Here is a 56,460-nt window from a genome sequence, read left to right as displayed (position 1 = left end):
GCCGCCGTGCCCGGGTCAGGCCGCCGCCCGTTCGTGCGCAGACGCTCGCCACCGCCCGCTCCGTGTCCACCGCGTACCGCCGGAGCGGAGCATGCGCGCGCTCCCGGCGTACAAGGTGTTGCTGTCGGCGCTGAGGGCGAGGGTCTTGTGCGAGTGGCGACCTGCGGAAACCTGATCACCCCGGGACTCTCTCGGAACTCTCACAGATCGTCGTCTATCAGAGGGCACACGCGGGCCTAGGCTGGCGCTCCTGCCCGTGGGCTCAAAGGATGCTTGTATGAAGAAACTGCCGATCGGTCGCCCGAGTCTGCGGCCCTATCTGCCTCACAAGGAACGCCCTGCAGCGCACCGTGAGGGGCTGATCGCTCACTTTCTGGGCACCAGTTCAGTACTGCTGTCGGATGGGCAGACCTCGGTGCTCAGCGACGGGTTCGTCACCCGCCCGGGGATGCTGCGTGTGAGTATGGGCAAGATCGCTCCGAACCGCGCGTTGGTACGAGCCGCCATCGAGCGGCTGCGGGTGGACAATCTCGCCGCTGTAGTGTGCGCGCATTCCCACTACGATCACGCCCTCGACGCACCGGTGTGGTCGCTGGAGACCGGCGCCGAATTGGTCGGATCGGAGTCCACCGCCAACATCGGGCGCGGTCTGGGGGTCCCCGAGTCGTCCTTGCGGGTGGTCGGCGACGGCGACACCGCGACCTACGGCAACTTCACGCTGACCTTCCTGGACTCCGTGCACAGCCCGGACGACCACTACCCCGGTACCGTCGACCATCCCCTGGTCCCGCCGGCCCGCACCGGCGCCTGGAAGACCGGGACCTCCTACTCCCTGCTCGTCACCCACCCCAACGGCCGCATTCTCCTGCAAGCCAGCGCCAACTACCGGCCCGGCGCGCTGCGCGGTCTCCACGCCGACGTCGTCTATCTCGGCATCGGCACGCTGGGCAAACAGCCCGCCGAGTTCCTTCACGCCTACTGGGACGAGGTCGTGGTCACGACCGGGGCCAAGCGGGTCATCCTGGTGCACTGGGACGACTTCTTCCTCGGCCTGGACCGGCCACTGCGCGCCATGCCCTACCTGCTCGACGACCTGGACACCACCATGAGCCGACTGCTGCCCCTGGCTCGCCGTGACGGCGTCGACGTCGCCCTGCCCGTCTCCTGGCAACCCAGCGCCCCCCTCGCCGGTCTCACGTGAACGCGACCATGCGACTGTGAATCGGCGTGGCACGTCGATTACCGGCCGATGCGAGACGAGCCACTGACGTCGAGGAGGAGGCCAGTATCGGCCCGGAGCTGCACACCCGGCGATGACTGTTCCGACATCCCGGAGTTAATTGATCGCCAACCGCCTCCGAAGGCTGTTGTCCTGCCCGAAGTCCTGCGGGCGGAGGCCGCCTCCAGCCGGCAAAGTGCCACGGCCTGCTGATGATCGCGCTCGGTTCAGGGTGGCGCTCGACAGAGGCAGACGGGCGGTGTAGACAAGGCCGTCAGGCCCTCGACCGCGTGGTTGGTTTTCTTCACACCAAACTCAACTGCCATCGGGGGACCGCCGGTTACGCACCGACGAGTGCGGTCATGGGTGCGGGGGGTGAACCGTCCGTCGCCCCGTTTGCGCAGCCGGCTGCGGTCGGCGAGTCTGTTCAGCTTCACTCGCAGTGGCTCCAGTTTGCCTGCAGGATGGTGCGACAGTCCCTGGGCAGGGCGCTCTCGTCCGGATTCTCATTGCGGTGCCCGATCAGCAGCACCGTCCGGCCCGCCACCCGGGCGGGAGTCGGCGTCACGGGGGCGGCTTCCGTCTTGGTCCGGTCCTGCTCGGCCAGCCGGTTCAACACCCGCTCGGCGACGGCCAGTTCCTCCCGCTCGGTCTGGACCTCCTACAGCTGCTGGGCCAACTCGTCGGCGTGTACGTCAGTTCACTGCTGCGAGCCGTGATCCGCTCCAGCTCCCGCATCCCCACGCCCTCTCACGGTCTCCCGCCGTACCGACCCGGTGACGGATCGTAGAAGCGGCAGAGCACTCGGCGCAGCCGAACCCGGCCACGACTCCGGCCGACACGTCAGACGATCTTCGCCATGGACACCGGCCGAGGATCAGCGTGCGTATTCCGATCACCCCGCACACCAGACCTGTGACCTGCGAACCTCCCGATGCACGGGTCTCAGTGCGGAAGCGCACTTCCAGCTGGCGGGACACTCGGCGATGCGGCCCCGTCCGCACGGACGGCCTGCCTCATATAACTTACCCTCGCAACTGTTTCCCTCGCAAGTTTTTGCAGTTAAGGTCTTTCTCGGAAGCGGCGTCCCCGGGGCTCGACCTGCAGCCTCGCCCTGCGTGAGACGCCTGGGTCAATGCGGTCTGCGGGGGTCGGCATGCCCAGCGTGCCGTGTCGCACGCGAGCCTGCCGCGATGAACGTTGAGGAGTGACGATGGGATCGAAGCCGCGAAAGCTCGGGGCCAGGGCGACGGCGGGAGGACTGCTGGCCTGCCTGGTGCTGTCGGCTTGCGGATCCGGTGACCAGGATGCGCAGGCCGACAAGACCGATGAGGCCCGCACACCATCCGCTACCGCATCCGCGTCCGCTGATACGAACTGCAAGCCCTCGCGGGACGGTCGGATCACGCCGGTCTGCAACCTGCAGTCTCCCGAGGATTTCCAGCTGCTGCCCGGCAGCGAGAACCAGATGGTGGTGTCCCTGGGTAACGGGCCCGTCTACAAGGGCCCCAGCTCCCTCGCCCTGCTGGACACGGACACCAAGGCGGTCACCAAGCTTGCCGTGCAGGAGAAGCCCCTGAAGGGCTGGGGGGACGCCGGATGTACGCCTCCCGAAGGCGAGTTCAGTTTCCACGGCCTGAACGTGCAGAAGTTGAAGGACGGCACCGTTCGCGTCCTGGTGGTCAATCACTCCAAGCGTGAGTCGGTCGAGCTTTTCCAGCTTGACCGGTCCACTTCGCGTCCCAAACTCATGTGGCGCGGCTGCGTGAAGACACCCCCCGAGTCCTACATCAACGACGTGGCGGGCCTGCCGGACGGCGGTTTCGTGGTGACGGTCATGGCGTCGGCGAAGGACATGCAGCCAGAGGGCTTCGACTCCATCTTCAGTGGAAAGAACACGGGGCCCGTCTACCGCTGGTCACCCACGGGCGGCGTCCGCACCCTTCCCGGCACGATGAAGCCTGGCCCTAACGGCGTCCAGGTCTCCGCCGATGGCCGCACCATGCACTTCGCGGAGTACACCGGTTTCAAGATGGCCCGCTACGACCTCGAGGCCGAGAAAATGACCGGCGAGGCCAATCTGGACATCGTTCCCGACAATGTGAGCATGGGCCCTGACGGCGAACTGGTCATGGTAGGCGTCGCGACTCTGGCCGAGACCCGCGAATGCCCCGAGTCCGGCCTGACCAAGTGCGACCACCCGGTACGCGTCCAGGCAGTCGACCCTGACAGCCTGAAGGTCACAGATATCCCCGTGGACGGCCTGAACGTCCTGCGTGGCGCCACCGTGGCAGTTCCCGCCGGCGACGCCCTCTATGTGAGCTCCGTCGCCAACGACAGGATCGTCCGCTTCACCTACGACGGCCTGAAGGGCAAGTGACCGACTGACGGGCGGGTGGGCGGCCAGGAAACCGGCTGCCCGCTTCGCGCTGTCGAGCGCATCAGGAGGACGGAGCCCCCCGGCCGGACTCGTCGAAGGCGTCCGTGATTCCCGAAACGGTCTTCACCAGCTTCTCCAACTCGCTGCTGCTGAGACGGTCGAACAATGCCGCCTTCATCAGCCGTGCATGGCCGGGCGAAGCCGCTCGGAACCTGGCGCTGCCCTCTGGAGTGAGGGCCGCATACACCACCCGCCGGTCCGCCGGATCGGCTGAGCGGATGACGAGACCGTCCGATACCAGTCCTGTCACCACACGTGAGATGCGTGACGGCGACGAACTGGCCGCCGCCGCCAGATCACTCATCCGCACCCGATGACCTGCGGTGTTCGCGAGCATGGACAGCGTCTGGAACTCCACCAGACTCAGTCCGGCGTCACGTTGCAGGTGACGCTCCAGCGCAGCGGGAACCGCTGACAGCATCCCCGAGAGGGCGAGCCACGCCTCTCGCTCCCGCGGAGCCAATTCATCCTGGTCAGACATGCCCCCAGTATGAACCAGCCTCTTGCACGCGAAATACTTCCACTCGCAACAATCGCGTCGGGCATGGGAACTGCGCCGCTTCGCAGCACGTGAGGTCCGCCTCGACAAGCCCGTCGATGGTCGCACACGCGTGCCGCCGTCAGATCGTGCGTCGCGCCGGGCAGCGCGGGTGAGGCGCACAGCAGCTGCCCGAACGGGTCGGTCAACACCTGAACGCTGATGCCGTGGCGCCGCTTCTCAGTCCGTGCGGGCCGGGATCCGCATCCGTACCCGGTAGCCGCCGTCGCCGGTCGGCCCGGCTTCGAAGGTGCCGCCCAGCAGGTCGGCGCGTTCCTTCAGGCCCACCAGGCCCTGGCGCCCGCCCGGGAGAGGCAGCGAGGGCTGGGTCGGCGGGCCGTTGGTGACCGTCACGCCGACCTGGTCGCCGTCATGCCACAGCGCGACTTCGGCTTTCGCTCCGGGCGCGTGTTTGCGGACGTTCGTCAGGGACTCCTGCACCGTGCGGTAGAGCGTCCGCTGCGCCGGTGTGCCCGCAGCGTCGGGCAGTTGACCTGTCAGCTGCACCTCGATACCGCTGCTCTCGACGAGCCTTCGTAGATCGGCCAGTGTGGGTTGTGGGGTCAGCTCGGTGGCGGCACCGCCGGAGGCACGCAGCAGCATGACCATGGTGCGCAGTTCGTCGAGGGTGTCGGCGCTGAGGGAGCGAATGGTGCGCGCGGCCTCCCGGCTGTCCGTGTCCTTGGCGGCGACCTGCAGGGCACCGGCCTGCACGGCGATCAGGCTGACCTGGTGGGAGACGACATCGTGCATCTCGCGGGCCAGTTGGGCGCGTTCGCGCGCGAGTACGGCCTGCGCGTGCAGTGCCCGCTCGTGCTCCTTCGCCTCCTCGATCTCCACCAGCCGCCGCGACAGGTCCCGCCGCGCCTGCAGGAGTTGCCCGAGCAGGACGGGAGCGGCAGCCGACGCCAGTGCGTACACCAGCTGGACGAGCGTCCAGGTGTGGTCCTGTGCGTCGTACTCGATCGGTGACGGGGCGGCCCTGGCGATCGCGGACAGCGCGACGCACACGGCGAGCAGACGCCGGTCGCGGGAGCGCTCGGCCAGGGTGAACAGCGCCGCGATCGGGGCGACCACGACGTCCTGCAGCAGACTGGCGGGCAGGGTCAGCAGGAAGACGGCCAGTGGAAAGCGCCGCCGCAAGGCGAGGGCGACGCAGGCGACGGCCGCCACGAACAGAGCGAGCGGTTTGTCGTCCCACAGGTTGAGCCACACATCCATCGCGGCGAGCGCGACGAGCCCGGCGTCGATCAAGGGCGTCGGCACGCGTTCCCACCGGCGCTTCCACGCGGTCGTCCCGGTCATCGTGGTCACCGCCCGGCCGCACCGAAGTCGGGGTCGCTGTCCAACAGCCCCGCCCGCTGGGCGAGCAGCGCGGCCTGCACGCGGCCGGCCACGCGCAGCTTGGTGAGAATCGCGCTGACGTGATCCTTGACCGTGCCGGTGCTCAGGTGCAGGCGCACCCCGATGTCGGCGTTCGACAGGCCTTCGGCGAGCAGCACGAGCACGTCCCGCTCCCGGTCGGTCAGCCGCTCGACGCGGGCCACGTCCTCGTCGACGGCAGCGGGCCCCGTACCGGGGTGAGAGCGCAGCAGCCTCCGGGACGCCTTCGGCGACAGCACGACGCCCCCCGCAGCCAACGTGCGTACCGATTGAGCCAGTTGATCGGGCTCGGTGTCCTTCAGCAGGAAGCCGGCCACCCCGGAGTGCAGCGCGGTCAGGACGTATTCGTCCGTGTCGAAGGTCGTCAGCATCGCCACGGTGGGCGGGGACGGCAGCGCGCACAGCTCCCGCAGGACGGTCAGCCCGTCCACGTCCGGCATCCGGATGTCGAGCAGGGCGACGTCCGGCCGGTGCTCACGAACCGCCGCGAGCGCCTGGGCACCAGTGGCGGTCGCGACCACCTCGATGTCGTCGGCCGCGTTGAGGATGAGGCGGAAGCCGGACCGGACCAGCGCCTCGTCGTCCACCACCACTACCCGGATCACCTGTACTCCGCCTTCGCCGCGTCCATCGCTGCCGTACCGACCCTAGAGCCCGCCATGCCCGCACATCCTTTCGCCCGGCTCGGCTCCAGACGGTCGGGGGGTCGGCTCCGGCCAGTCGGCGGGGGCAGGGCGGACGGGTGCCGGATACCCGGCTGACGAGCGCGCTTCCAGCCTGGAGGCATGACATCACACACTGTTATCGAGGCCGCCTCGACCGACCACGTTCGGGCGGCCGGCGCCCCAAAGGGCACGAAGACGCCGGTGGGCCGGCTGGTCGGGGTGGACCTGGCCCGAGGTCTGGCCGTCTTCGGCATGTTCGCGGCCCACGTGGGCCCCGCCCCGGAGCAGGGTGGAGTGACCGGCTTCCTGATGGAGTTGGCGCACGGCAGGTCCTCTGCCCTGTTCGCCCTCCTGGCCGGGTTCGCGGTCGTCCTCATCACCGGGCGCCGCGCGCCGAAGACCGGCCGGTCCGGCCGCCAGGCCGTCGCCAAAGTGATCATCCGGGCCGTGATCCTGCTGGCCCTGGGCACCGCCCTGACCGCGACCGGCACCCCGGTCGAGGTGATCCTGGCCTTCTACGGCCTGTACTTCCTGCTCGTCCTGCCGCTGTACCGGCTCGGTGCGGGGGCCCTCGCGACGATCGCGGCGGGTACGGCCGTGGTGTGCCCGCAGGTGCTGTACGCGCTGCGGCCGCTGCTCGCAGACGCCGAGCCCGCCGCACCGGGCGCCCCCGACGGACTCGTCTCGCTGCTGTTCACCGGCAGTTACCCGGCACTGACGTGGATCCCGTTCGTCCTGGCCGGCATGGCCGTCGCCCGCCTCGACCTGGGAGCTGCGGCCGTCCGCATACGCCTCGCCCTGGCGGGCGTCACCCTCGCCGTCCTCGGCTACGGCGGTTCCTGGCTGGCCCTGCACCTCGTGCCGGGCGCCGTCGACGCCATCGGCAGCTCCGGATGGTCCCCGGGCGCGGCGGCCGGTTCTGCCTGGTGGTCCGACACCGCGGGCTTCCCCTCGGGCGACACGGGCGCCTGGTTGCTGGCCGCTTCCCCGCACAGCGAGACGACGCTGTCGATCGTGGCCAACACGGGTGTCGCGATCGCGGTTCTGGCCGCGTGTCTCGCCGCGATGGACGCCTTCCCCCGCCTGCGCCGCCTGGCCGGGCCCGTCCTCGCGGTCGGCTCGATGTCGCTGACGGCGTACGTCTTCCACATTGTCGGCATCCGGCTTCTGGGTATCGAGGAACTGCCCGGCGCACCCCTGCACGTGCTGCTCGGCTTCATCGTGTCGGTGACCGTCTTCGCCGCCGTCTGGTCCCGTCTCTTCGCGCGTGGTCCGCTGGAATGGCTGATGAGCAAGGCGACATCGCTCGCCCGCCACGTACGGTGACCCCGGCGTCCGAAGGTCGTCGGCGCGGTCTGAGAGCGGCACCGCCTTGACCGAGGACGTCACCAAGGCGCTCATCGACGCCCTCAACGCCTAACCCGCCCCGGCCGCGTTCACCCGACCTCCTGGACCGGTCACTTGTCGCGTCGGCGGCCCGGGAACGGACGATCACAGGAGACCGGCGGCCCTTCCGTGCCGAGCCCGCGCCAGTCGCGCCGGGCTCGGCACGGCACGTTGTACGCCTCGTCGCGGGTCAGGCATCACATCCTCAGGATCGTGCTCCATCGGCTGCGAGCGAGCTCCTCGTCACGCCCCGGAGAAGCGCTGCGGCCGCCGCGAGGTCATGCGGCGCCCAAAGCACGGACGGCGGCTTCGAATGCTTGGGCGGTGACCGCGTCGAGGGCACCCGCGTCCTCGTGTTCCGCCCAGTACTCCACTGCGGTCGTGGAGGCGTTGACGAGCAGGCCGGCCAGGAGCCGGGGCTGCAGGGCGGATTCGTCGGCGGCGACGCGAGAGGCGATGACCGGGACGAGCCGGTCCTGGCCCTGGCGGCCGGCGGCCAGCCAGCGTGCCGTGAGGGCGGGCTCCGCCAGCATGACGCGGATCAGGCGGCGGCGGGAGGTGTCGTCCATGAGCGCGGCGCACTCCAGCAGCGCGGCACGTGCCGCCTCGGGGAAGGTCTCTTCGGGGGGTCGGCCGGTCCGCCGAGCGGCGGGAGCGCGATCTACGGACGGCGCCCTGGTCGCCGCCGTGTGTCCCGGCATGGTGGACACCGGGTGGGTCCACCACTGGTACGACGACCACAGCCAGGCGCAGACACCGGTCGAGGCCGCCGGGCCCATCCTCGACTTGGTCCTCGCCGACACCGTGGACCCCGCCCAGTACGGGGAGTTGATCCAGTTCGGCAAGGTGCTGCCGTGGCACGGCGGAGCGCCGGACGACTGGGAGCAGGAGCAGAAGGTCACGCCGTAGGCGAACCCCGTCGGGCGGTCCCGGCATTCACCGCACGGCCGGGGCCGCCTCGGTAAGCCTCCCGAGGCGGCCCCGTCATGAATGGGCTGCCCGCAGGCCCGCGAGTGGCATGAGATGCCGCTCATCCGGGTTCGTCTCCGTTCCCCCTGCGCAATCACCACCATCGAAGAGGTACGCCATCATGAGCAAAGCCCCTGCCCTGGACGACGGAATCCACGGCGCGGCGTCGGGGTCCGCGCCCGTGCCGCTCTCAGTCCTGGACGCAGTGAATGTGGGAGTCGGCCACCCCTCCGCCGATGCCCTGCGCACCAGCGTCGAGCTGGCCCGCCTGGCGGACACACGCGGTTTCCATCGTTACTGGGTCGCCGAGCACCACTCACTGCCGAGCGTCGCGGCCTCGTCTCCAGCCGTGGTTCTGGCCCACCTGGCCGCCCACACCGACCGTCTCCGCCTCGGCTCCGGAGGCGTGATGCTCCCCAACCACGCTCCTCTCGTCGTCGCGGAACAATTCGGCACCCTGGAAGCTCTCGCCCCGGGCCGCATCGACCTCGGCCTCGGACGCGCCCCGGGCACGGACGGTGCCACCGCCGCCGCGCTGCGCAGCACCGATGGACGCCAGGCGTCCGGCGACGACTTCCCCGAGCAGGTGGTGGAACTCATCCGCTTCCTGGACGACGGCTTTCCCGACGGTCACCCCTACCAGAACATCCACGCCGTCCCCGGGCCCGTCCAGGGCACCGCGCCCGGCGGCGTGCAGTCCCCGCACCGACCGCCCGTCTGGCTGCTGGGCTCGTCCGGCTTCAGCGCCCGGCTGGCCGGGATACTCGGCCTGCCGTTCGCCTTCGCCCACCACTTCGCACCGCAGAGCACCGTCCCCGCCCTGGAGCTGTACCGCGCGTCCTTCGAACCGTCCGCGCACCTCGACCGGCCCTACGCCCTGATCGGCGTCGCGGCGCTGGCCGCCGACACCGAGCAGCAGGCCCGGCGTCAGGCCCGGCCGATTGGGCTGATGATGCTCGGCCTGCGCAGCGGCAGCCCGGGCCTGCTCCCCAGCCCGGAGCAGGCGGAAGCCCACGACTACAGCCCGGCCGAGCGGGAGGTCGTCGACTCCTGGAACGCCAACACCATCACCGGCACCGCCGACGAGGTCGTCGCCGGCCTCGACGACCTCTGCAAGCGCACAGGCGCCGACGAGCTCATGATCACGACCTATGCCCACAGCGGCGAGGTCCGCGTGCGCTCGTACGAACTGATCGCCAACGCCTACGGCTTCCCCGCCTCCTTGGACAAGCAGGACGGCCCCGTCCGCTGACGGGGCCCCTGAAACGATGACCTCGCCCGTGCCAAAGACGACGTATCGGGCAGCGACGATCTCGACCGGGCCGAGGGAGCACAGCGGGTCCAAGTATCCGTCGAAGAAGCGCAGCTTGGCCGTGCCCGGCGTGGAGGAGACCATTGCACGAGAGTCGAAAGCCGCGCGGCCGCCGGGGCGCGGTGCCAGGTCAGGCCGAAAGGCGTTCGAGTACGTCGGCTGCCGCCTGACGGCCGCTGTCCAAGGACAGGTCGATCTGGGGTGTCACGACGCCGGCCCAGAACAGCTTGTCCTTGACAGGGCTGTAGATCTCCTCCTCTTCGGGCACCTCGAGCGGGTAAGCACCCTGGGCGAACGGGTCGTTGACCCAGTCGTGCTCGATGACCTTGCTGTACATCAGATCCGGCCTGTCCGCCGCGATCCGCACCGCCTCCAGCACCCGCTGATGGCGAACCTTCGCGGGTAGGGCCAGCAGTTCACGTGCCGGGTCGCCTTCCGACCACCCGGCGACGACCTGCCCGGCAAACCCGGGAACCGATGCCGAGGCGTTCCAGAGAGTGCTGGGATTGGCCGGAAGCCGTTCGACGTAGTCCGCGTTCATCGGCAGCACCGGGGTCGCGAACTCCATCAGGACCTTGCACGCGGGGTGATACTCCGCAGCGTCCAGTGCCTCGGTCTTCGCCGCGGGCAGCTCGGGCGAGAACTTCACGTTGCCACTGCGGAGCACCCCCAGCGGCAGCGTGATCACCGCTGCCCGTGCCTGGAAGGTCACGGCCGTGCCGGCTCGATCCGCCCGCACCGTCACCCCGTCTCCTCCGTACTCGATCTTTTGGACCACTGTGTTCAGCTTGATGGCCAGGCCCTTGGACAGTGGGCGCAGGATCTGGTGGTAACCGCCGATGACCCGGAAGTCCCCGGCGGGCTCCGGAGGGATCCTCCGCCAGGGGGCACTCGGGCTGCGCCGGGTGACGGCGATCTTCATCTCGTGGGTCGCCACCCCTTCACCACGGATCAGCGGCCACGTACTGGCATCGGGACCATGCACGAGCTCCGCACCGCGCTCCACGGGGATACTCGCCGCACTCCGATCCGTCCACATGCGACCGCCGATACGGTCCCGCGCCTCGACCACGACGACCTTCTTCCCACGGTCGACCAGGTCATGGGCGGCAGCCAGGCCGGACACTCCCGCCCCGATGACGATGACGTCGAGAGAGTCCGCTCCGCCCGGCGCCTGCCCAGAGGCTTTGCCACACGACGTGATCATCACGGGGACAGCGGCCGCTGCAGCACCACCGAGGAGGATCTGTCGCCTCGTCAGCCCGCGTGCGTTCGTTTGCATGACTTCTCCGTGTTTTGTAGTGACCTTGCGATCACCAAACAGACTGGAGCATGACAAGCCCGTTGCACCCCCGCCAAGTAGCTGGACCCACCCCCCCCACTCGGTGGTTTGCGGCATGGCCCTGTCCGCTGCGTCAACGGACCGACCGTGCCTGCTCGTGGGAGAACACGCTGCCGGGATCTGCCACGCATCGCGGCGACGAGGGCCCGCTGACCGCCGCGCTGGGCGACAGGGCGTGGAAGAAGACGCCGACGCAGGAGTGAATCCCGATGCCGACTAACCTGCGCGCGACAGAGCGCGCAGCTTCCCTCCTTCGTCGGTTGTCTCGAATAGAACAAGGGAATACGTGACATCCCCGTCCTGCGGCTGACACGGGCTTGACGCCGACCAGCCGAACGCCCCGTCGAAGCGGGTCGGCCGGGCCGTCCGCGACCCGCGCTCGACGGCCACAGCGGGGGAAGCGCCCCTGCCACAGGCGTCAGGCGTCCGCTGCTCTCTTTCGGCAGCCGCCGCGGAGCCCGACGGCAGATCGGCACCTGGCCGCCGACCCGCACGACAGTCAGACTCTGGTGCGCTGATGCCTGAAGGGGCGTCAGCGCAGAAGAATGCTTGAGCGGTAGTCGCTCGGGGTGCTTCCGTGCAGGCGCTTGAAGGCCGTGGCGAAGGCGTAGGGATCGCTGTATCCGACCTGGCGGGCGATCTCCGTAACGGCGGTACCGGGATCACGCAGCATCGTCGCCGCCAGGGACATACGCCAGTGAGTGAGATAGGTGAGGGGTGGCTGCCCCACCCGCTCCTTGAACCGCCTCGCCAGACCGGCGCGGGAGACACCGAGGGCGGCGGCGAGACCGGCGACCGTCCAGGGATGGTCGGGGCGTTCGTGGAAACGCTTCAGGGCAGCTCCCGCGACCGGATCTTCCAGCGCGCGGAACCAAGAGGGTTCAGCGCCGCCGGACTGCCCGATCCAGGTGCGTAAGGTGCGGATGAGCAGAGCGTCGAGCAACCGGTCGAGGACGATCTCCTGCCCGGGCTCATCCACGGGAATCTCCTGCGCGATCGCGTCCAGCAGCGCGTGCGGGGTCTGGTCGGCGGACAGGTGCAGGACCGGGGGAAGCGCGTCGAGCAGCGGTGATCCCGTGTGGCCGCCCAGAGGGTAGGCGCTGCTCACGACGACGGTGGACGAGCCGTGGGCTCGGCCGTAGGTACGAGGAGCCAGGCGTGCCGGTCCGGAGCCAGGACCGGAGGGTGCGGTGCAGCGCTCGGTGCCCTCCACCACAAGTTGAGCCGGTGTGCCGAGGTCGTCCGCGACCTTGTGAGGAGCCGGTCCGCGCACGGCGACGACCTCGCGTTCCGCCACCCGTACCTGCTCGGCGTTGTCGACTGCGATCCATGCGCTGCCCCGGACGACGGCGTGCAACATCAGCGGGGGTGAAGGCCGGTAGTGGACTGCCCACGGAGGTTCGTGCAGCACTTGAAGCACCAGGGAGCCATGTGCCCGTGCCGTACGCAACACGTCTGCCAGCACGTCCATGCCGTCAGCGTAGACGAACGCAAAGGTGGCTGAGCGCCCGGCCCATGGCCGGGGACGGGGCCCGCTGATTCGATGACAGGGCGTTGACGGAACGATCCGTTCACGCGGTTCCATGGTGCTGTGCAAGAGGAGTGAAGAGTGGAGAACGAAGCTTTTCTCGTGCTGGGCGCAACGGGAAAGACCGGAAGCCGGGTCGCCGCGGGCCTGAGGCAACGGGGCAAGAGGGTTCGGGCGCGCTCGCGTTCCACCTCCCCCCGATTCGACTGGCAGGACGAGGCGACCTGGGCGTCCGCCGTTGATGGAGTGACCGGCGCTTACGTGGTCGTTCCGGCGACTCTCTCCCTTGACGCGAGCGAGAGCGAAAGGGGCAAGCCGGTCGGCGTTGCCCCCGAACCGCTTGCCAGGTTCTCCCAGTTGGCGGTACGAAGGGGCGTCCGGCATCTCGTCCTGTTGTCCGGCCGCACCGCTCTTAGCGGGAGCCGCTACATGATGGACCTGGAGCAGGCGGTACAGGACTCGGGAGCGGACTGGACCATCCTGCGTCCCGGCTCTTTCGCCCAGAACTTCTCCACGGAGCCGTTCCGTCACGCGATCATCGCGGGTGCCCACCAGGAGTTCGACATCGGAGGCCGGGCACAGGACTTCATCGACATCGCCGACATCGCGGACGTGGCCGTCGAGGTCCTGACGGCGCCGGGCCATGAGTGGTCGGTGTACGAACTGTCGGGGCCTCAGGCACTGACGGCGAAGGAGGCCGTCGACATCATCGCCCGTACGCTTGGTCGGACGATCGAGTACTCCGAGTTCTCCCCGGACGACTGGGCTCAGCGGGTCCGCGCCCAGGGCTTGTCGCAGGAGGCGATCGACTTCACCCTCACCGCCGTCAGGAGCATGCGCGACGGTTATTTCGAACCGCACGACGGTGTGCAGCGCGTGCTGGGGAGGAAGGCCAGGCGGTTCGAGGACTTTGTCCTGGAAGCCGCGGTGTCCGGTGCGTGGGGGCCCGTCCAGCCCGACTGAGGTGGGATCAACTCGCGTCGTATCCGAGCCCAGGGAAAGCCAACTGTCCGCAGGGGGATCGAAACCGGCCGCGCCGTTCGTACCGTCGACGGCACCGGCTGAGCAGGGAAGGCCGGAGCGGCCGATCCGATCGCCCGGATGCCAGAGATCGGCCAGTTGATCACCCGGTACGAGGCTGCGGCCTCGGCGCAAGTTCCTATGTCGCAGCTCGTCTGAATCGACAGTCCCAGTGCCTTCGGCCCACTGAGGCCGCTGCTGCCGCTCCGCACTTGTCCACGCAAGCGGTTTGCCGGCTCGCGCATGGTTCGGCAGCCACTCCGGCGCGGGGAATCGCCGAGCTCCCCAGTCATGGACCAGTGCCCGCTGCCGAGATTGTTCAGCGCACCGGAGGGCCTACTGGACAATCCACCGGCCGCCAAAACTCGGTCTCAGCCCGGTGATGCCCCCCCATCACCGGCACCCCCGCCGCGGCCCCAGGCCTCTCCCCCTGGCCTGGGGCCGCCCGGTGCGCAGCCGCGCACGCAGCACCTCAACACCATCGATCGGGGAAGAGACCTCCATTGCGAACCAGGCACAGGAACCAGCACAGACTGAGGAAACGCGGCAAGGCGGCTGCCTACGGCGGCGCGGTCGCACTGACCATGGTCGTCGGGCTGACGGCCGGCTTCCAGGCGACCGGGGCCCCGAGCGCGGCGGCCGAACCCGGCAGCGCCCTGTCGGCCACGGCACGCATCACGCTGGTCACGGGTGACACCGTCGACGTGGATCGCGGCGGCCGCGTGGTCGGTGTGGAGATGGGGAAGGGCCGTTCAGGCATCGGCCATGTGACGCGATACATCGGCGGGCACACCCATGTCGTCCCGGTGGACGCGATCAAACTGTTGAACAGCGGCAGACTGGACCGTCGGCTGTTCGACATCACGCAGCTGGTCAAGGACGGCTACGACGACGAGCACCAGAAGCGTCTCCCGCTGATCGTGTCGTACAAGGACGGCCGGGACCAGCGGGCCGTCGCCGAACAGGCGCTGGCCGCGGCGGACGCCGACGTGGAACGCCAACTGCCCGCCGTGCGCGGCCAGTCACTGGTCACCGACAAGCAGGACGCCCCTCAGGTCTGGAAGGCACTCACGAACGCCGACAGCCGGGCCCGGGGCGCGGTGACCACGGCTCCGGGAGTGGATCGGGTCTGGCTCGACGCCAGGGTCAGGGCCGTCCCGCGGGCCGCCGCGGATGCACCCGCCGACGGTACCGGTACGGCGCAGATCGGCGCCCCGGACGCGTGGAAGGCCGGCTGGACCGGCAAGGGCGTCAAGGTGGCCGTCCTGGACACCGGTATCGACGCCACCCACCCCGACCTGAAGGGCAGGGTCGTCGCTGCCAAGGACTTCAGCGCGTCCGGCAGCACCGACGACAAGGTGGGCCACGGCACCCACGTCGCCTCCACCATCGCCGGCTCCGGCACGGCGTCCGCCGGCAGGTACCGGGGTGTCGCGCCCGACGCGCGGCTGCTGAACGGCAAGGTCCTCGGCGACGACGGTTCGGGGGAGGAATCCGGGATCATCGCCGGAATGCAGTGGGCGGTCCAGCAGGGCGCCAAAGTGATCAACATGAGCCTCGGCGGCACCGACACCCCCGGTGTCGACCCCATGGAGAAGGCCGTCAACACCCTCTCGGCGTCCAAGGGCGTGCTGTTCGCCATCGCCGCGGGCAACGAGGGCCCGGCCGAGGCCACCGTCGGCTCGCCCGGCAGCGCCGCGGCCGCCATCACCGTCGCCGCCGTGGACCACCAGGACTCCCTCGCCGGCTTCTCCAGCCGCGGCCCGACGGCCGACGACGGGCTCAAGCCCGACCTCTCCGCCCCCGGGGTGGACATCGTCGCCGCCAAGGCCAAGCACGGCGCCATCGGCGAGGACGCCGACATCAAGGGCTACACGACCATGTCCGGCACCTCCATGGCCACCCCGCACGTCGCCGGGGCCGCCGCCATCCTCGCCCAGCAGCACCCTGACTGGAACGGTGCGCGGATCAAGGCCGCGCTGATGGGCTCCGCCAAGGCGAACGCCCGGCTTACCGCATACGAACAGGGCTCCGGCCGGGTCGATGCGGCCCGTGCCGTCACCCAGACCGTCGTCGCCGAGCCCGCCTCCCTCGCCTTCGGCACCCAGGCCTGGCCGCACGACGACGACACCCCGGTCACCAGGACCCTCGCCTACCGCAACACGGGCACCGCACCCGTCACCCTCGACCTCGAAGCCGGCGGCGAGGCGGGCGTGTTCACCATCACCCCGGCCCGACTGACCGTCCCGGCGGGCGGCACCGCCACCGCGACCGCCACCGCCGACACCCGGGCCGTCAAGGACGGTGTCCACTCCGGCGCCGTGACCGCCACGACCGGAGACGGCACGACCGTCGTGCGCACCGCCGCACTCGTCAACCGCGAGATCGAGTCCTACAACGTCACGGTCAAGAGCGTCGGCGTGGACGGCAAGGCCCCGGACTGGGCCATGGCCGGCCTCGTCGGCCTGGACAGCCCCAGGGGCTACGACCCGTACCTGCGTGACACCGACGGCGACTACCAAGTAACGCTGCGGGTTCCCAAGGGCCGTTACGCGGCGGACGTCTTCCTGACGGGCGGACCGCGAAACCAGCAGTCGGTGCTGGTCGCGCCCAACCTCCGCATCACCAAGGACACCACGCTGGTCTTCGACCAGCGCAAGGCCAAGAAGGTCAGGATCACAGCCCCGGAGCAGGGAGCCGCCGGGATCGCTCAGGTCGTGCAGTACGCCGTGAACGGCACCAAGAAGGAGTACGCCTACGCGGCCGCCTTCCCCGGCGACGGCACCACCCTCGCCCAGGTCGGCCCCGGCGCGTCGGCGAAGGATTTCATGGCCCAGATCGGCACCGTCCTCGGGGCACGCGCTGCCGGGAAGCCGCAGTACAACATCGTGGTCAGCCGCCAGGGGTCCTTCTTCAACGGACTCACCCATGCCGTCCGCCGGTCCTCGATGGCGAGGGTCGACATGGCGATCGGCGCCACCGTCAAGGACACCCAAGCCATACAGACCGCCCAGTGGGAGGTGCCCGGCTTCCCCCAGTTGACGGGCGGCGGCCCAGGCCTCAAGGGCTTCTCCAGGCCCGCGCCTACCTCTCACCGGGTGATCTACGTGTCGGCCGACCACGGCCTGCGCTGGAATCTCGGCCTGGACCTCCACGTCGGCGGCGATGCCTCCCCCTACTCCTGGATCACGGGCCTGGGTACCAGGCGCTACGAGCCCGGCCGCGCCTACCGTGAGGGATGGAACCAGGGCGTCTTCGGACCTGTCGCGGCGCGCGGCATCGTGCCGATCGGCGGCTACCGCAGTGGCAACGGCTACACCCTGTGCAACCCGCTGTTCTCCGACGGCCGCCTGGTCTTTGACAGGAACGCCAAGCAGAAGACCGTACTCACGGCGGGCGGCCGGACCTACCTGAGCACCACCAAGGACCCCTGCTCCTTCGCCTACCCGCTGGACGGTCTGGCGAAGGAGCGGACGAGGTACACGCTCACCGCCGAAGCGACGCGGAGCCTGAACACGTACAAGGTCAGCGACCGGGTCAGCGCGAAGTGGACCTTCACCTCGCAGTACGTCGACCCGACCCGCGTCGCCGAGCGCCTCCCGCTCTCCGCGGTCCGCTTCCTGCCGAAGCTCAGCCTCACCGCCACCGCCAAGGCCGGCCAGAAGATCACGGTTCCGGTCGTGGTGCAGGGCCCGGCGGCCGTCAAGGGGCACCTCAAGTCCCTCGCCGTGCAGGTGTCGTACGACGGTGGCCGGACCTGGAAGCCGGTGACCGTCCGCACCGACACGGCCGGCAAGCGGTCCGTGACCCTCGTCCATCCGCAGGCGCCCGGCACCGTATCCCTCAAGGCGTCGCTGTCCGACACCGAGGGCAACACCTACACCGGCACGATCAGCAACGCCTACCGCACCGTCCGATAGGCACTGCCCAGGCACGACGCCGGGGACCGGAAGTCTTCTCTTCCGGTCCCCAGTGTGTGCGGCAGCCGCGGATTGCCTGGAAAGGAGGAGAAACCATACGGTGGCTGCCCGCGCTGTGCTTGAAGTCTGGAGGGCTCTGTCCGTGGGGCGACGCGAGAAACCGCTGGACCCCGACGCCGGTCCCATAGAACGGCTCGCGCACGATCTGCGCATCCTGCGGGAGAAGGCCGGGAAGCCCACCTATCGGGAGATGGCCAAGCGGGCGGGATATTCGGCGAGTGCCCTGTCACAGGCGGCGGCCGGGGAGCAGCTGCCCTCGCCCGAGCTCGTCCGCGCGTACGCCCTGGCGTTGGAAGCGGATCCCGAGCAGTGGGAGGAGCGCCGGCGCGAGGCCGACCGGGCGATCAAGGAGGCGGCGGAGCAGGGCGGGGGCACCGCGCCGCCGTACCGGGGACTGGGCCGGTACGAACCGGACGATCGAGAGCGGTTCTTCGGCCGCGACCGGCTCGTCGGCGAACTGCTCGACCTCGTGCGCGAGCACCGGTTCGCAGCGGTGTGCGGGCCGTCGGGGAGCGGCAAGTCGTCGCTGCTGCGGGCCGGCCTGATCCCGGCCCTTCATGACTTCTCGGGCGCGGACCGCCCAGCGGTGATCCGGGTCCTGACTCCGGGTGAGCTGCCTGCGCGCACGCATGCGAAGGCGCTGGTTCCGAAGGACGGTGAGCAGGACACGTGGGTGATCGTCGACCAGTTCGAGGAACTGTTCACGCTCTGCCACGACCGGGAGGAACGCACCCGGTTCCTTCCTCTCCTGCTCGCGGCCCAGGCGCCCGAGAGCCGCCTGCGGGTGGTCGCCGCCGTCCGCGGCGACTTCTACGGCCACTGCTCCCTGGACCGGGAGCTGGCCGAGGCGGTCAGCCGGGCCACCCTGCTGGTGGGCCCCATGAACCGGGACGAACTGCGCGAGGTCGTCACCGGACCGGCGACAGCCACCGGTCTCACCGTGGAACGCACTCTGACCGCCCGCATCGTCGACGAGGTCGTCGACCAACCGGGCGCACTGCCGATGCTCTCCCACGCGCTGCTGGAGACCTGGCGCCGCCGCCGTGGCCGCATGCTGACCATGGCCGCGTACGAGGAGGCCGGTGGTGTGCACGGCGCCATCGCCGCCACCGCGGACGAGATGTACGCGGAGCTTTCTCCGATCCAGGCGCGCGCTGCCCGCCGTGCGCTGCTGCGGCTGATCGCGCCCGGCGACGGAACGGCCGACACCCGGCGCCCGGCCCGGAGGTCCGAGCTGGGGCATGCGGCGCGGGACGTCCTGGAGCGGCTGGCCCGCGCGCGGCTGATCACCCTGGACGGCGACACCGTCGAGCTGGCTCACGAGGCGTTGATCACCGGCTGGCCGAGGTTGTCCGGCTGGATCGAGGAGGACCGTGAACGGCTGCGCGAGGAGCGCCGGCTCGGGGAGGCGGCCCGGTTGTGGGAGGAGCTCGGCCGTGACCCCGGCGCCCTGTACCGGGGTGCACGGCTCATCCGGGCCGAGGAGATGTTGCCCCGGCCCTCCGCCGACGACGGCGATGACGGCGACGGACTGACCTCGTCCGAGCGCGCTTTCCTCACGGCCTCGCTGACCGCCCGCGACGCCGAACGCGCGGCGGAGGCCCGTACCGCCCGGCGGACGCGCAGGCTGACCGTCGCCCTCTCCGTGTTCCTGGTGGTGGCCCTGGCCGCGGGGCTGCTGGCCTGGCAGCGTGACCGGGCGAGTCAGGAGGAGGCCGCCAAGGCCGCCGCCCGCCGCCTCGCGTCGGTGGCCGACAGCCTGCGGCCGACCGATCCGCGCACAGCGGAGCTGCTGAGTGTCGCCGCGTGGCGGCTGTCACCCCTGACCGAATCGCGCGGCGCGCTGCTGCGGGCCCTGGCCCAGCCGGAGCGAGACGCGTTCAACGATCCGCAGACCGGGAGGGACATCCGCCGCTTCCTCATCGATGGTGGCCGGACGCTGGTCAGCGTGGCGGGCAGTCGGGTGACCACCTGGCGGGTGACCGACCACCGCAGGCTCGGCTCCTACCGCCTGCCGGACGGCATGGAGGTGGCCGCTGTGAGCCCGGACGCCCGCACCCTCGACCTTGTCGGGCCGGACGGCAACCAGCTGTGGCAGCCGTCGACCGACCGGACCGTCGCGGACCTGCGGGACTCGCCGGTGATCACATGGTTCGCGGGCGACGGGAAGAGCTATCTCGTCACCCCGCTGGAGGGCCCGGGAACCGCGGCCCTGCACCGGATGGACGACGGCGAGCGGCTGTTCAACGCGACCGTACCCGGCCCGGTATCCGCGGCCGCCGTCGGCACGGACGGCCGGCTGGTCGCCGTATGCCCCGCGAACGGCTCGCCCCAGCTCTGGGACGCATCCCGCAACCAGCGGCTGTCCGGCGCCTGGGACCAGGCCGGGAAGGACACCTGCGGTACGGGGTCGGGCGCCGACTCGGGCGCGGACATGGTCCGGCTCAGCGCGGACGGTACGCGGTTGGCCGTGACCTCCGGAACGGCGTTCCGTGTCTGGGACATCCCCAGCGGGCGCCTGGTCGCTGAAGTGGCGAGCCCGGGCGACTCCGGGTTCACCCTCGCCGACCTGTCCCGCGACGGACGGTTCCTGGCCGCGTCCGACGGCCAGGAACTCGCGGTGTGGCGCCTCGGCGACGACCCCGTCCAGGTCTTCGGGCGGGCCCTGTCCGGCACCGAGCTGCACGGCCTCGCCTGGGATCCCGGACAGGACGGGGTACTCCGCTCCTTCGACGACGCGACCGTCCACACCTACGACCTGACCACCGTCCTCTCGGTCCGCTGGCAGCCCACCCCGTCCGACACCACGGTCCTCAGTCCGGACGGCACCACACTGGCCACCGCGACCCGCTCCGGCGACGGTTACCGCCTTGAGCTGCGCTCCACCCGCACGGGAGCCGCCCTCGCCCGGGCCGCGCTCGGTGCGCCGACCACCGACAGCGCCGCACCGCTGCTCACCTTCAGCCCGGACGGGCGGGCGCTCGCCGCCGCCGACGCCCCGGACTCGTCGCATCTGCGCCTCAGGGTGTGGGATACAGCGTCAGGCAAGGTACGCACATCGCTCACGCTCCCGCGCGGGGTCGGCCGGACGATGTCCGGGATCGCCCTCGGCCCGGGCGGGCGTACCTTGCTCGTCCCGCGTGGCACGGGTGACGCCGATGCCGTGGACGTGTGGGACACCAGCGACAGCCGGGCGCACAGGTCGGGCAGCATCGAGGGGCTCGCCGACGCCGCCATCACGATGCGCGGCGACGGGCGGCTGGCAGCGTCCGCCGCCGACCAGTTCGCCACGGTGCCTGGCCGGGTCACCGGCCGGGCACTCGCCGAGGGGGAGGACGTCACCGCCCTTGCTTTCAGCCCCGACGGCACCCGGCTCGCGGTCGGCGACTCGTCGGGGCGCGTGACCCTGTGGGACGGCGACGTCCGCCGCCGCATGGGCGTCCTGCCCGGAACATCCCGCGAAGGCGCCTCTCAGGAAGGCGTCGCCGCGCTGGCCTTCTCACCCGACGGCCACACCCTCGCCGTGGCCGGCGCGTACGGGACGCTTCAGCTGTGGGACACCGCCTCCCAGCAGTCCCTCGTCGGCGCCCTGCCCACGCCGGGCGACCCGGTCCGCTCCGTCGCCTTCAGCCGAGACGGCCGCACGCTGTTCACCGCCGGTCAGTACGTCCCGCTCCAGAGCTATGCCGTCGACCCGGCCAAGGCCGTAACGGTCATTTGCGACCGCACGGGAAGCGGACTGACGGAAGCCCAGTGGCGCGCGTACGTCCCCGACGCCCCCTACCGCGCGATCTGCGAGCGCTGAACGGCACCCGTCGTACCGGAATTTTGTTCAGGGCATCGGAGCGCCTGGTAATCAACCTCGCCGGACGGTGAGATCGGGCAGTGCCGTGCCGTGAACCGCTCTCTCCCCGCGGTTTTCAGGAAGCCCGCAGCACGGCAGCCCCATCACTCCACTCACCGAGGCTCCGTTCGCATGCGCAAAAACACTCTCCTGTCCTCGCTCATCCTGGTCGGCTCGCTGGCCCTGACGGCGGCCTGTGCCAGTGGCCGGTCCGGGACCGAATCCGGCCAGGGCGGCGCCACCGCCTCGTCAGGGTCGGCGACCGACGACCAGGGCGTCGATCCGGCGAAGATCAAGGGCCTGGACATCGTCACCGACAGCAGCGAGCACGGCTCCTGCCCCTATGCCGCCGGCTATCCGGCGGTCCCCGGCGCGGAAGCGATGACCGCCGCGATGGAGAAGGACGTCCAGCAGCGCCTGGCGGCGTTCCTCGGCACGGACGACGGCGAGCAGGCGACCGACTGCGGGGGTGGGGCGGACTCCGGCAGCGGGCAGGAGCTGAACATCAGCCACCAGTTCCTCATCGCCTCCGGCGATGTGCTCGGCGTGCGTCTGTCCACGCTGGACCGTGGCGCGGCCGGGGACGGCCTGGCCACCAGGACGTACTGGTACGACGGGGCGGCCAAGGCCTACGGGCCGCCGCTCGGACTCGTCGCCGACGGTGCTCGGGAATCCTTCACCACCGCGTTGAAGAAGGAACTCAAGGGCCAGGAGGGCGTCGACGCCGGCCAGCTCGACGAGGTGCTCGACGACTCGGCCGGCCGGTCCGCCGTCCTGGACGACATCGCGTTCGGCACCGACGGCGGCATGCGGGTCAGCTTCGACCGCGGCGAGGTGGGCGTCCCGGCCGGCGGGCGCTATGCCGTCTCCTTCTCGAAGGACACGATCACCCCCTGGCTGTCGCCCTTCGGCAAGCGGGCGCAACAGCAGGCCATGCACCCGAGCGGAACGCTGGAGCTGGGCGCCACCGATGCCCCCGAGGAGCCCGTGCCGACCCATCGGGCCTCGGGGGAGGACACCGCGGACTGCGCGAAGGTGAAGTGCGTCGCGCTGACCTTCGACGACGGGCCGGCCGTCCCGGAGGCGGCAACACTGCTGAACCACCTGGCCCAGTACAAGGCGCGCGTCACCTTCTTCACCGTCGGCCAGAACGTCGCCGCGCACCCCGAACTCGTCCGCGCCGAGGCGAAGGCCGGCCACGAGATCGGCAACCACTCCTGGAACCATCCCGACCTCACCCGGCTCACCCCCGAGCAGATCACCTACCAGCTGAACCGCACCAGCGAGGCGATCAAGAACGCCACCGGCAAGGCGCCGACCGTCTTCCGCCCGCCGTACGGCGCCATCGACGCCAAGGTGAAGGCGGCCACCACGCTGTCGCCGGTGCTGTGGGACGTGGACACCGAGGACTGGAAGTACCGCGACGCCGCCAAGGTCGCCCAGACCGTCATCGCCAAGACCGAGCCCAACGATGTCGTCCTGATGCACGACATCCACCCCACCTCGGTGGCCGCCGTCCCCGAGATCCTGCGGACGCTGACCGCCCGCGGCTACCACTTCGTCACGGTCAGCCACCTGCGAGCCACCCTCGCGGGCCGGTGAACCCGAAGATCGGTCCGGCGCCGTTGCGCGCCCGGCAGGGGAAGCCTTCACTTCAGGGACCTCGGTGGTTCGAGGACCTGTTGGGCGGCGTCAGGGTGGGGGGTGTGTTCCTGGGCCGCTGTCATGACGCGTTGCGCGCGTAGCGGGGCTGGCTTGCCGACCATCTGCCCGTCGACCATGGTGACCGGCTCCCCCGCGTCGAGTACGGTGCGTGCCCACTGCACCTCCTGCCCCGAAGGCGCGAATCCCTCGGTGACGCTGGGGAGTTGAGCCGGGTGGATGCATAGCTTGCCGGTGAAGCCCAGCAGTCGGGCATCGCCCCGGGCGATGACCAGCCAGCTGTTATGCCCGCCCGTGTCGACCATGGGATCTCCCGGGGCGTGCCGTGCTGCCGTCGTGATGGCGCAGCGCCACCGTGCCACGCCAGCTGCCCTGTGCCCGGCACTGCGCGGCCATGTCGACTGCCTGCACTTCGCCTTCCGCCAGCAGTGCGGAGGCGGGCTGATTCAGGATCTCGCGTGCCGAGTAGCCGAGAAGCCGTTCCGCTGCCGGGGACCAGCCGACGACCACGCCTTGCAGATCCAGGCCCGCCACCACGCCCTCCACGCCGAGCGATCGCACCGGTCGCGCGGCATGATCGCATCGAGGCCCGGTGCCTCCGCCTCGTCCGATCCCTGGCCGCCGCCAGTGTGACCATGTGCCTTGTTCACGCGTCGATCCAACCGATGAGTAAGTGAGCTGCTCCGAGGACTGGCAGTGGGCCGGCGAAAGTGAGGGGTCACGGCGTGGACGTCGGCGAGCCGCGCTCGACGTGGGTGCGACCGCCAGAGCAGCAGGGGGAGGTGAAGCCCCGTAGACAGGGCCGCGCGATGCTCGGGCAGCCGCATGCGGGCGGACGAAGGCGCTGACCTCGAAGGGCGTACCGCTCAACCTCCGGGATCGTTCGACCGGTGGGTGCTTCGGAGACGAATGCGCACAAGTTCCGCGGGAGTGGAGCCGTTGTCCGGTTCGGAACGGGTGCCGGCGGAGGCTAGTGTTCCGCAGGCACGACGGTCAGTGTGAGCCGAGCGCCGTCGATGCCGCCCAGGCGGATCCGCTGGGTCGTCCGCTCGCCGCAGGTCGCCAGCCACGGGTTCTCGTCGGTGCCCGGGTGGAGGACGAACTCGGGGAAGTCGCTGCTGTGGAGGTGCAGTCGCAGCCGGTGCCCGGTGCGCAGTCGGTAGCCGGCGTGGCCGAGGCTGAGCGTCAGTGACCTCGCCGAATTGTCGATGTGGGCGCGGCCGTGGGCGACGAGTTCCGCTTCGCCGTCCGAGTGGACTTCGAGAAGCTTCGCGAAGAGGTCGGTGGAGGGTCCGGTGGTGGTGAGGGCGAGTCGGAGGGAAACCGGGCCCGCCAGGTCGAGAGGTGCGGTGGTGGGTTCGGCGTCGAAGACCAGGACGTCACCGCGTTTGGACCAGTCGTGCAGGCGGGGGTTGGTCTGGAGGTAGGCGAAAGCGTTGGGGGCGGCCGAGGGCACGGGGTCGGCCGGATTGTGGGTCCAGCTCGCTGTGCTCTGGCTCGCGGGCGGGGTCACGCTGAGCCGGCCGGGGGTGTCGCCGTCCGCAGTTCCGGTGTCCGGGGCCAGGTGGAGGGTCATGACCTTACTGTCGGCCGGGGGCCACACGGTGTCCGTGCGGAAGCCGCTCTCCTCGCCGTGGACGAGGTGCCAGCGCACACGCGGCAGGTCGGTGGGGCTGCCCTTACGCCTGAGGAAGATGTCGAAGAAGCCGAGGGCCGGGTCGAGGTAGCCGGGCAGGAGGGCGCGGAACGCGTCCTCGCTGAGGGCGTGGTCGCGGGACTCGTCGTCGTAGGGGGCGCCCGCGAAGTGGTAGTTCTCGTGGTCGATGGCGTCGATCAGCAGGTACTGCTGGTTGGCCCAGTCGGGCCGGCGGGCGAGTTCCTCGATGTCACGCCAGTGCCAGGGGGCGCAGTTGTCGTACCAGCCGACGGTGTGCAGGACCGGGATGGCGCGGTGGTCGAAGGGATGTCCCTCGGGCCAGCGGCGGAGCGGTACTTCCTGGGGGAAGACGACGTCGAAGGACGGCGAGCGCCGGCCCAGGGCCTGGAAGAACTCCTCGAAGGGGGCTATCAGGGGGCGGCGGGTGGGGTCCGGCTCCCATTCGTAGGTGTCGGGTCCCACGTAGTGCGTCGCCATGTAGCCGAGGTGGACGCCCATTTCGACGTCGCGAGTGCCGTCAAGGTTGTCGACGACCTGACCGAGTTCGGTGCCGGTGACGCGGGGGGCGATGGCGCGCAGCGCGCGGTGTCCGCTCGCCACGGCGGCCCACTGGGTGTAGCCGTAGTACGAGTCGCCCCACATGCCGACGATGCCGTCGGACCAGGGCTGGTGGGTGATCCATTCGAGGGTGTCGTAGCCGTCGTGGACCTCGTTGACGAACAGCAGAGTCTCGCCCTCGGAGCGGAACTTGCCGCGTACGTCCTGGACGGCGACGCGATAGCCGCGCCGGGTCATGTAGCGGGCGATGAGCGGGAGCGCGGCGTACGTCCCGGACTTGTCGTACGGCAGCCGGACCAGGACGGTCGGGCCGGGTTTGTCGGCCGCCGAACCGTCCGGGAGATAGACGTCGGTGGCCAGTCGGACGCCGTCACGCATCCGGACCCTGAAGGGCAGGGCGGAGGGGTCGGCGGGCGCGGGCGTGACAGTCTCGTAGGGCGCGTTCACGTGGCAGCCTCACATGCGGTCGTGGGTCGAGCGCGGGCCGGGGACCCGACGCCTGGGCACACAGTGACAGTCCAGTTATAAATTTTCAATAGTGACAAACAAAAGCTCGCCCTCGGGGGCGCGGTGAACTCGATATGCGATGCTTCGCTTCGTCTGGTGCTCGGATCACGGGGAGGTACATCAGCCATGGGGCGTCGGAGTCTGGCCGCCGAGCGACGGCAGCAGGTCCTGGAGGCCGCGAGCCGCTGCCTGGCCAGGAACGGGCTGGCCGGCACCACCCTGGAGAAGATCGCTGAGGAGTCCGGGCTGAGTCGCAGTCATGTCCGGCACTACGTCGGCAACCGAGACGACCTGCTGCTCGCGCTCGTGGACTGGGTTCAGGAGCGCGACGACCGGGCCTTCGCCGCCGCCGTCGAAGAGGCACCCCCCGAGCAGCGGCTCGCGGTGGCGATGGACCACCTTTTCGGGGCCTGGTTCCTGGGTGCGGGCGACGAGGGCGCGGTGATCCTGGAGCTCGTCAAGGCCGGCCGGAGCGACGAGACGCTGCGTGAGGCCATCATGTCCGGCTACCGGCTGATGCTCGGTGCGATCGACTCCGGGCTGGCCGCCGAGTTCCCGGACAGTACGCCCGCGGTGCGGCGCGGCACCGCGTACGGACTGCTCTGCCTGGCCCTCGGCAACGCGTTGATCTCGGATCTGGACCGGCCTCTCGGCTCCAACGGACTGATCCGGGTGGCGGGCGAGGCCCTGGTCGCGCAGCTCGGCGCGGTCACCTCGAACGGGGCGACGGCACCTCGGAGCTGACGCCGGCCGCCAGGGGACGGGAAACTTCGTCGTTACTTTGTCTTCATTGACAAGGTATTCGGCTCCTGTCACTGTCGGGGAACCGCGACGAGCGGGGCGGGCCCTTCCGTGGCCACCTCAGCCTCGCGCCGCACCCACCCTTCTCTGGGAGGCTTTCGTGTCCCCGAAGCACCGTGCATCCCGCTGGCCACTTCTGGCCGCCGTCCCTCTGCTGGGGCTCACGGCGTGTACCGGCGGTCAGTCGGCCGCCTCCGACGGGGGCGCCTCTCCCGGAGCGTCACCCACGGTGGAGGTGACGACGCCCGCCGCCAAGGGCGACATCAGCACCCTCCGCTGGAATCTGCCCTCGGGCGAACCCGTCAGCCTGGACTACGCCCACGCCGGCGACTACAGCTCCAACGTGGTGGTCGCCAACCTCTGCGACACCCTCGTCCGGATGAAGGCCGACCTCTTCTACGCCCCCGGCCTCGCCACATCCTGGAGCAACCCGAACCCCACCACCCTGGTCTACAAGATCCGCAAGGGCGTGAAGTTCTGGGACGGCTCGGCCCTCACCGCCGCCGACGTGGCCTACAGCCTGGGCCGCAACCTGGACGAGAAGGTCGCCTCGAACAACTTCCCCAACTTCGTGAACGTCGCCTCGATCAAGGCCACCGGTCCTCTGGAAGTGACGGTGAAGTTCAAACAGCCGGACGAGCTGTTCAACAAGGAGATGGCGGCCACCTCCGGCGTCATCGCCAAGGCCGACTTCATCAAGCGGAAGGGCTCGGCGTACGGCAAGGGCGCGAACGGTGTCATGTGCACCGGGCCGTTCGAGCTCGCCGACTGGAAGGCCAACACCAGCATCCGCCTCGTCCGCAACGACACGTACTGGGACAAGACCTTCCGCGCCCGCGCCGCCCAGGTCGACCTCTCCTTCATCGCCGACACCACCAACCTCACCCTCGGCCTGAAGTCCGGCCAGCTCGACGGCGCCTTCGGTGTCCCCGCCGCCGCACTCCCGGCCCTGACGGGCGCGACGAACGGAGCCATCCACCAGGGCTCCGGACTCGGCTCCTACCAACTGGCTCCCAACGACACGCCCGCGGGCAGCGACGCACACATACGCCTGGCCCTGTCCAAAGTGATCGACCGCAAGGCCCTCGCCACCGCGATCTTCCACAACAGCGCCTCCCCCCTCTACACCTTCATCCCGCCGTCAGGATGGGACGCGGAGGCGAAACAGACCTTCCAGAGCGCGTACGACAAGCTCGACAAGCCCGGTCCGAACGGGGACCCGGACGCGGCGAAGAAGGAACTCGCGCAGAGCCCGCTCAAGGACACCACCGTCACCATCGGCGTCCAGGCCGGCGATGCCACGGAAGTCACAACGGTCACGCTGATCCAGGAGCAGGCCCGCAACATCGGACTCAAGGTCCAGATCAAGCAGATGCAGCCGCTTCAGTTCAACACCGCCTTCTACGACCCCAAGGCACGGGAGGGCATCGACTTCCTGCTCACCAAAGGCTTCCTCAGCGTCGCCGACCCGCTGGACTACCTCGCCCTCGGGCCGGTGCCGGACGGCCAGTTCAACTGGATCGCCTGGGACGACGCCAAGACCGCCGATCTGATCGCCAAGGCCCGGCAGACCACGGACGCCACCCAGCGTGCCGGCTACATCGTCCAGGCGCAGGCCCGGTACGAGGCGGTCGCCTGGTCCGTCCCGCTGCTGAGCATCAACGAGGTCACCTACCTCAACAAGCGCGTCACCGGCGCCCCCCTCACCACCGCCGCGATCTTCCAGCCCTCGCTCGCCGTCATCGGCTCGGCGCAGTAGGAGGCGGGGATGCGCACCACCGTACGGACCGTGCTGGGCGCCCTGCTGACCCTGTTCGTCTCCAGCCTGGCCATCTTCCTCGCGCTGGCGGCCGCACCCGGCGACGCGGCCTCCCGGCTCGCCGGCTCCAGGGCCACCGCCGCGCAGGTCGCGGTGATCCGCCACGCCAACGGCCTCGACCAGCCGCTGCCCCTGCGCTACCTTCACTGGCTGGAAGGCTGCCTGCACGGCGACTTCGGTACGTCGCTCCAGTACCAACAGAGCGTCTCCTCGCTCCTCGCACCCCGCGTGGGCCAGACCCTCGCCCTGGTCGGCCTGACCGCGCTGCTCATCGTGGTCGGCGGACTCGGCGCCGGAATCCTGGGAACGCTGAGCCGCCCCGGCTCCGCCGCCCTCACCGTCCTCTCCGGCGTCGGGGTCGCCGTGCCCTCCTTCGTGGCGGCCGCTCTGCTCATCCAGGTCTTCGCCCTCTGGCTGGGCTGGCTGCCCGCGATCTCCACCGGCGTCGGCGGACTGAGCGGGCTGCTCCTGCCCGCCCTCGCTCTCGCCCTGTCCTGGGCGGCCTACCTGTCCCAGGTCGTACGCGCCTCCCTGCGGGAGCAACTCGGCCAGGAGCACGTGGCCATCGCCCGCTCCCGGGGACTGAGCCCGGCGGGAGTCTTCCGTCGGCACGTGCTCCGCAACGCGGCACCGGAGATCACCACGGTGTCCGGGCTCGCGGTCGCCGGGCTCATCGCGGGCACGGTCGTGGTGGAGCAGGCGTTCGGCATCGGCGGCCTCGGCTCGTTCCTCGTCCAGTCCGTGGCGAGCAAGGACAGCAACGTCGTCCTGGCGATCAGCCTGCTGATGGTGGCCGCCTTCATCGTCACCACCACCGCCACCGACCTCCTGCACCGCGCACTCGATCCCCGTGTCCGTGCCGCATCCGCGCCCCGGGAAAGGAAGGCCTGATGACGGCGGCATCACTCGCACTCCCGGCGGCGAAGCCCGGTAGGTGGACCCGCGTGGACCCCCTGTCGGCCGTCCTGGGTGCAGCCCTGCTCCTCCTGGCCCTCGCCGCCCTGCTCGCCCCGCTGATCGCCCCCTACGACCCGGCGGCGACCGACATCCTGGCCGCCAACTCCGGCCCCTCACCCGCCCATCCGCTCGGAGCGGACGAACTCGGCCGCGACGTCCTGTCGCGACTGCTGCACGGCGCCCGCCTCAGTCTGCTCGGCCCCACACTCATCATCGCCGCAGCCACCGTCCTGGGCACCGCCCTCGGTATCGCCTCCGCCTGGCTGGGCGGCTGGTTCGACGCGGTGACCAGTCGGATCCTCGACTTCTTCTTCGCCTTCCCCGGCCTGCTGCTGTCCGTCCTGGCCGTCGCGATGATCGGCACCGGCTTCCTCGCCCCGGTCACCGCGCTCGCCCTCGCGTACACGCCGTACATCGCCCGCGTCACCCGCACCATCGCCGTACGCGAGCGCAATCTCGCCTACGTGGAGGCGCTGCGCAGCCACGGCCTCGGCGGCTGGGCGATCTGCCTGCGCCACCTGGTCCCGGCCGTGTGGCCGGTGATCCGCGCCCAGGCCGCGATCGCCTTCGGCTCGGCGCTGGTGGACCTCGCGGCGGTCTCGTACCTGGGACTCGGAGTTCAACCACCCTCCTCGGAGTGGGGGTTGATGGTCGCCCAGGGGCAGTCGTCCCTGCTGGGCGGCACACCCTGGCAGTCGCTGTCCGCCGGAGTGCTGATCATCTTCGTCGTCCTCGCGGTCAACACCATCGGCGAACGGGCGAGTGACACGGATACGGCAGGAGTACGTCCATGAAGACGCCCGAAGGTACGCCGGTGAAGGCGCCCGAAGCGCAGCAGCCCCTGCTCGACATCACCCAACTCCACGTCGATCTCGCGGGCGGACGGACCGTCCTGCACGACGTCTCGTACGCTGTCCGGCCCGGCGAGTCCCTCGGTCTGGTCGGCGAGTCCGGCTCGGGCAAGTCCATCAGCCTCAAGGCCGTCCTGCGCATGCTGCCCGCCGGGGCCCGCGCGGAGGGCGGCATCAGCTTCGACGGACGCTCCGTGGCCACCATGAACGCGCGCGAGCTACGCGCTTTCCGAGCCGGCGAGGTGGCGATGATCCCGCAGGACCCGCGTGCCGCCGCCAACCCCGTACGCACCGTCGGCGACTTCCTGACCGAAGTCCTGGTCCGCGCCCGGGGCGTTCCACGCAGACAGGCCGCCGAGCAGGCGGTCCGGCATCTCACCGACGTCGGCATCCCCGACGGCGAGCAGCGGCTGCGCCAGCACCCGCACCAACTGTCGGGCGGCCTGCTCCAGCGCGTGATGATCGCCGCAGCCCTGGCCGCCGAGCCCCGGCTGCTGCTCGCCGACGAGCCGACCACCGCGCTCGACGTCACCACCCAGCAGGAGGTGATGGCCATCCTCGACGAACAGCGCCGCCGGCATCACCTCGCCATGATCCTGGTCACCCACGACCTCGACCTGGCCGCGGCCGTCACCGATCGCATCGCCGTGATGTACGCCGGGACGATCATCGAACACGCCCCCTCCAATGGCCTGCACCAGACCGCCCAACACCCCTACACCGCAGGCTTGTTGCGCTCTCGCCCGGCCATCGGCATCCGGGCCCGCCCGGTCAGCCTCCCCGGCCGCCCCCAGTCGGCCTTCGAGGCAGGGCCGGGATGCGTCTTCGCCGACCGTTGCGGCTTCGCCGAGGATCGCTGCCGCACGGCCCGGCCGCGTCTCGAAGCGCACGGCACCCACCTGGTCGCCTGCCACCGCGTGGCCGAACTGGCAGCGGCCGGAGGCCTCCTGGAGAGGACATCATGACCACACCTGTTCTGGAAGCCAGCGGCCTGCGCAAGGAGTTCCCCGGAAACCGGGTCGCCGTCGACGACGTGTCCCTGACCCTCCCACCCGGCGGATCGATGGGCGTCGTCGGCGAGTCCGGCTCCGGCAAGACCACGGTCGCCCGGATGCTCGTCGGCCTGGAAACTCCTACGGCCGGCACCGTCCGGATCGACGGGGAGTCTCTGATCAGGGGCCGAGCCGTCCCCCGTGGCCGTGCCGAGCGGCGCCGCCGCGCCCGCCGGATCCAGCTCGTCTTCCAGGATCCCTACGCCTCCCTCGACCCCCGCCAGACCATCGCCGCCGGCCTCGACGAACTCCTGCGCCTGCACGAACCCGACCGCGACCAGCGCCGCGCGCGTGCCGCCCAGCTCCTGGACCAGGTCGGCCTGGACGCCCGGACGGCGCGTTCGACGCCGGGTGCCATGTCGGGCGGACAACGCCAACGGGTGGCCATCGCCCGCGCCCTCGTGTCCCGCCCGAAGATCCTCGTACTGGACGAGGCCGTCTCCGCGCTCGACGTGTCCATCCAGGCACAGGTGCTCAACCTGCTCGCCGACCTGCGCGACGAACTCGGCATCGGCTACCTCTTCGTCACCCATGACCTTGCCGTGGTGCGGCAGGTGACCGACGAGCTGATCGTGATGCACCGGGGCCGGGTCGTCGAGCGTGGCCTGACCGACGAGGTGCTCACCGCGCCCGAAAACCCCTACACCCGCGAGCTGTTGGCAGCCGTGCCCCGTGACGGCTGGCGCCCGGTTCGCCTCCATTGACGCGCGGTGCACACCCGGCGTTGGGACGCGTCGACCGCGGACTGAAGTGGGACTGCGGGTACGCCTACATCCAGTCGACGCCTGTCTGCCTCCCTTGGGCACGGTCTGCCCCGGCGGCGGCTCGCCGAATGGACGGATCCCAGCGGGTTCATCCCAAGAGCAGCCTTGGACGTCACGTCCGGTTCGACGACCGCTGCCTCGGCACCGGCCGCCTGAAACTCCGCGAGGCGTTCTCCAACGGCCGGTCGAAGGGCACCGGCCGCTGACCACCCATCGGGCTGACCACCAGCACCCGAGCGGCTCCCGCAGCGTGGTCGGCACTGTCGTTGGAACGCACGCCGCCGTCCACGTACCTGCAGCCGTCGATCGTGACCGGCGGCCAGACGCCCGGCACCGCGCAGCTCGCAGCCACCGCGTCCACGGCCGTGATCCGCAGGACACGGGCGGGCCACGTGTGTGACGGCAATCGCGACTCGATCACCACACGCCGCACCGGCACCATCTCCGTTGGGACGCAGGTCACGCGGCGAGGCGAAGTCCCTCGTCCGGCTCATGGCCTCAGCGTCCACGCCTGTCTCGGGCGCCCATCCTGCGTCTTCGGTCGTGTCGGCTTCTCTCGCCGGAGAACGACCTTCTTCGCGCGAAGTACGACCGTGCTCGTGGACTCAGCCTCGTCGGTCAGGAGTTGAGGCAGGACGCTCGTGTACGTGTCTGAGGTGATCAGGCGGGAGCTCTGCCTCAGCCGCTCTTGGGTGACCTTGATGTCCGCCTTGATGAGCAGCGCCCACGTTGCCGACAGGTGCCGGGTGTCATGCAGGCGGATCGGAGGAAGCCCAGACACTTCGACAAGCCGGTCGAACCGTCGGCTGATCCAGTCGGGGTGGAGCGACTCGCCGTTCTCGTGGGTCCCGAGCCGGTTGCTTTCAACCCACGCCTTCTCCCCGGACCACTGCTGACCTTCCTGTTCCTGGGGCTCCTGCCATGTGGCCCATAGCGCTCGTGTCATGGTGTCGTGCGTGACGGTGCGCGCACACTGTCCTGCTTCGGGGCCTCGTCGTACATCCGGTAGGCGATCTCGACAACCTGCGCGGAGATGCGGAACCACGAGCCGGTCAGGCTGACTTCGTTCCACGGCAGCGCACACATCTCACCGCGCGGGGGCCCCGGAAGTTGAACCCGTGCCATGTGCCGTACAGCCTGTCGTCGGCGATGAAGTCCAAGAACTCGCCGGTCTGCTGTCCACCAGGCGCCGCGACCGCGGCATGCGCCGGCGCCGACTACCGGCGGACCGGCAGGTCCTGATGGTGCTCGGCCACTGTGGTGCGGACGCACTACGCGCAGCTCGCGGCCGGCTTCGGCGTGGGGATCACCACGGTGCACCGGTCGGTGGCCGAGGCCATCGAGGTTGAGCGTCAGGCCCTCGTCATCGCCCGAGCCCTGCACTTCGGCGCCCGGGTGCTGATCCTGGACGAACCGACCTCGGCGCTCGGCGTCCGCGAGGCCGAGATCGTCCTCAGGGCCGTCGAGACGGCACGGGACCGAGGCATCGGTGTCGTCCTGATCACCCACCAGGCCCACCACGCCCTTCGGGTCGGCGACCACTTCGCCGTCATCGCCCACGGCCGGCTCGTCGCCTCGTTCGCGCGGGGCGAGAAGGAGGCAGCCGAGGTCATCGACCTGATGGCGGGCGGCGCGGCGATGGAGGAACTGGAGCGCGGGCAAGCATGAGCACGATGCACAAGGCGATGGCGACGGCATCCGGCTACACGTCGCCCCGATTCTCAGGCGTCCACGACGCCTTCGAGAGCAACCTCCGCAACGGCGACGACATCGGCGCCTCCGTCGCCGTCTACCACCACGGCGAGCTCGTCGTGGACCTGTGGGGCGGCGCCCGGGACACCAGCGGGACGCCGTACCCCGAGGACGCCCTGCACGTGGGGTACTCCGTGACCAAAGGCGTCATGGGCGTGGTGCTCGCGAGCCTGGTCGATACGGGCGAGGTGGATCTCGACGTGCCGGTGTCGGCCTACTGGCCGGAGTTCGGCGCGGCCGGCAAGGACGGCGTCCTGGTGCGTGAACTGGCCTCGCACCGAGCCGGCTTGCCCGCCTTCGACGAGCCGGTGACCAAGGCCGACCTCGCCGACTGGGACGCCTGCGTGCGACGCCTGGCCCGACAGGAGCCGGCGTGGTACCCGGGCATCCGGCACGGCTACCACGCCCTGACCCTCGGCTACCTGGTGGGCGAGGTCACGCGGCGCGCGAGCGGCAAGCGCGTCGGTGCCCTGTTGCGCGAACGCTTCGCCCAGGACAGCGACCTGCAGGCATGGATAGGTCTGCCCACCGAGCACAACGGCCGCGTCGTCACGTACCAGGACGCCTCCCCCACACCGGGAATCGGCGCCCTCCTGGCCAGGTCCGCCGAGACCGCGGGCACGCCGACCCACGCCGCCTTCAACAACCCCGTCATCACCGCCGAGCTGTTCAACGACCCCGCCTTGTGGCGGCCGGAGATCCCCGCCGCCAACGGCGTCTTCGACGCCAGGTCACTGGCCCGGCTCTACTCCGGCGTGGTCGACGGCCCGCTGCGTGCCATCTCCCCCACCACTGTGGACCGAGTCCGCCGGCAGCAGGTCCACGGACCCGACGAGGTCCTGGTCGACCAGCCCACCCGGTTCGGCACCGTCTTCGGACTGTCCTCCCCACGTCAGCCCATGCTCGGCCCCGGCTCCTTCGGCCACGACGGCCTCGGCGGTCATCTGGCCTTCGCCCACCCGGAGTCCGGTATCGCGTTCGCCTTCCTCACCAACCGGGCCATCCCCGACCCCACACCCCACACCCGCCTATGGCGCCTTCTCTCGGCGGTGGCAGCGGCCCTGTGATCAGTAGTGCGCCGCGCAGGTCAGGTGGTGGTCGCGGGACCGGGCGGCAGGTGGACCGTCATGATCAGGTGGCAGGTCTCCGTGCCCGCGCCGCGGTAGGTGTGAGAGGTGTCGCCGTCGAATGTGGCGGTCTGCCCGGCTTCGAGAGTGTGCTCGGTGCCGTCGACGATCAGAGTCATCCGGCCGGAGGTGACACTGACCGTTTCCACGACTCCGGCCTGATGGGGGTGGCTGGGGTATTCCTCACCCGGTTCCAGTCGCCAGCGCCAGACCTCGACCGGGGACGGCCCCGAGGTCGTCAGCATGAGCCGGGCCTCGCTGCCCCGCTCCCCGGTCCACAGGGGTGCCACGGCGTCGGCGGCCACGACACGGACACGCCCTTCGGACGGTCCCTGCATCAGGGCGGACACCGAGATGCCGAGGGTGTCGGCCAGCCGGACCAGCGTGGCCAGGTTGGGATTGCCCTGCGCTTTCTCCAGTGCCACCAGAGCTCCCTTGCTGACCTGGGCGCGTCGGCCGAGTTCGTCCAGGGAGAGGCCCGCCCGGGTGCGGGCCGCCCGGACGTTGTGCGCGACCGTCCGCAAGGCTGCGGCTGTCTCGGCCATCTGATCTCCCTCCTCGCCACTGACCACCACAGTGCACCGCGCGGTCGTTTGGTTGACACGGACCGGTCGTTACGTTGTACCGTGCGGTCGTTCAGATGATTGTAAGGGAAGTGCTGTGATCGCTCTGCTGCTGGCTCTGGGCAGCTCGCTCGCCTATGGATGCGCCGACTTCCTCGGCGGCCTCGGCGCCCGTAAGGCTCATGTGCTGCGTACCGTGATGATCGCGGCCCCGGCCTCTGCCCGTCGGTGTGGGCCTGGTGCAAGGCGAGCATCTGGCCGTCGCCGGACTGGTGGGTCTGCCGCTCGCGCTGGTGGCGGTCGTACTGGTCAGCGCCGGACACGGCGCCGGGTCGGAGCGCCCCTCCCGTACGGCGCTGCCGCTGGCCTTCGGCGCGGGCGCCGCCATCGCCCTCCAACTGGTCTTCCCGCACCGGGCGCCGTCCGACAGCGGGTGGCGCCGCTGATCGTCGGCCGGGCGGTCTCCTCGGCCATCACCTGGCCGCAGCGGGGGTGGTGTACCGCAGGCTTGGCCCGGAGCGGCCCGCGTCCGCGATGTCGGCAGCCGCAGGCATGCTGGACTCCGTGGCGAACCTGCTGTTCCTGCTCACCGCCCGCGGCGGGGACCTCGCCGTCGTCGCCGTGATCGTCGCCCTCTACCCGGCCTGCACGGTCCTGCTCGCCCGCAGCGTGCTCGCCGAACGCGTCCACCGCGGCCGGCTCATCGGCCTGGGCACCGCCGCCGTCGCCGTCAGCCTGCTCGCTCTGACCTGAGCGGCGGACCTGAGCAGCCCCGTAGCCGACGACCGAGGAGACCAGCATGTCCGTCCAGCTCTGGGACGCCGGCCTCGACGAAGCCGAATGGCAAGCATGGCTCACCGAAGGCCACGACTTCGGACAGCCCAGTGCCAACGGCCTGCCCGGCCATCCGCCCGTTGCCGTGCCCACCGACGGCGTCCCCACCAGCTACTGCACAGCCGTCCAGTTCACTGCCGCGCCCATATCGTCGACGGCCCCAAGGCCAAGGCAGAACTGCTGGGCCGCCAGGTCGTCGTTGCCCACCACACGCCGGCAGCGCCGCCGCCGGGACCGCGTCGGCCCCCAAAAGCCCTGACCCCCGCCGCCACCGCCCACACCAGGACACAGGAAACGGAAACCCCGCCCATGCCCGCCTTCCGCATCACCCCCGCCGTCGCGGACGCCTTCCCGGATGCCCTCATCGCCCTGGTCACCGCGACCGGCCTGCGCGGACGCGAACCCTGGCCCCACACCACCACAGCCCTGGAGGACCTGGAGCAGCAACTCGCCGACGGCACCTGGCACCCCGCCGACGAGACCGACCCCCGCATCGAGGCCTGGCACACCGCCTACCGCTCCTTCGGCACCAACCCCCGCCGCATCCGCCCCAGCGTCGACGCGCTCGGCCGTCGCCTCGCCAAGAAGGGAACGCTGCCGCGCATCACCCCGGCCGTCGACTCCTACAACGCCGTCTCCGTCCGGCACGGCCTGCCCGCCGGCGCCTTCGACCTGGACCGGATCACCGGCGACGTCGACATCCGGTACGCGGACGGCACCGAGTCCTTCACCCCGCTCGGCGAACCCGACACCGTCGAGAGCCCCAAGCCCGGCGAGATCATCTACGCGGACGCCACCAGCGTCCTGACCCGCCACTGGAACCACCGAGACGCCCACCGCACCCGCGTCACCGAGGACTCCACCCACGTCGCCTTCGTCCTCGAAACCCTCCACTCCTCCCGCGACGGCGACCTCCTCAAGGTCGCGGCGGAGGAACTGCAGGGTTTGCTAGCCCCGCATGCCGCACAGACCGCCGTGTGCTACCTCAGCCCGGCACGCCCCCGGGCCACCACCTGAGACCGCCACCGAAGCGGATCTCGTCGGCGAGGCCGGTGTGCAGGACCCGGCCGCCCCGGCGCCCCGCCACGAACAGTCCCGCAGAGTCCACGAACTCCTCCAGGCCGGTGAGAGCGCAGGCCAAGAACGAGCATGACCGTGGGCATCACCTGTGATCTCGATGCCGTCGGTGAAAAGAGAGACCCGGCCGCGGGCTCCCGTGGCGACGGGGAGTCCGCGGCCGGGTCGTTCACCGCACCGGCCCAGTGCCCACGGGCGGTGCGGGCCGGGCACGCACAGCCCGCTTGCTGCGCGTGCCCGGGGCTACAAGGTGACCGTCAGCGGCGTGGCGCCAACGGTCCTGCTGTCGTCGCCATGCTCGACCAGGCCGAGGTAGGCCTGACCGGCCTCGAGGTTCCGCCAGGAGACGGTGCACGTGACGAGCACGTGATCACGTGTACAGCGCGTGCGCCCGCGAGGGCCGGCGTGCCGCGATACCAGCCGGCCCCCGGCGGGTCGCCGTTCGTCTGGGGGCGGTTCGCCCAGGTGTCCCGTGCTTTCCCGGAGCTCGCGTGCCCGGGCCGCGGGGGTATGCCGCTGGGCGGCAGAACCGCCGCGAAGGTGCCGGCGATCACCTTGTGGCCGAGCGGATTCGGGTGGGGTCCTGCATGGTGCAGCCCCAGGTCAGTTGGCAGATCTTGGCCACGTTCGCGGGTACCTCGCCGTAGCCGGGCAGACTGACGGGGGTGACTTCGTCCGAGGAGAAGGCTCCGGCCACGTCCGCGACCTTGAATCCGGCGCCGACTTACACCTGCGAGACGGCCGCGTTCTTGGACTTGACCAGGCCGACGGAGTCCTGGGCGGTCTGCTGCCGGGCGGCGCCGCGGTGAGATGTAGTACGTGGTGGCGGCTTTGCCGTTCTTCGGCGAGTCGGCGGTCTCCGCCACACCGGGCGCGTCGCTCAGGACGACAGCCAGAGCGGCGGCGAGGAGTTGGGGCGACTTGTGCCTGGTCCACGCTGTTGTGCTCATCGGTTGGGTGTGCTCTCTGTTCATTTTTCGGCAGGGGGTGTTGCCGGGGCACTCAACGCACCCGGTGGCCTGCCCGGTACACCGCGCGGATGTCGGCGACGGCCGAGATGTCGTCGACAGGGGAACTGCCGAGCACGAGGAGGTCGGCGTCCGCGCACGGAAGCAGTACGCCCTTGCGTCCGGCCCGGCCCACCGCTTTGGCGGCCTCGGCGGTCGCGCAGCGCAGCACTTCACGGTTCGGCATCCCCAGCTCGGCGAGCTGGATCAACCCGTACGGGTAGACGCCGTGCGGTTTGCCGGGACTGATGCCTGAGTCGGTTCCGGGAACGACCCGAGCACCCGAGGCGATGACCTTGGCCACGATGTCCATCAGGGCGGCGAAACGAGCGACCACGGCCGGAGGAGTCGGTTCCTTGCCGGGCCTTATGCCCACCGTGAGGCTGACGAACGTTCCTCGCCGTACGACCTCGTCCAGCACTTCCTGCCGCAGGCCGACGCCTTCGGGAGTGAAGAAGGAGAAGTGCTCGATGGTGTCGAAGCCGGCGTCGACCACGTCCGCGATCGCCTGGACGGCGTGGGCGTGGGCGGCCACGCCGAGCCCGAGCCGGTGCGCCTCGTCGGCGATCAGTCGCAGGTCGGACCGGTCGTACTGCTGGTCAAGGGCACTGGAGCCGGGAGTCATGGCGCCGCCGCTGGCCATCACCTTCACCACGTCGCAGCCGCGCTCGGCGCGTTCGCGTACCGCCGCCCGTAGCGCGTCGGCCCCCTCGGTCTCGCCGCCGAGGAACCAGCAGTGGCCGCCGGGGGCGGTGATCGGCGGGCCCGCGGCAACGATATCGGGGCGCTGCGTGGGCGGCACCTGCTCGCGCAGTGCAAGCGTGAGGTAGTCGCGGTCGCCGAGATCCCGGACCGTGGTGACACCCGCCGTCAGCGTGGTCGCCGCGGCCGCGCGTGCGGTCTCCAGCACGGTCTCGTGGTCGTCGGACGTCACATGCGCCACGGCGTCGTCGGTGCCGTCCCAGCACAGATGCACGTGCGCGTCGATCAGTCCGGGAAGCAGCCACGCATCCGGCCCGAAGTCCGTCACCGTCGCGTACTCCGGAGGTGGCGCTCCCGTGAAGTCCACGTCACGGATCACGCCGTCCTCGACCAGCACCATGCCCGATTGCCTGACGTCCACGCCGTCGAAGACATGCCCTGCCCGTAGCGCCAGCAGCTCGCTGCGCATAACAGTCATCTCCAAGGAACCGCAAAAGTGGGGGGATTGGGGGGACAAGCTCAGTTGTCGCTGAGCAGGCGGCAGGCAGCTGCGCGTACTGGTCGTTGGGACAACACGGTCGTCGTACGTCAATGGCGTGCCTGCGCGTCCAACTCTTGCCGCTGACCCAGCCTTTCGGGAACGAGAGATCACCGATGGCGGGTATAGACGAGATCAATACCGTCATCCCGAGCGGACGCATGCAGGTTGATGTTCCATCAGCTCTGCGGTGTGTCGTGCGATGCGCTCTGTGCCGTATCGGCGGCGACCAGTCGGCCGGCCTCGACCGCGGTCTTCCTCAGCCAGACGTGTGCGGGGTCACGATCGTGCAGCGGGTGCCACCACAGGGATTCCACCAGCCGCCCCCTGCCGAACGGCAGCTCGACAACGGCCGTGCCGCTGTCGACGGGGAACAGGCGGGCGGCGCGTTCCGGGACCACTCCCACCCGGTCGGTGCCGGCGATCAGGAACGGCATGGTCAGGAAGTTCTCGATGGCGATCTCGACCCGCGGTTCCAGGCCCTGGGCGTGCAGCCCGTGCAGGGGCGAGAAGCCGATCGCCGGGAAGTGGTAGGGCAGCACCCAGGGGCGTGCGGCGAGCGCTTCCGGGGTCGGTGGCGACGACGTGAGGGTGTCGGAGGAGACGACGCATACCCAGCGGTCGTCGTACAGGTCGATGGCAGGGACGTTCGCCAACAGGCCCTGCGCCAGCAGCATGCCGTCAACGGTCCGCAGATGCTCCGGCGCGTGGCGGACGATGTGCGGGGTGTTGTGCTCGAACCGCAGCCGCACCCCCGGTGCCGTGTCGCGCACCAGGCCGGCCAGCGTCCGGCCGAAGGTGGCCAGATGCATATCGGTCACCACCAGGGTGAACTCGCGCCGCGCGTGGGCGGGGTCGGAGACGGGGCGGGTCTGAAAGACCTGGTCCGCCGAGCCGAGCGCCTGCGCCGTGTGCGCGGCCAGACGCTCGGCCAGCGGGGTGAGCTCGTAGGTGTTGCCGACACGGGTGAGCAGGTCGTCGCCGAAGTGGCGGCGCAACCGGGCCAGCGCGGCGCTCACGGTGGGCTGGCTCAGCCCCAGCCGCTGGGCCGCCCGCGTCACACTGCGCTCCTGCAACAGCGCGTCCAACGGAACCAGCAGGTTCAGATCCAGACCCACGCCGCCAGGCCTCCGCGCACTATTGATGTTGTCCATGGCCAGCATAGGCGGTCTCGGATGTCCGAAACTCCTGGCGAGCGGCGGGAATTGGGCCCGAAGGCACGCCGGACGAGGGCGAGTCCGAACGGTGGCTTGCAGGTGGCCTGGCGATGTCGAGAACACCGCGGCTCCGGGCCTGCTCTCGCAGGTGTCCGGACAGCTGTGCGGAAAGGATGAAGACAAAAGCAATGGGACGCGTGCCCGCATTATGGTGGGCAAATGCCGACGACACCGGGGGAGCAATCAGGCCCCTCCGAGAGCGAGTTTCATTCAGACCGACACGTGGCGGAGTCGTTCGGTGTGGACGCCGAGCGCTACGACCGGACCCGGCCCCGCTATCCCGACGCCCTGGTGGAGCAGATCGTCACCGCCAGTCCTGGACCTGACATCCTGGACGTCGGCTGCGGCACCGGCATCGCCGCCCGGCAGTTCCACGCCGTCGGCAGCCGGGTGCTCGGCGTCGAGCCCGACGGCCGCATGGCCGAGTTCGCGCGGCGCAGCGGGCTCACGGTCGAAGTAGCGACCTTCGAAGCCTGGAATCCCGCCGGCCGAACCTTCGACGCGGTCGTCTCCGGGCAGGCCTGGCACTGGGTGGACCCGGTCGTCGGCGCGTCCAAGGCGGCCCGCGTACTGCGACCCGGCGGCCGGCTGGCGGCGTTCTGGCACGCCTTCCAGCTTCCCTGCGACCTGGCGGACGCCTTCGCCGCGGTCTACCAACGGGCGGTGCCCGATGTGCCGTTCGACCTCCAGTTGGTCAAGCGCCCCCTGGAGGCGTACCAGGCGACGTTCACCAAGGTGGCCGACGCGTTGCGAGAGGTGGGCGGGTTCGGCGACCCGCAAGAGTGGCGATACGACTGGCAGCGGTCCTACACACGCGACGAATGGCTGGACCAGCTGCCGACCCTCGCGGAACTCACCCAACTCCCGTCGAACAAGCAGGCGCAGGTGCTGGAGGATGTCGGCGCCGTTCTCGACGCGATCGGGGGCAGCTTCACGATGTCGTACACCACGGTGGCGGTCACTGCGGCGCGAACCGGCGCCTCGGGCCCGTTCTGACGATCCGTGCGCCGCGCGCGAGGACGTCGGCTTCCCGCGACATCACCCTGAGCTTGCTCTTTATCTTCGGGCGTCACACAGAGCGACCAGCGTCTCGAAGCGTCCGACGGTCTTGCCGACGTCGTTGCGGGGAGCCCGCCACCGGTTCCTCACACCGGGTGGTCGTCCGGGGCCGGTGCCGCGGGGTTTGGGAACACGGGCTGGACACAGCGTGTGGGGGCGGATGTTCCTGAACCCGCAGCGAACACGGGCCGGGGTCAACTGCGCGGGCGGGGTGGGCCTCTCCCAGGGCCGCACCGGTCGACGTCCTGCATGCTGGCGCCGGTCTTGGAGAACCACAGCCAGACCGGTGGCGCTTCGCGGTCCTTGGAGAGGTGCTCGACCTTCAGCCTGATCAGGGTGCCCTCGGCCAGGGGGAGTTCGCCTTCATGGTCAATCCAGGCTGAGCGGCGGGTCAGGCGTGGGTGGACGCGGTCCCATGCCTGGGTCTGGGCCTTTCCGTAGTTCGTGGTGTCCGCCGCGGTGACGACGGAGGGCTCGGGCCAGGTCTCCGGTGTGTTGAAGCGGAACTCCGGTCCGTGCTTGGGTGGCCGTCCGCCCTGCGGGTCGTAGACGCGGGGTGGTTTCGGCAGCCGCATCACCCTGTCGGAGCGGACCCTGCCGACCAGTTCGACAGGCAGGTCCCGCAGGACCCAGGAGAGGCGGGTGATGTCGTAACCGGCGTCGCCCACGATGACGATCTCCGGATCGCCGGACACCCACTGCCCTGCCGCGATCAACCGCTCGACCACGTCGCGGAGCTGGGCGGCAGTCACTGCGGTGGCGTCGTCCACCGGCCCCAGGCGGTCCACGTCCACGATCGTGGTCCAGAAGGTGCGGCCGGGCTCCAGGACGGCGACGAAGGAGTGGGGCCAGCCCGGGATGAACTGGGATGCGGACTTCGCACGGCCATAGACATGGCAGAACAACCTTTCCGCTGAGCACGGCGCGTCGGAGCGGAACCACGGCGAGACGTCGACGGCCAGGACCAGCCTCCCATCAGGGAGACGCGGCAGCGGCAGGCCGACCAACACCGTTCTCAGCTGCTCGGCGTCGATACGCCCCTTGTTCAGGCCGCCGTACATCCCTCCGTGACCACGCCGGTGCTCCGGTGTGAGCATCAGATCGACCGGTGACCTCACCCGGCCGACCGCGCACAGCACCGCGTCCGCGAGCTCGAACAGTTCATCGCCCCGGGCGGTCAGGCACGCAGAGAAATCGCCCCGAAAACGAGAGACTTCCGCCAGCGTCTCCCGCCGGGCCCCGGATGAGAGCAGACTCATTTTCACGGCCTTCACGCTGATCAGAAGCCTGATTCGACACGGCACACGATCGCGCGAAGGCCGCCCGCTTATCTGGCGAAAGCAAAGACCCCCTCAAGTGCGAGCTCTGTTCGAGGGCCGCCAGTGTGCTCATCGGGCCGCCACTGAGGTGGGCGATGGCCGCAAACGGCGCGAGCTGAAGCCTAGGACGAGTTCCCCCGTTCACCGAGCATCACCCACCAGGGGATTGAGCACAGCTAGGACGGCACACCATCCGCCGCCAGCTGACGAACACGCCTGGATCTTCCTCGCCAGGTGCCGCGCTTAGCCGACCAGGAGATCGAGGTTACGTCCCCGTCCCTGGTCGGGCGCGGGCGTCCGTGGCCAGGGTGTGGTCGAGAACGGCCGCGGCCAGGGGTGCGTGGACGGCGCGGGGCAGGGCGTGCCCCATGCCCGGTATCTCCACCAGCCGTGCCCCGGCGATCACTTGGGCGAGATGGTCGGGGTGCGGCGGTGGGAAGACGGGCTCGGCCGGGGCGGAGATAACCAGGGTCGGCACCTCGGTGCGCGCAAGTTCCTCGGTGCGGTCCATGCCGGAGTGGTCCGCGCGCCCGTGGGTCATGGGCGCCTCGTAGCGCCCGGCGTGCTCGATGATGCGGCGCTCCGAGGCCCGGAACTCCTCGGAGTCGAAGGAGATCTGATCGCCGTTGAGCAGCCGCCAGTGCTCCACGCGGTGGTCCAGCTCGCCCTCCAGGCCACGGTCCTCGTGGGGGTGGGACCACAGTTCGAGCACCCGTGCGTCGATGGGCGGGAGTCGGTCTACGGGAGTTCGGGAGCCGTCCGGGTGCGACAGTGGGGTGCTGCTGAGAGCGCCGGTGCCCATCACGGTCGCGCTGAGCAGCCGTTCGGGGTGATCGGCGATCAGCAGTTGGGTGAGCATGCCGCCGAGGGAGTGACCGACGATGTGCGCCCGCTCCACTTCGTACGCGTCGAGGACGGCGATCGCGTCCGAGGCGAGGTCGACGATGCGGTACGGGTGCGTGTCGAAACTCAAGCTGGAGCGGCCGGTGTCCCGGTGGTCGTAGCGGATGACGCGGTGGCGCACGGCCAACGCATCAACCAGTCCCTCCGGCCAGCCCAGCCCAGACGCCCCGGCCCCCATGATCAGCAACAGGGTGGAATGCCGGGGGTCGCCGCGCACCTCGGACCATAGCCGCACCGCCGGGTCGATCTGGATAAACCGCTGATTCACGGCACCGCTCCTCACATTTACGACTCAATGACGAGACGAGCCGTCTCGTCATCTTGCGTCATCATCATGATGCACACCCCGGAGTGATGCAATACGATTCGTCTCGTCTCGTTGCTGGCCGGACACTCGAAGGGGTGCCAGAACTCATCTCGATACTGAGCCAAGCTATTACTCTGCGTGACGCCCGAAGATAAAGCACAAGGTGAGGGCCCGTCCCTCCCCCTCCCGGAAGCGTGTCGCCGGCCGTAGCCTCATGGGGTGACCCAAGTAGGCGGTCGACGACTCCGGCGAAATCTGCCCGGCCTGCGGTCTCCGCCCGGTCGGTCGTTTTATTACACTTTCAGGTCACCTTAGTGAACTGGAGTTCCCTGAGCTTGTCGCCTGGGCGGCCTGGAGGTTATTCCGGGGCCCGTCAGACGGCAGCAGCCGGGTTGCTCCAGCAACTACCGGGCCGGACCCACCACAGTGATCCGAGGAAGTCCATTCCATCACGCTGCCGCTTCGCCTGCGTCGGCACCTCGTCGGCGCCCAGCGCGTGGCTGAGTTCCTCGACGGCGATCCCCGCGTGCTGCACGTCGCCTACCCGGAGCTTCCCGCAGACCCGCAGCATGAGCTCGCCAAGCGGCAGTTCGGCGGGCAGGGCTCGGCGCGCTGATCGCTTTCGCTCTCGACGCCGGGCACGACACCCGCAATGCCTTCGTCAACAGCCTGCGGCTGATCACCTCCGCAGTGTCGCTCGGCCACGACGAGACTCTCATCGTCCACGAGGACGCCCCCGCCGCTCGCGCCGCCATGTTCCCCGAGGTGTTTCGCACCCATGGCCTACTGCGCCTGGCGGTGGGACTGGAAGACCCCGATGACCTCATCGCGGACCTGGCCGCAGCTCTGGACCCGGCCGGGTGCCCACGCCCTGACACAGCTGTCGGGCCGCACGCGCAGACGCGAGAGGCCCTGCCTGATGTCGGCCGAGGAGCGGGGTCGCGAGTCGACAAGCGTGCGCAATGGCCGGTATACGGAGCGTCATTGGTGGGGTGAGGTGAGGATGCCGCGCGAGAGAGCGACGGTGACGGCTGCGGTGCGGTCGTTGACACCCAGCTTGACGAACGTTCGCAGCAGGTGCGTCTTCACCGTCGCTTCGCCGATGTACAGCTGCCGACCGATCTCACTGTTGGACAGACCGCGCGCGACGAGGCCGAGCACCTGAACCTCCCGGGGGGTCAACTGCTCCCCGGCCGGCGCCTGCATGTGGGTCACCAGCCGCGCGGCCACGAGTGGGGCGAGGACGGTTTCGCCACGGGCTGCCGCCCGGATCGCGTCGGTCAGGGTACCGATCGGGGTGTCCTTGAGGAGGTACCCGGTGGCGCCGGCCTCGATCGCCGGCAGGATGTCGGCGTCACCTTCGTAGGTGGTCAGCACGAGCACGCGAATGCCGGGGTGCTCCTGGCGGATGCGCGCCGTCGCGGTAACGCCATCAGTACCCGGCATCCGCAGGTCCATCAGGACGACGTCCGGGCGCGTCGCGGAGGCGAGGACGATCGCCTCGTCGCCGGAGCCGGCCTCGCCCACGACCCGCAGGTCGTCGTAGGCCTCGAGCATGACGCGGAGGCCGAAGCGTACGACGGGATGGTCATCGACGATCAGGATGTTGACAGTCATCGAGCCGGTTCCGCCTGCTCAGTGGTCGGGTGTGGAGCTGAGATCAAGCACAGGCTGCAGGCTACGCGCCGCCTGCTCGTCCGGGGCCATCGGCAGTTCGACCCGCACCGTGGTGCACCGGCCAGGAGTCGATCGCACCGTGCAGGTTCCGCCGAGGCTGGAGGCGCGGGTGCGAATGCCGAGCAGGCCGTATCCACCCCGGACGGTGGCCGGGTCGAAGCCCCGGCCGTCATCGGTCACTGCCAGCGTCATAAGGCCGTTTTCGTGGCGTAGCTCAATCCGCACCGTCGTGGCGTCAGCGTGCTTACCGACGTTGGCCAGGGCCTCCTGCGCGGTGCGCAGCAGGGCGATATCGGTGCCGGTAGATGTGCCGGACCGCTCGCCGACGATCGACACCTCGACGCGCGTACCCGTGTCGCGGGTATGCCGGGCGGCGAGCCGGTCCAGCGCATCCGCGAGGCTGCGGCCGGTCAGGTCGACCGGGGCCGATGCGGCGATCAGCGAGCGTGCCTCCGCGAGGTTCTCGCGGGCGGTCTTTTCCAGGATGTCGAGCTGGCCGTCGGCGGCCGTCGGGTCACGGGGCAGAGTCGTCCGTGCGGCCTGGGCGAGCATGAGGATGCTGGTGAAGCCCTGTGCCAGAGTGTCGTGGATCTCGGCGGCCAGGCGTTCGCGTTCGGCATGGACGCCGGCCTCGTGGCCCGCGCGTTCCAGGGCGGCCCGCGTACGGGTCAGTTCCTCGATCAGCGCGGCCCGCTTGCGGTTCTGCTCGCGGATGCCGGTCAGATAGGCGCCCACGAGGATCGTCACGGTCATGGGCACCAGAACGCTCACGCCGACCATCGCCAGCGTGTAGCGACTGACTCCGACCCGCGCGAACATGGCCCAGGCGAGTTCGGCGTAGAGGATCAACAGCAGCGGTACACGTACCCGCCACCTCGCGACCATCACGAACAGCTGTGGGCAGAGCGCGAACAGCAGCGCGCCACCGATCGGGGCTATGGCGAGCAGAAGCGGGAACGCGACCGCCAGGGCGGCGAAGTAGGCCGCACCCCAACGCTCGTCGCGGTTTTCCATGGCCCTCGGAGCGACCAAGGCGTACCAGGCGACGATGACGGCGAGCGTACTGAGGGCAAGCAGGCGCTGTCCGAGCGCCACGGTGACGTCGGCGGCTATGGCGACGCCAAGTGGTATCGCGACAGCGCCGACGAGGACATGCCATCCGGCGCGGTAGCGGTATCCGAAGTCGACGGTGCTGCGCACTGCCACGCCCTGCCCACCTTCGCCGCCCAGATCCGGCCGCCAGTATTCGGGCGCCACGTCCAGTGTGCCGGACTCGGCGCCGAGGAACGTCCACGCACCGGTGGAGCCGTGCGTACGTCGATCGGTTGACAACGGGGTCCAACGAACCGTTGTCGCCGCCGCGGCCACAGAACCGTCACGCTCATTGTCGAGCACCTCGGCTCCACACCTGGAGGTACCCGCATGAAGAAGAACTGGCTCGTCATCGCCTTCGGCGCAATGCTGATCTTTGGCGGCGTGACCTGGACCTTGCAGGGACTCGACGTCATGCAGGGCTCAGCGATGAGCGGCGTGACGCTGTGGGCGGTCGTCGGACCGATCGTGGCGATCGTCGGTCTGGTCCTGCTGGGTGTCGGCTTCGCCCGGCTACGCCGAGTCAGCCGATAAGCGCCGGTCAGATGTCTGGCATCAACACGGAGACTCAGAAGACAGGTCGGCCGACACCAGAAAAACCGCCCAAGCAGTGGTACGGCGAGCTTGCCGGCGTCGCGGCCACCGCGCTCGCCCTGGGCGTCGGTGAGCTGGTGGCAGCCGCGACGGGCGGGCCCTCAGCGCCCCTGGTGGCGGTGGGGGGCGTTGCCGTGGACGCCGCGCCGACTCCCGTCAAGGAGTTCGCGGTCACGGTGTTCTACACGTACGACAAGCTGGTGCTTCAGGCGGGAATCGTGCTGGTGCTGGCGGTCTTCGCCGCGTTCATCGGTGTACTGGCCATGCGCCGGCTCGGGTACGGGCTGGCCGGCGTCGCTGTGTTCGGGGTGATCGGCGTACTCGCGTCAGCCACCCGGCCCAGCGCCACGTGGGCGTACCCACTACCGACGGTGGCCGGTGCACTGACCGCCGCCGGCCTTCTGGTGCTGCTGCGTCGCACCCTGCCGCGCCCTGCGGCGGCATCGGCGCAGGACCTGGGGAACGACACCGGCCCGGACACGGACGTGACGGCGCAGGAAGGCCCCACCCCCGTGCAGGGGGCCCGTTCGCCGTCGTCGGATGCCGACATCTCGGTGAACGTGGACGGCGCGCGGCGGCCACCGGGCCGGCGGCGGTTTCTCGTGCTGGCGGGCGGAGCGATGGGTGCGGCCGTGGCGGCCGTACCGGGCGGACGCCAGATCTGGGCACAGCGTGTGGCCGCGGCCCGGGCCGCGGTGGTTCTTCCGTCCCCGTCGAGCCCGGCACCGCCCTTGCCCGCCAAGGTGTCCGTCGGCGTGCCTGGAGTGGAGCCGTTCGTGACCAGGACCGCGGACTTCTACCGGATCGACACGGCTTTGACGGTGCCGCAGATGGAACCGCAGGACTGGCGGCTGAGGATTCATGGCCGGGTGAAACGGCCGCTGACCCTGACGTACGAGCAATTGCTGGCACGGCCGATGGTGGAGCGTTACATCACGCTGGCGTGTGTGTCCAATGAGGTCGGTGGTGAGTTGGTCGGTAACGCCCGGTGGTTGGGGGTACCGATCAAGGATCTGCTGGATGAGGTGGAGCCGGATGACGGGGCGGATCAGGTGGTGAGCCGTTCCGTGGACGGCTACACGGCCGGCACGCCGACGGCAGCGTTGCGTGACGGGCGGAACGCGTTGCTGGCGGTCGGGATGAACGGGGAGCCACTGCCGGTCGAGCACGGGTTCCCGGTCCGGATGGTGGTGCCCGGGCTGTACGGATACGTATCGGCGACAAAGTGGTTGACGGAGCTGGAGCTGAGCCGTTTCTCGGACTTCAGCGCCTATTGGGTACGGCGGGACTATGCGGCGCTGGCTCCGGTGAAGACACAGTCGCGGATCGACACGCCGACCGCGGGCAAGCGTCTGGAGCAAGGCATGGTGATGGTGGCAGGGGTGGCGTGGGCGCAACATCGTGGGGTGTCCGCGGTGGAGGTCCGCGTGGACGACGGACCATGGCAGCAGGCACAGCTCGCGGCGGTGCCGTCGGTGGACACATGGCGGCAGTGGAGCTGGCCGTGGCAGGCGACGCCCGGCAAACATCGGCTGCAAGTACGCGCCACCGACAACACCGGCCAGGTACAGACAGGACAGGCGCACAAGCCGTTGCCCGACGGGGCAACCGGCTGGCACACGATGAAGGTCACGGTTACCTGAGCACTTCCCGCCGGGCGGAGGTCCCCGCCTGAAGGCTGAGGTGCACGCCTCCCCTTCCTCGGTGAACGCCATGCGCCTCGGTGAACGCCATGCGGTCGCGGGACCCGAGCCCCGCGAGGGCGCGGCCGCCACTCGCTTCGTGCCGCCGCTCATGGCGTCGCCGTGTCCGTTGGTCTCGCGCTCACGCCTGCCCGCGTCGGCCATGGCACCAACCCGCCTTTCAACACCGCACTCGCCTTGTACTCCCCGGCAAAGTCACAGGCGACTGGTGGCCCTACAGCCGACGTGAGGGCCGGGCCGGCGACGAATGAACACGGTGGGGGCGGACCTGGCCGGCCCGCCCCCACCTTGCGGGGTAGGGGGGTGTTACCCCGCGTCTGTGGCGGACGTGCCGGCCGGGGCGAGGTTCGGCCCTGGCGTGTCGGCGCCGTCCTTGCTCTTCCGCTCGCCGGTCTTGCGCTCGCGCTCGCCGCGCTTGCGGTCGCGCTTGTCCTTGGCCTCCTGCTTCCTGATCTCGTCAGCCGCCTTCTCCATCGCCTTCAGTTCGGCCCGCACGTCGTCAGCGGGGCGGCGTTCCAGAGCAGCGCCGTAGCGCATGGCCAGCAGGTCCATGGCCTCCGTGTCGGCCTCCTCGACCCCGGCAAGGATGACGGTGCCGCCCGGCGGGACATGCGGCGTGAAGGCGCCGACGGCCTCGGTCGCTTCGGTGGCCCGCTGGTAGTCGTGTCCTCCGCCGATCAGCGCACCGATGCCCCAGCCCATCAACACGCCGAGGGGGCCGCCGAGGATGCCGACCAGCGAACCGACCAGCCCGCCGACCGCGGTGCCGCGTCCGAACTCCGTGTCCATGCCCTCAGGGAAGTGGACGGTGCCGTCCTCCATGCGCTCGATCAGAACGGCGCCGCGGACCTCGGTGGTGACGGAATTGAGGTGCTTCAGCTCGCTGAGCGCCTGGTAGGCGGTGGCGCGGTCGGCGAAACGGAGGGCGATGGCGTTCTCGTTCGTGGTCACAGACATGAGCTCTCTCCTTGCAGCCTCAAGGGGTGGGTGACGTGCGGGGCCCGCTGCCGCGGGTTCCGCGCCATCTGTGAGACAGTATGTATCAGAGACTCTTTGTGAGTCAAGTCGTCTCACAAGTTGCTCGGAAGGAGAGGTGCCCCGATGCACCGTACGAACGACGACCCCCGCGCCCGCCGCAGCCGCACCAACGCCCTGGCCGCCGCCACCGAACTCCTCGCCGAAGGAGGACCGGGACACATCACCCACGCCGCCGTCGCCGCACGGGCCAAAGTGGGCCGCGCCACCGTCTACCGGCACTGGCCCGACCTGCGGGCCCTCCTCCTGGACACCCTGACCAGCGCCGCCCACCCCATCCTCACCCTGGGCCACGGCCCGGTCCGCGACGAGCTGGTGACACACCTGCAGCAGCAGGCCGACTGGCTCAACCAGCCGGTCTCCGCCTCCGTCATCGCTACCGTCATGGAGCGCGCGGAGCGGGACCCGGACATACGAAGCCTGCGCGACGAGATGTTCGGCCGCGCCGGTGAGCACCTCACCGACGCGCTCGCCGCCGCCGTCGCACGCGGTGAACTACGCGCCGGCGTCGAAGAACACACCCGGGACCTGGTCTCCCGGATCCTCGGTCCCCTGCTCTTCCTGCGGCTCATGCTCGGCGCGCGGCCGGACAGGGAGACGGTGGCCGACACGGTCGACGCCGCCCTCACGGCCTGGCAACCGAACCCATGACAGCCGCAGACAGACCGATACCGAACGGTTCGAACATCAGCCGACCGGCACCCCGCATCCTCACGCGCCCGCCCTCGCCCTCAGGGCCGCGCCCATCGACGGCTGAAGCCGACGCTCGGACCAGGGATACAGCCCCTGCCGCCGCACTCAGTGCCCAGTGATCACCTTCACCATCACCACGCCCGCGCCGATCGCCGCGTCCATCAGCCCCGCCACGCCGGAAGGCAGTAACCCACCGCCCATCCGCCGCCCACCCGCGAAGCCCCAGACCGCCATCGAGGCGACGTCCACGCCGACCGCGATCCACAGCGCGGTGGACAGACCGAGGGCGCCGGCCGCCGACAGGGCGATCATCAGAAGCGGGCCCGCGGCGCAGCTGAGCAGCGGGCTGCTGACGAACAGCAGGTGCCGTACCTCGCGGCGGCCGGCCAACCGTTGGTGAACGACGCGGTGGGCCTGCATGTCGGCCACCAACGTCGCCAGCCACAAGCCGACCGCGGTGCCCGTGACGTACCACGCCGCCGTGCTGTGCCGGGCATGCGCGTTCTGCGCCAGGCCGACCACCACGGCGAGCATGGTGATCACCGCGTAGATCCGTTCCTTGAGCCGCTCGCCCAGGGCTTCGAGCTTCTGGGCAGAAGGTTCCGGGGAGCCGGAGGCCGACGGTTGCTCAGCGTCGAGATCGGACATGCCGGAACCGTATCGAAAGGACGTTACGGCCGCGCGCGTGGTGCCCAGGCGGTGGGGCCACCCGCAACGCGGCTGAAGTACCGGGGAGTTGAGCGAGTCCCTGCAAAGTGGCCCGGCTCGGTGCCAAGGCCGTGCCATGGAGCGGTCCCACGGCTCCGCGAGTTCACTGCTTCTGACGGGCATCAAGAACCGTGCGGCAATTCCCAGTTCTACGAATCTGACGGGCCTCGGCCGGCTGCCGCAAGGACAGGAACACGTGTGTCCCACTTCCGGCGCACGGCCGATGCCCGAAGCCACTCCCCCGAGCCCTTTGAGCAACATGTGCGTGGCCCGCCGGCCCGCATCGGACCCTCACGCGTTCGGCAGCCAGGGTGCGAGCGCGGCGTCGACCGAACTGATCACCGTGTCCTTGTCGAGTCGTGCGCCGAGCATGAACCGCTGGAACAGCAGGGGGCCGAGGATCCGGGAGACCACTTCTCTGGCATGTTCCTCGATGCCGGGGCGGAACTCGCCGCGGTCGACGGCAGCGGCGAGCGCGCCCGCGAAATGCTCGTCGGCGTGGCCGAACATCTCTTCGCGGATGCGCCGTACGTCCTCGTCCCGCTCGGCCCGTTCGACGACGGTGGCGATGACCGATACGGCGACGGGCTGGTTGAGCCAGTCAGCCATTTGCTCCAGCTGGGTCACCAGTTGGTGGCGGACCGGGCCTTCGCCGAAGGTGAGCAGGGGGCGGACGTCGTTGGCCAGCGCGTCGAAGAGGAGAGCCTGCTGGTCGGGCCAGTGCCGGTAGACCGTGGCGCGGCCGACTCCGGCCCGCTCGGCGACGGCGGCGTGAGTGACGCGTTCGGGCCCTCCTTCGACGAGGAGTTCGGTGGCGGCGGTCAGGGCTGCGGCGCGGCTGCGGCGGGCGCGGGGATCGTCGTTGGTACGGGACATCGGGACACCTCTTCCCAGATTTTTATGAGACAGGTTGACTCACAGATACTCTTCGATACATACTGTCTCACAGATGAGAGAAACCTCGCCAACTCGGGCACCACCGGCCATGGATCGGGGAGGCCTGCCGACTCAAGGAGAGAGCTCATGTCCGTGAACGAGAACGCCGTCGCCCTCCGCTTCGCCGACCGCGCCACCGCCTACCAGGCGCTCAGCGAACTGAAGTACCTCAGCCCCGCCACGACCGAGGTCCGTGCCGCCGTCCTGATCGAGCGCCTCGAGGACGGCGCGGTGCGCGTCCCCGAGGGCATGGACGGCGAGGAAGGGCGGAACACGGCGGTCGGCGGGCTGGTCGGCTCGCTCGTCGGCATCCTAGGCGGACCCCTTGGCGTGCTGATGGGCTGGGGCGTCGGCGCGCTGATCGGGCGGGGCCACGACTACAAGCGGGCCGAACGGGCCACCACTGCCGTCGGTGTCTTCGCCCAGCAGGTCCCGCTGGGTGGCACGGCCATCCTGACCGAGGTCAGGGAGTCCGACACCCAGGCCCTGGACCAGCTGGCCATGCGCTACGACGCCGTCCTCGAGCGCCGCCCGGCCGACTCCGTGCGCAATGAGCTGAAGGCCATGGAAGAGGCCGCCGAGCGGAGCAGGAAGGAAGAGGCGAAGCAACAGCGCGACCTCGAGCGCGCCGAGAAGAAAGCGAAGAAGGGCGGCGCGACACCACCGCAAGAGGCCACCGCATAACCGGAACAGGCCCCACAGACGCGGGGCAGTTCCCCCCTGCCGCGCATGGTGAGGGCGGGCCCGCCCGGGTCCGCCCTCACCGCTTTCACCCGGTGTCTGTCCGACAGTTGCCGGTCCCGGGGCCGTCCTGTGTTCGGTGAACCAGCCTCCGAGCAGCATTCCGGCGACGGCGGAGAAACCGCGGTCGGCAGCATCTACCGCCGGTTCGGCGACGCGGTCACCGACGCCTTCCAGACGCACGAAGCTCTGTTGCGCGTCGTCCTGCTGAGGTGATTCGGCCGAGCATCCTCTACTTCGGCACGCCGGTGGTCCTGCTCACCACGGAGAACGCGGACGGGACCTTCAACCTCGCTCCCATCTCGTCCGCCTGGGCACTGGGACAGCACGTCGTCCTGGGCCTGGGCAGCGAGAGCCAGACGGTGCGCAATCTGGCCGAGCGACCGGACGTGGTGATCAATCTCGCCTCGCCCGATCTGTGGGAGCGGGTGGAGAGCCTGGCGCCGCTCACCGGCGCCGATCCGGTACCGGAGAGCAAGCGGGCGGTGTACCGGTACGAGTCCGACAAGTTCGCCGCCGCCGGGCTGGCGCCGCTCCCCTCCGACCTCGTGCGGCCGCCCCGGGTCGCCGAGTGCCCCCTCCAGCTGGAGGCGAGGTCCATCGCCTTGACGCCGGGCGGGGAGGGCCGGTTCCTGTCCGTCGAGTGCGAGGTGGTCCGGGTCCACGCCGACGAGCGCATCGTCGTACCCGGCACGCACCACATCGACCCCGGTGCGTGGAGCCCGCTCATCTACAACTTCCGCCACTACCACGGGCTCGCGCCCGAGCTCGGCCACGGCTTCCGGTCGGACACGGCCAAAGCCGCGACACGCGTCGGGTGCTCCCTCGGCGGGCGCCCGCGCGGTCCCCGCCCTGCTCGGTCACTGTGCGCCTGCGAGGCTCTTGGCGGCCCGATTCTCGAGCGTCGCCGTCAGAACAGCTGCCGAAATCCCGGCGGCGCCGAGGAGCAGAGGAAGACGGACGTCCAAGCCCGTAAGAGAACCGGCGAGGGCTGTGCCCGCGGACCCCGACGTGATCTTCAAGGCCGCCACCCACATGAAGACCTGAGCACGCACCCCCACGGGTGCATACTCGGTGCGGGCAGCCAAAGTGGCCGCGAAGAAAAGGGCGTTGAGAACACCTGTCAGCCCGTACGCCGCCACGGACAGGGGGAAGACGCGGCTCACGGCGACCATGCCGAGGCCGACGACGACCCCCAGGGCGAGGCGGCGCATGAGGCGGTCCGGATCGCCGCTGAGCGGGAAGACCATCACCACCGCGGAGCCGGCCAGGTTGCCGAGTCCGTAGGCGGCGGTCAGCACCGCTGCGGTGGATGTGTCGATACCCAAGGTTGTGGTCATGTGCACTGCGGTGATCGGCAGTGCGGCGACACTGAGCGCGACGATCATGGTCAGGTAGACGGTGCGCCGCAGTCGGCCGGTGCGAGCCACCAGCGCCAGGGTGGGCCCCGGCTTGAGAATCCCAGCCTTGTCCCCACCGTGGGCCGCGGGCGCGTACGGCAGGAGGAGCACGCACCCGGCCGCGACACCGGCGCCGCCCGCCAGAGCAAGAGCGGCAGCAGAAGGTGAGGCCCAGCCCGACAGGGCCGCCACGAGAGACGGACCGACAGTGCCACCGATGCCGTACGTGGCCACATCCCAGCCCTGCGCCCGCCGCTGGGTGCGCGTCCGAGGCCCGACGATCGCGGGCAGCCGGCTGCTGATGCCGCCGGTCAGCAGCGGGCCGCAGGTGCCCGCCACGGCCAGCAGCAACGCGGTCACCAGGGCGGGCACACGGGCATACGTCAGTACACCCGTGGTGAGCACGGCGGCGTACAACAGGCAGGCCGATGCGATGACCTTGCGTCCGTCCCGGGCGAGGTCCAGCGGGCGGGCGACGAACGGGCCGAGCAGGTGCGGTGCGGTGATGCACGCGCCGAGCGCACCGGCGAGCGTCCCCGAGCCACCGGACGAGGTGACGAGCAGGATGACGGCTACGACCGCTCCCCCGTCGGCAGTGCGGGCCAGGGCCGCGGCGACGACGTAGCGCACCAAGCCGCCCCTGCGGCTGCCCGTCGAAGTCGACACGCTCGCCGCGTTCGCTCCGGTCTCGGTGGTCCGATGGTTCACGGCGCGCATGCTCAGGCGGTGAGCTTGAGGGCGCTCAGCACGGCGACGACGTCCTGACGTGCGACCTCGTCCAGCGCGCGCAGGGGAAGCGGCAGGTTCGGCTCCCCCGTCAGGCCGAGGTGCGAAGCGGCAGCGGACATGACACGCAGGCTGCCGTGGCGGCGGAACAGTGCCCACAGCGGCTCGAGTTCGTCGGACAGGTCCAGCGCCCGTTCGGCGTCACCGCTCCGAGCGGCGCGCGTGAGGGCGAGCGCGGCCTGCGGGAACGTACCGCCGATGACCGAGTACCAGGCGTCGCACCCGGCATTCAGACCCGGGGCTGCCATCCAGTCGCCGCTCACACCGATGGTGACCGTCTCCGGGATCAGCGCCCGCAGTGCGTCGACCCGGGCCTTGGCCTGCGCCGGGTCTTCGGGCACACCGGGAATCTTGATCGAGCCGACATTCGGCAACTGGGCGATCCGGCCGTGCAGTTCGTCGGTGAAATGCACATGTGTGGTGCCAGGGTTGTCGT

51 protein-coding genes and 5 pseudogenes (1 of these 56 running past the window's edge) are annotated in these 56,460 nt (G+C 70.1%); 30 read left to right on the top strand and 26 right to left on the bottom strand.

Annotation, left to right across the window (positions count from 1 at the left end; genetic code table 11):
* Positions 1-277 precede the first annotated feature (277 nt).
* From JIX56_RS46345 to JIX56_RS46335, 3 genes are all read left to right on the top strand, one after another.
* A complete protein-coding gene (locus JIX56_RS46345; RefSeq protein WP_257550343.1) occupies positions 278-1,201 on the top strand; it encodes an MBL fold metallo-hydrolase in 924 nt (307 codons plus the stop codon).
* 532 nt (positions 1,202-1,733) lie between these two features.
* Positions 1,734-2,009, top strand: a complete 276-nt coding sequence (locus JIX56_RS46340; RefSeq protein WP_257550342.1) for a hypothetical protein — start codon at positions 1,734-1,736, stop codon at positions 2,007-2,009.
* A 423-nt stretch (positions 2,010-2,432) separates the two neighbouring features.
* A complete protein-coding gene (locus JIX56_RS46335) occupies positions 2,433-3,599 on the top strand; it encodes an SMP-30/gluconolactonase/LRE family protein (protein ID WP_257550340.1) in 1,167 nt (388 codons plus the stop codon).
* 61 nt (positions 3,600-3,660) lie between these two features.
* Here JIX56_RS46335 and JIX56_RS46330 read toward each other — a convergent pair whose 3' ends face one another.
* The 4 genes and pseudogenes from JIX56_RS46330 to JIX56_RS46315 all read right to left on the bottom strand — a co-directional run bounded on the left by JIX56_RS46330 (position 3,661) and on the right by JIX56_RS46315 (position 6,185).
* Positions 3,661-4,140, bottom strand: coding sequence for a MarR family winged helix-turn-helix transcriptional regulator (locus JIX56_RS46330; RefSeq protein WP_257550338.1), 480 nt, complete (start codon positions 4,138-4,140; stop codon positions 3,661-3,663).
* 119 nt (positions 4,141-4,259) lie between these two features.
* A pseudogene (locus tag JIX56_RS46325) lies at positions 4,260-4,376 on the bottom strand (IS5/IS1182 family transposase); the annotation flags it as partial.
* Position 4,377: 1 nt separating this feature from the next.
* The gene (locus JIX56_RS46320) at positions 4,378-5,502 is read right to left on the bottom strand and encodes a sensor histidine kinase (protein WP_257550336.1); all 1,125 of its coding nucleotides are present in this window, start codon (positions 5,500-5,502) and stop codon (positions 4,378-4,380) included.
* A 5-nt stretch (positions 5,503-5,507) separates the two neighbouring features.
* Positions 5,508-6,185: a response regulator gene (locus JIX56_RS46315; protein ID WP_257550334.1), complete on the bottom strand. Its 678-nt coding sequence runs from the start codon at positions 6,183-6,185 to the stop codon at positions 5,508-5,510.
* Positions 6,186-6,365: 180 nt separating this feature from the next.
* Here JIX56_RS46315 and JIX56_RS46310 point away from each other — a divergent pair, with 180 nt between their 5' ends.
* Positions 6,366-7,571, top strand: a complete 1,206-nt coding sequence (locus tag JIX56_RS46310; RefSeq protein WP_257550332.1) for a DUF418 domain-containing protein — start codon at positions 6,366-6,368, stop codon at positions 7,569-7,571.
* A 338-nt stretch (positions 7,572-7,909) separates the two neighbouring features.
* On the opposite strand, the gene JIX56_RS46305 is transcribed toward JIX56_RS46310, so the two are convergent.
* On the bottom strand, positions 7,910-8,332 hold the full coding sequence (locus JIX56_RS46305) for an acyl-CoA-like ligand-binding transcription factor (protein WP_257550330.1): 423 nt from the start codon (positions 8,330-8,332) through the stop codon (positions 7,910-7,912).
* Here JIX56_RS46305 and JIX56_RS46300 point away from each other — a divergent pair.
* Both JIX56_RS46300 and JIX56_RS46295 read left to right on the top strand, forming a co-directional pair.
* Entirely contained in the window at positions 8,331-8,540 is a 210-nt protein-coding gene (locus tag JIX56_RS46300) for a hypothetical protein (RefSeq protein WP_257550328.1), read from the top strand. The two genes, JIX56_RS46305 and JIX56_RS46300, sit on opposite strands and share 2 nt — an antisense overlap.
* A gap of 181 nt (positions 8,541-8,721) precedes the next feature.
* Positions 8,722-9,852 (top strand): LLM class flavin-dependent oxidoreductase, encoded by a 1,131-nt coding sequence (locus JIX56_RS46295; RefSeq protein ID WP_257550326.1) that lies wholly within the window; start codon positions 8,722-8,724, stop codon positions 9,850-9,852.
* Positions 9,853-10,042: 190 nt separating this feature from the next.
* Here JIX56_RS46295 and JIX56_RS46290 read toward each other — a convergent pair whose 3' ends face one another.
* Entirely contained in the window at positions 10,043-11,311 is a 1,269-nt protein-coding gene (locus tag JIX56_RS46290; RefSeq protein WP_257550325.1) for a flavin monoamine oxidase family protein, read from the bottom strand.
* A gap of 475 nt (positions 11,312-11,786) precedes the next feature.
* Positions 11,787-12,725, bottom strand: coding sequence for an AraC family transcriptional regulator (locus tag JIX56_RS46285; protein WP_257550323.1), 939 nt, complete (start codon positions 12,723-12,725; stop codon positions 11,787-11,789).
* A 138-nt stretch (positions 12,726-12,863) separates the two neighbouring features.
* On the opposite strand from JIX56_RS46285, the gene JIX56_RS46280 reads away from it, so the two are divergent.
* The 4 genes from JIX56_RS46280 to JIX56_RS46265 all read left to right on the top strand — a co-directional run bounded on the left by JIX56_RS46280 (position 12,864) and on the right by JIX56_RS46265 (position 23,228).
* Positions 12,864-13,745: an NAD(P)H-binding protein gene (locus JIX56_RS46280; protein WP_306819924.1), complete on the top strand. Its 882-nt coding sequence runs from the start codon at positions 12,864-12,866 to the stop codon at positions 13,743-13,745.
* Between the two features lie 560 nt (positions 13,746-14,305).
* Entirely contained in the window at positions 14,306-17,722 is a 3,417-nt protein-coding gene (locus tag JIX56_RS46275) for a S8 family peptidase (RefSeq protein WP_257550321.1), read from the top strand.
* A 142-nt stretch (positions 17,723-17,864) separates the two neighbouring features.
* Positions 17,865-21,587 carry an nSTAND1 domain-containing NTPase gene (locus JIX56_RS46270; RefSeq protein WP_257550319.1) on the top strand — a complete coding sequence of 1,241 codons (3,723 nt, stop codon included), beginning with the start codon at positions 17,865-17,867 and terminating at the stop codon, positions 21,585-21,587.
* A gap of 171 nt (positions 21,588-21,758) precedes the next feature.
* Positions 21,759-23,228: a polysaccharide deacetylase family protein gene (locus JIX56_RS46265; RefSeq protein WP_257550317.1), complete on the top strand. Its 1,470-nt coding sequence runs from the start codon at positions 21,759-21,761 to the stop codon at positions 23,226-23,228.
* Positions 23,229-23,275: 47 nt separating this feature from the next.
* Here the strand turns inward: JIX56_RS46265 and JIX56_RS46260 are convergent, their stop codons facing one another.
* The 3 genes from JIX56_RS46260 to JIX56_RS46250 all read right to left on the bottom strand — a co-directional run bounded on the left by JIX56_RS46260 (position 23,276) and on the right by JIX56_RS46250 (position 25,950).
* Complete coding sequence (locus JIX56_RS46260; protein WP_257550315.1) at positions 23,276-23,593, bottom strand: hypothetical protein; 318 nt, start codon at positions 23,591-23,593, stop codon at positions 23,276-23,278.
* On the bottom strand, positions 23,571-23,834 hold the full coding sequence (locus tag JIX56_RS46255) for a PAS domain-containing protein (RefSeq protein ID WP_257550313.1): 264 nt from the start codon (positions 23,832-23,834) through the stop codon (positions 23,571-23,573). Before JIX56_RS46255 ends, JIX56_RS46260 begins: the two co-directional genes overlap by 23 nt.
* Before the next feature lie 424 nt (positions 23,835-24,258).
* Positions 24,259-25,950 carry a CocE/NonD family hydrolase gene (locus JIX56_RS46250; protein WP_257550311.1) on the bottom strand — a complete coding sequence of 564 codons (1,692 nt, stop codon included), beginning with the start codon at positions 25,948-25,950 and terminating at the stop codon, positions 24,259-24,261.
* A 186-nt stretch (positions 25,951-26,136) separates the two neighbouring features.
* Here JIX56_RS46250 and JIX56_RS46245 point away from each other — a divergent pair, with 186 nt between their 5' ends.
* From JIX56_RS46245 to JIX56_RS46220, 6 genes are all read left to right on the top strand, one after another.
* Positions 26,137-26,754 (top strand): TetR/AcrR family transcriptional regulator, encoded by a 618-nt coding sequence (locus tag JIX56_RS46245; RefSeq protein ID WP_257550309.1) that lies wholly within the window; start codon positions 26,137-26,139, stop codon positions 26,752-26,754.
* 292 nt (positions 26,755-27,046) lie between these two features.
* Positions 27,047-28,570: an ABC transporter substrate-binding protein gene (locus JIX56_RS46240; RefSeq protein ID WP_257550307.1), complete on the top strand. Its 1,524-nt coding sequence runs from the start codon at positions 27,047-27,049 to the stop codon at positions 28,568-28,570.
* A gap of 9 nt (positions 28,571-28,579) precedes the next feature.
* Positions 28,580-29,521 carry an ABC transporter permease gene (locus JIX56_RS46235; RefSeq protein WP_257550306.1) on the top strand — a complete coding sequence of 314 codons (942 nt, stop codon included), beginning with the start codon at positions 28,580-28,582 and terminating at the stop codon, positions 29,519-29,521.
* Entirely contained in the window at positions 29,521-30,381 is an 861-nt protein-coding gene (locus JIX56_RS46230; protein ID WP_257550304.1) for an ABC transporter permease, read from the top strand. The genes JIX56_RS46235 and JIX56_RS46230 overlap by 1 nt, the downstream gene beginning before the upstream one ends.
* Positions 30,378-31,403: an ABC transporter ATP-binding protein gene (locus tag JIX56_RS46225; RefSeq protein WP_257550302.1), complete on the top strand. Its 1,026-nt coding sequence runs from the start codon at positions 30,378-30,380 to the stop codon at positions 31,401-31,403. The genes JIX56_RS46230 and JIX56_RS46225 overlap by 4 nt, the downstream gene beginning before the upstream one ends.
* Positions 31,400-32,194 (top strand): ATP-binding cassette domain-containing protein, encoded by a 795-nt coding sequence (locus JIX56_RS46220; protein WP_257550300.1) that lies wholly within the window; start codon positions 31,400-31,402, stop codon positions 32,192-32,194. Before JIX56_RS46225 ends, JIX56_RS46220 begins: the two co-directional genes overlap by 4 nt.
* A 172-nt stretch (positions 32,195-32,366) precedes the next feature.
* On the opposite strand, the gene JIX56_RS46215 is transcribed toward JIX56_RS46220, so the two are convergent.
* Positions 32,367-32,717, bottom strand: a complete 351-nt coding sequence (locus JIX56_RS46215; protein ID WP_257550298.1) for a patatin-like phospholipase family protein — start codon at positions 32,715-32,717, stop codon at positions 32,367-32,369.
* Between the two features lie 655 nt (positions 32,718-33,372).
* Here JIX56_RS46215 and JIX56_RS48265 point away from each other — a divergent pair.
* A pseudogene (locus JIX56_RS48265) lies at positions 33,373-33,601 on the top strand (IS5/IS1182 family transposase); the annotation flags it as partial.
* 317 nt (positions 33,602-33,918) lie between these two features.
* Positions 33,919-35,073, top strand: coding sequence for a serine hydrolase domain-containing protein (locus JIX56_RS46205; RefSeq protein ID WP_257550295.1), 1,155 nt, complete (start codon positions 33,919-33,921; stop codon positions 35,071-35,073).
* A 20-nt stretch (positions 35,074-35,093) separates the two neighbouring features.
* Here JIX56_RS46205 and JIX56_RS46200 read toward each other — a convergent pair whose 3' ends face one another.
* Complete coding sequence (locus JIX56_RS46200; protein WP_257550293.1) at positions 35,094-35,678, bottom strand: helix-turn-helix domain-containing protein; 585 nt, start codon at positions 35,676-35,678, stop codon at positions 35,094-35,096.
* A gap of 115 nt (positions 35,679-35,793) precedes the next feature.
* Between JIX56_RS46200 and JIX56_RS47770 the strand changes: the two are divergent.
* The 3 genes and pseudogenes from JIX56_RS47770 to JIX56_RS46180 all read left to right on the top strand — a co-directional run bounded on the left by JIX56_RS47770 (position 35,794) and on the right by JIX56_RS46180 (position 37,547).
* A pseudogene (locus JIX56_RS47770) lies at positions 35,794-36,449 on the top strand (EamA family transporter).
* 46 nt (positions 36,450-36,495) lie between these two features.
* Entirely contained in the window at positions 36,496-36,789 is a 294-nt protein-coding gene (locus JIX56_RS46185) for a hypothetical protein (RefSeq protein ID WP_306819923.1), read from the top strand.
* A 50-nt stretch (positions 36,790-36,839) separates the two neighbouring features.
* Positions 36,840-37,547 (top strand): B3/B4 domain-containing protein, encoded by a 708-nt coding sequence (locus JIX56_RS46180; RefSeq protein ID WP_257551513.1) that lies wholly within the window; start codon positions 36,840-36,842, stop codon positions 37,545-37,547.
* On the opposite strand, the gene JIX56_RS46175 is transcribed toward JIX56_RS46180, so the two are convergent.
* The 5 genes from JIX56_RS46175 to JIX56_RS46155 all read right to left on the bottom strand — a co-directional run bounded on the left by JIX56_RS46175 (position 37,516) and on the right by JIX56_RS46155 (position 41,008).
* Positions 37,516-37,638: a hypothetical protein gene (locus JIX56_RS46175; protein WP_257550288.1), complete on the bottom strand. Its 123-nt coding sequence runs from the start codon at positions 37,636-37,638 to the stop codon at positions 37,516-37,518. The genes JIX56_RS46180 and JIX56_RS46175 overlap by 32 nt on opposite strands.
* A 212-nt stretch (positions 37,639-37,850) precedes the next feature.
* Positions 37,851-37,973 carry a hypothetical protein gene (locus JIX56_RS46170; protein ID WP_257550286.1) on the bottom strand — a complete coding sequence of 41 codons (123 nt, stop codon included), beginning with the start codon at positions 37,971-37,973 and terminating at the stop codon, positions 37,851-37,853.
* 184 nt (positions 37,974-38,157) lie between these two features.
* On the bottom strand, positions 38,158-38,304 hold the full coding sequence (locus JIX56_RS46165; RefSeq protein WP_257550284.1) for a hypothetical protein: 147 nt from the start codon (positions 38,302-38,304) through the stop codon (positions 38,158-38,160).
* Between the two features lie 305 nt (positions 38,305-38,609).
* Positions 38,610-39,785 carry an amidohydrolase family protein gene (locus tag JIX56_RS46160; RefSeq protein ID WP_257550282.1) on the bottom strand — a complete coding sequence of 392 codons (1,176 nt, stop codon included), beginning with the start codon at positions 39,783-39,785 and terminating at the stop codon, positions 38,610-38,612.
* A 248-nt stretch (positions 39,786-40,033) separates the two neighbouring features.
* Positions 40,034-41,008 carry a LysR family transcriptional regulator gene (locus JIX56_RS46155; protein ID WP_257550280.1) on the bottom strand — a complete coding sequence of 325 codons (975 nt, stop codon included), beginning with the start codon at positions 41,006-41,008 and terminating at the stop codon, positions 40,034-40,036.
* A gap of 222 nt (positions 41,009-41,230) precedes the next feature.
* Between JIX56_RS46155 and JIX56_RS46150 the strand changes: the two genes are divergently transcribed.
* Entirely contained in the window at positions 41,231-42,067 is an 837-nt protein-coding gene (locus tag JIX56_RS46150; protein WP_257550260.1) for a class I SAM-dependent methyltransferase, read from the top strand.
* 60 nt (positions 42,068-42,127) lie between these two features.
* On the opposite strand, the pseudogene JIX56_RS46145 reads toward JIX56_RS46150, so the two are convergent.
* Together JIX56_RS46145 and JIX56_RS46140 are read right to left on the bottom strand one after the other, a co-directional pair.
* Positions 42,128-43,389: pseudogene (locus JIX56_RS46145) on the bottom strand (transposase).
* A 325-nt stretch (positions 43,390-43,714) separates the two neighbouring features.
* Positions 43,715-44,620: an alpha/beta fold hydrolase gene (locus JIX56_RS46140; protein ID WP_257550259.1), complete on the bottom strand. Its 906-nt coding sequence runs from the start codon at positions 44,618-44,620 to the stop codon at positions 43,715-43,717.
* Positions 44,621-45,107: 487 nt separating this feature from the next.
* On the opposite strand from JIX56_RS46140, the gene JIX56_RS46135 reads away from it, so the two are divergent.
* Both JIX56_RS46135 and JIX56_RS48260 read left to right on the top strand, forming a co-directional pair.
* The gene (locus tag JIX56_RS46135) at positions 45,108-45,275 is read left to right on the top strand and encodes a PLP-dependent transferase (protein WP_306819956.1); all 168 of its coding nucleotides are present in this window, start codon (positions 45,108-45,110) and stop codon (positions 45,273-45,275) included.
* Entirely contained in the window at positions 45,272-45,655 is a 384-nt protein-coding gene (locus JIX56_RS48260; RefSeq protein WP_443032093.1) for a PLP-dependent transferase, read from the top strand. Before JIX56_RS46135 ends, JIX56_RS48260 begins: the two co-directional genes overlap by 4 nt.
* On the opposite strand, the gene JIX56_RS46130 is transcribed toward JIX56_RS48260, so the two are convergent.
* A complete protein-coding gene (locus JIX56_RS46130) occupies positions 45,641-46,276 on the bottom strand; it encodes a response regulator transcription factor (RefSeq protein WP_257550258.1) in 636 nt (211 codons plus the stop codon). The two genes, JIX56_RS48260 and JIX56_RS46130, sit on opposite strands and share 15 nt — an antisense overlap.
* 18 nt (positions 46,277-46,294) lie before the next feature.
* The gene (locus JIX56_RS46125; RefSeq protein ID WP_257550257.1) at positions 46,295-47,731 is read right to left on the bottom strand and encodes a sensor histidine kinase; all 1,437 of its coding nucleotides are present in this window, start codon (positions 47,729-47,731) and stop codon (positions 46,295-46,297) included.
* Positions 47,732-47,758: 27 nt separating this feature from the next.
* Here JIX56_RS46125 and JIX56_RS46120 point away from each other — a divergent pair, with 27 nt between their 5' ends.
* Both JIX56_RS46120 and JIX56_RS46115 read left to right on the top strand, forming a co-directional pair.
* On the top strand, positions 47,759-47,962 hold the full coding sequence (locus JIX56_RS46120; RefSeq protein WP_257550256.1) for a hypothetical protein: 204 nt from the start codon (positions 47,759-47,761) through the stop codon (positions 47,960-47,962).
* A gap of 194 nt (positions 47,963-48,156) precedes the next feature.
* On the top strand, positions 48,157-49,665 hold the full coding sequence (locus JIX56_RS46115) for a molybdopterin-dependent oxidoreductase (RefSeq protein WP_257550255.1): 1,509 nt from the start codon (positions 48,157-48,159) through the stop codon (positions 49,663-49,665).
* Positions 49,666-50,031: 366 nt separating this feature from the next.
* On the opposite strand, the gene JIX56_RS46110 is transcribed toward JIX56_RS46115, so the two are convergent.
* Positions 50,032-50,682, bottom strand: a complete 651-nt coding sequence (locus JIX56_RS46110; RefSeq protein ID WP_257550254.1) for a histidine kinase — start codon at positions 50,680-50,682, stop codon at positions 50,032-50,034.
* Between the two features lie 144 nt (positions 50,683-50,826).
* On the opposite strand from JIX56_RS46110, the gene JIX56_RS46105 reads away from it, so the two are divergent.
* Positions 50,827-51,411: a TetR-like C-terminal domain-containing protein gene (locus tag JIX56_RS46105; protein ID WP_257550253.1), complete on the top strand. Its 585-nt coding sequence runs from the start codon at positions 50,827-50,829 to the stop codon at positions 51,409-51,411.
* 147 nt (positions 51,412-51,558) lie between these two features.
* Here JIX56_RS46105 and JIX56_RS46100 read toward each other — a convergent pair whose 3' ends face one another.
* Positions 51,559-52,101: a hypothetical protein gene (locus JIX56_RS46100; protein WP_257550252.1), complete on the bottom strand. Its 543-nt coding sequence runs from the start codon at positions 52,099-52,101 to the stop codon at positions 51,559-51,561.
* A gap of 351 nt (positions 52,102-52,452) precedes the next feature.
* Positions 52,453-53,037, bottom strand: coding sequence for a TetR/AcrR family transcriptional regulator (locus tag JIX56_RS46095; protein WP_257550250.1), 585 nt, complete (start codon positions 53,035-53,037; stop codon positions 52,453-52,455).
* Between the two features lie 147 nt (positions 53,038-53,184).
* Between JIX56_RS46095 and JIX56_RS46090 the strand changes: the two genes are divergently transcribed.
* The 3 genes and pseudogenes from JIX56_RS46090 to JIX56_RS46080 form a co-directional block, all read left to right on the top strand.
* Positions 53,185-53,781 carry a hypothetical protein gene (locus JIX56_RS46090; protein ID WP_257550249.1) on the top strand — a complete coding sequence of 199 codons (597 nt, stop codon included), beginning with the start codon at positions 53,185-53,187 and terminating at the stop codon, positions 53,779-53,781.
* Positions 53,782-53,910: 129 nt separating this feature from the next.
* Positions 53,911-54,054, top strand: a complete 144-nt coding sequence (locus JIX56_RS46085; protein ID WP_257550247.1) for a hypothetical protein — start codon at positions 53,911-53,913, stop codon at positions 54,052-54,054.
* A pseudogene (locus JIX56_RS46080) lies at positions 54,051-54,638 on the top strand (flavin reductase family protein); the annotation flags it as partial. The gene JIX56_RS46085 and the pseudogene JIX56_RS46080, both read left to right, overlap by 4 nt.
* Positions 54,639-54,698: 60 nt before the next feature.
* On the opposite strand, the gene JIX56_RS46075 reads toward JIX56_RS46080, so the two are convergent.
* Both JIX56_RS46075 and JIX56_RS46070 read right to left on the bottom strand, forming a co-directional pair.
* A complete protein-coding gene (locus JIX56_RS46075; RefSeq protein ID WP_257550245.1) occupies positions 54,699-55,946 on the bottom strand; it encodes an MFS transporter in 1,248 nt (415 codons plus the stop codon).
* 11 nt (positions 55,947-55,957) lie between these two features.
* Positions 55,958-56,460 carry the 3' portion of a dihydrodipicolinate synthase family protein gene (locus JIX56_RS46070; protein WP_257550243.1) on the bottom strand. 391 nt of this gene lie beyond the right edge of the window, so 503 of the gene's 894 nt are visible here — the last part of the coding sequence; the start codon falls outside the window, past its right edge; it ends in the stop codon at positions 55,958-55,960.

It is taken from the genome of Streptomyces sp. CA-210063, from assembly GCF_024612015.1.
Taxonomy (GTDB): Bacteria; Actinomycetota; Actinomycetes; order Streptomycetales; family Streptomycetaceae; genus Streptomyces.
Note: the sequence above shows the minus strand (reverse complement) of the source record. Positions and strands in the feature narration are given on the sequence as shown.

What these genes read in the sequence shown, in the direction of transcription:
- JIX56_RS46105 (WP_257550253.1), top strand. Translation starts at nt 50,827, where the DNA reads ATGCACCGTACGAACGACGACCCCCGCGCCCGCCGCAGCCGCACCAAC.
- JIX56_RS46260 (WP_257550315.1), bottom strand. Translation starts at nt 23,593, where the DNA reads ATGGTCGACACGGGCGGGCATAACAGCTGGCTGGTCATCGCCCGGGGC.
- JIX56_RS46185 (WP_306819923.1), top strand. Translation starts at nt 36,496, where the DNA reads ATGTCCGTCCAGCTCTGGGACGCCGGCCTCGACGAAGCCGAATGGCAA.
- JIX56_RS46320 (WP_257550336.1), bottom strand. Translation starts at nt 5,502, where the DNA reads ATGACCGGGACGACCGCGTGGAAGCGCCGGTGGGAACGCGTGCCGACG.
- JIX56_RS46235 (WP_257550306.1), top strand. Translation starts at nt 28,580, where the DNA reads ATGCGCACCACCGTACGGACCGTGCTGGGCGCCCTGCTGACCCTGTTC.
- JIX56_RS46205 (WP_257550295.1), top strand. Translation starts at nt 33,919, where the DNA reads ATGAGCACGATGCACAAGGCGATGGCGACGGCATCCGGCTACACGTCG.
- JIX56_RS46245 (WP_257550309.1), top strand. Translation starts at nt 26,137, where the DNA reads ATGGGGCGTCGGAGTCTGGCCGCCGAGCGACGGCAGCAGGTCCTGGAG.
- JIX56_RS46305 (WP_257550330.1), bottom strand. Translation starts at nt 8,332, where the DNA reads ATGCCGGGACACACGGCGGCGACCAGGGCGCCGTCCGTAGATCGCGCT.
- JIX56_RS46100 (WP_257550252.1), bottom strand. Translation starts at nt 52,101, where the DNA reads ATGTCCGATCTCGACGCTGAGCAACCGTCGGCCTCCGGCTCCCCGGAA.
- JIX56_RS46160 (WP_257550282.1), bottom strand. Translation starts at nt 39,785, where the DNA reads ATGCGCAGCGAGCTGCTGGCGCTACGGGCAGGGCATGTCTTCGACGGC.
- JIX56_RS46220 (WP_257550300.1), top strand. Translation starts at nt 31,400, where the DNA reads ATGACCACACCTGTTCTGGAAGCCAGCGGCCTGCGCAAGGAGTTCCCC.
- JIX56_RS46225 (WP_257550302.1), top strand. Translation starts at nt 30,378, where the DNA reads ATGAAGACGCCCGAAGGTACGCCGGTGAAGGCGCCCGAAGCGCAGCAG.
- JIX56_RS46155 (WP_257550280.1), bottom strand. Translation starts at nt 41,008, where the DNA reads ATGGACAACATCAATAGTGCGCGGAGGCCTGGCGGCGTGGGTCTGGAT.
- JIX56_RS46130 (WP_257550258.1), bottom strand. Translation starts at nt 46,276, where the DNA reads ATGACTGTCAACATCCTGATCGTCGATGACCATCCCGTCGTACGCTTC.
- JIX56_RS46110 (WP_257550254.1), bottom strand. Translation starts at nt 50,682, where the DNA reads ATGTCTGTGACCACGAACGAGAACGCCATCGCCCTCCGTTTCGCCGAC.
- JIX56_RS46335 (WP_257550340.1), top strand. Translation starts at nt 2,433, where the DNA reads ATGGGATCGAAGCCGCGAAAGCTCGGGGCCAGGGCGACGGCGGGAGGA.
- JIX56_RS46300 (WP_257550328.1), top strand. Translation starts at nt 8,331, where the DNA reads ATGGTGGACACCGGGTGGGTCCACCACTGGTACGACGACCACAGCCAG.
- JIX56_RS46090 (WP_257550249.1), top strand. Translation starts at nt 53,185, where the DNA reads ATGTCCGTGAACGAGAACGCCGTCGCCCTCCGCTTCGCCGACCGCGCC.
- JIX56_RS46150 (WP_257550260.1), top strand. Translation starts at nt 41,231, where the DNA reads ATGCCGACGACACCGGGGGAGCAATCAGGCCCCTCCGAGAGCGAGTTT.
- JIX56_RS46345 (WP_257550343.1), top strand. Translation starts at nt 278, where the DNA reads ATGAAGAAACTGCCGATCGGTCGCCCGAGTCTGCGGCCCTATCTGCCT.
- JIX56_RS46095 (WP_257550250.1), bottom strand. Translation starts at nt 53,037, where the DNA reads ATGTCCCGTACCAACGACGATCCCCGCGCCCGCCGCAGCCGCGCCGCA.
- JIX56_RS46330 (WP_257550338.1), bottom strand. Translation starts at nt 4,140, where the DNA reads ATGTCTGACCAGGATGAATTGGCTCCGCGGGAGCGAGAGGCGTGGCTC.
- JIX56_RS46285 (WP_257550323.1), bottom strand. Translation starts at nt 12,725, where the DNA reads ATGGACGTGCTGGCAGACGTGTTGCGTACGGCACGGGCACATGGCTCC.
- JIX56_RS46295 (WP_257550326.1), top strand. Translation starts at nt 8,722, where the DNA reads ATGAGCAAAGCCCCTGCCCTGGACGACGGAATCCACGGCGCGGCGTCG.
- JIX56_RS46265 (WP_257550317.1), top strand. Translation starts at nt 21,759, where the DNA reads ATGCGCAAAAACACTCTCCTGTCCTCGCTCATCCTGGTCGGCTCGCTG.
- JIX56_RS46180 (WP_257551513.1), top strand. Translation starts at nt 36,840, where the DNA reads ATGCCCGCCTTCCGCATCACCCCCGCCGTCGCGGACGCCTTCCCGGAT.
- JIX56_RS46290 (WP_257550325.1), bottom strand. Translation starts at nt 11,311, where the DNA reads ATGCCGCAAACCACCGAGTGGGGGGGGTGGGTCCAGCTACTTGGCGGG.
- JIX56_RS46200 (WP_257550293.1), bottom strand. Translation starts at nt 35,678, where the DNA reads ATGGCCGAGACAGCCGCAGCCTTGCGGACGGTCGCGCACAACGTCCGG.
- JIX56_RS46310 (WP_257550332.1), top strand. Translation starts at nt 6,366, where the DNA reads ATGACATCACACACTGTTATCGAGGCCGCCTCGACCGACCACGTTCGG.
- JIX56_RS46120 (WP_257550256.1), top strand. Translation starts at nt 47,759, where the DNA reads ATGAAGAAGAACTGGCTCGTCATCGCCTTCGGCGCAATGCTGATCTTT.
- JIX56_RS46230 (WP_257550304.1), top strand. Translation starts at nt 29,521, where the DNA reads ATGACGGCGGCATCACTCGCACTCCCGGCGGCGAAGCCCGGTAGGTGG.